53 protein-coding genes and 1 pseudogene (2 of these 54 cut by a window edge) are annotated in these 57,671 nt (G+C 41.9%); 26 read left to right on the forward strand and 28 right to left on the reverse strand.

The window, feature by feature from the left end; all coding sequences use genetic code 11:
* On the reverse strand, positions 1 to 26 hold the 5' portion of the coding sequence (locus tag V7K46_RS19885) for an ADP-ribosylglycohydrolase family protein (RefSeq protein WP_335116075.1). It extends 916 nt beyond the left edge of the window; the window shows 26 of its 942 coding nt (coding positions 1–26); the start codon lies at positions 24 to 26; its stop codon lies off the left edge, out of view.
* 542 nt (positions 27 to 568) lie between these two features.
* Here V7K46_RS19885 and V7K46_RS19890 point away from each other — a divergent pair.
* The 6 genes from V7K46_RS19890 to V7K46_RS19915 all read left to right on the forward strand — a co-directional run bounded on the left by V7K46_RS19890 (position 569) and on the right by V7K46_RS19915 (position 7,793).
* A complete protein-coding gene (locus tag V7K46_RS19890) occupies positions 569 to 1,108 on the forward strand; it encodes a hypothetical protein (protein WP_335116077.1) in 540 nt (179 codons plus the stop codon).
* A gap of 239 nt (positions 1,109 to 1,347) precedes the next feature.
* Positions 1,348 to 3,264, forward strand: a complete 1,917-nt coding sequence (sir, locus tag V7K46_RS19895; RefSeq protein WP_335116079.1) for a sulfite reductase, ferredoxin dependent — start codon at positions 1,348 to 1,350, stop codon at positions 3,262 to 3,264.
* Between the two features lie 111 nt (positions 3,265 to 3,375).
* Positions 3,376 to 3,549: a hypothetical protein gene (locus tag V7K46_RS32120; RefSeq protein WP_442939856.1), complete on the forward strand. Its 174-nt coding sequence runs from the start codon at positions 3,376 to 3,378 to the stop codon at positions 3,547 to 3,549.
* Positions 3,550 to 3,562: 13 nt separating this feature from the next.
* Complete coding sequence (locus V7K46_RS19905) at positions 3,563 to 4,270, forward strand: 16S rRNA (uracil(1498)-N(3))-methyltransferase (protein ID WP_335116081.1); 708 nt, start codon at positions 3,563 to 3,565, stop codon at positions 4,268 to 4,270.
* Between the two features lie 64 nt (positions 4,271 to 4,334).
* Positions 4,335 to 5,399 (forward strand): tetratricopeptide repeat protein, encoded by a 1,065-nt coding sequence (locus tag V7K46_RS19910; RefSeq protein ID WP_335116233.1) that lies wholly within the window; start codon positions 4,335 to 4,337, stop codon positions 5,397 to 5,399.
* A gap of 78 nt (positions 5,400 to 5,477) precedes the next feature.
* Positions 5,478 to 7,793, forward strand: coding sequence for a VIT domain-containing protein (locus V7K46_RS19915; protein WP_335116083.1), 2,316 nt, complete (start codon positions 5,478 to 5,480; stop codon positions 7,791 to 7,793).
* 54 nt (positions 7,794 to 7,847) lie between these two features.
* Here V7K46_RS19915 and V7K46_RS19920 read toward each other — a convergent pair whose 3' ends face one another.
* Positions 7,848 to 8,393 (reverse strand): hypothetical protein, encoded by a 546-nt coding sequence (locus tag V7K46_RS19920; protein ID WP_335116085.1) that lies wholly within the window; start codon positions 8,391 to 8,393, stop codon positions 7,848 to 7,850.
* 404 nt (positions 8,394 to 8,797) lie between these two features.
* On the opposite strand from V7K46_RS19920, the gene V7K46_RS19925 reads away from it, so the two are divergent.
* Positions 8,798 to 9,520, forward strand: a complete 723-nt coding sequence (locus V7K46_RS19925; protein ID WP_335116086.1) for an esterase/lipase family protein — start codon at positions 8,798 to 8,800, stop codon at positions 9,518 to 9,520.
* 226 nt (positions 9,521 to 9,746) lie between these two features.
* Here the strand turns inward: V7K46_RS19925 and V7K46_RS19930 are convergent, their stop codons facing one another.
* Positions 9,747 to 10,178, reverse strand: a complete 432-nt coding sequence (locus V7K46_RS19930) for a VOC family protein (RefSeq protein ID WP_335116088.1) — start codon at positions 10,176 to 10,178, stop codon at positions 9,747 to 9,749.
* 719 nt (positions 10,179 to 10,897) lie between these two features.
* Between V7K46_RS19930 and V7K46_RS19935 the strand changes: the two genes are divergently transcribed.
* The 4 genes from V7K46_RS19935 (at position 10,898) to V7K46_RS19950 (ending at position 17,997) form a co-directional block, all read left to right on the forward strand.
* A complete protein-coding gene (locus V7K46_RS19935; protein ID WP_335116090.1) occupies positions 10,898 to 11,719 on the forward strand; it encodes a DUF92 domain-containing protein in 822 nt (273 codons plus the stop codon).
* A 440-nt stretch (positions 11,720 to 12,159) separates the two neighbouring features.
* Positions 12,160 to 12,942 (forward strand): peptidylprolyl isomerase, encoded by a 783-nt coding sequence (locus tag V7K46_RS19940; protein WP_335116092.1) that lies wholly within the window; start codon positions 12,160 to 12,162, stop codon positions 12,940 to 12,942.
* On the forward strand, positions 12,891 to 15,638 hold the full coding sequence (locus tag V7K46_RS19945) for a peptidase domain-containing ABC transporter (protein ID WP_335116094.1): 2,748 nt from the start codon (positions 12,891 to 12,893) through the stop codon (positions 15,636 to 15,638). The genes V7K46_RS19940 and V7K46_RS19945 overlap by 52 nt, the downstream gene beginning before the upstream one ends.
* A 655-nt stretch (positions 15,639 to 16,293) precedes the next feature.
* Positions 16,294 to 17,997, forward strand: coding sequence for a S8 family peptidase (locus V7K46_RS19950; protein ID WP_335116096.1), 1,704 nt, complete (start codon positions 16,294 to 16,296; stop codon positions 17,995 to 17,997).
* A 270-nt stretch (positions 17,998 to 18,267) separates the two neighbouring features.
* Here V7K46_RS19950 and V7K46_RS19955 read toward each other — a convergent pair whose 3' ends face one another.
* Both V7K46_RS19955 and V7K46_RS19960 read right to left on the reverse strand, forming a co-directional pair.
* The gene (locus tag V7K46_RS19955) at positions 18,268 to 19,764 is read right to left on the reverse strand and encodes an HlyD family efflux transporter periplasmic adaptor subunit (RefSeq protein WP_335116099.1); all 1,497 of its coding nucleotides are present in this window, start codon (positions 19,762 to 19,764) and stop codon (positions 18,268 to 18,270) included.
* A 227-nt stretch (positions 19,765 to 19,991) separates the two neighbouring features.
* Positions 19,992 to 20,867, reverse strand: coding sequence for an SDR family oxidoreductase (locus tag V7K46_RS19960; RefSeq protein ID WP_335116101.1), 876 nt, complete (start codon positions 20,865 to 20,867; stop codon positions 19,992 to 19,994).
* Positions 20,868 to 21,927: 1,060 nt separating this feature from the next.
* Between V7K46_RS19960 and V7K46_RS19965 the strand changes: the two genes are divergently transcribed.
* A complete protein-coding gene (locus tag V7K46_RS19965; RefSeq protein WP_335116103.1) occupies positions 21,928 to 22,875 on the forward strand; it encodes a GUN4 domain-containing protein in 948 nt (315 codons plus the stop codon).
* A 287-nt stretch (positions 22,876 to 23,162) separates the two neighbouring features.
* Here V7K46_RS19965 and V7K46_RS19970 read toward each other — a convergent pair whose 3' ends face one another.
* Positions 23,163 to 24,065, reverse strand: coding sequence for a S1 RNA-binding domain-containing protein (locus tag V7K46_RS19970; RefSeq protein ID WP_335116105.1), 903 nt, complete (start codon positions 24,063 to 24,065; stop codon positions 23,163 to 23,165).
* 193 nt (positions 24,066 to 24,258) lie between these two features.
* Entirely contained in the window at positions 24,259 to 24,999 is a 741-nt protein-coding gene (locus V7K46_RS19975) for a dienelactone hydrolase family protein (protein ID WP_335116235.1), read from the reverse strand.
* A 328-nt stretch (positions 25,000 to 25,327) separates the two neighbouring features.
* Here V7K46_RS19975 and V7K46_RS19980 point away from each other — a divergent pair, with 328 nt between their 5' ends.
* Both V7K46_RS19980 and V7K46_RS19985 read left to right on the forward strand, forming a co-directional pair.
* Positions 25,328 to 26,311 (forward strand): GntR family transcriptional regulator, encoded by a 984-nt coding sequence (locus V7K46_RS19980; RefSeq protein WP_334796992.1) that lies wholly within the window; start codon positions 25,328 to 25,330, stop codon positions 26,309 to 26,311.
* Positions 26,312 to 26,365: 54 nt separating this feature from the next.
* A complete protein-coding gene (locus V7K46_RS19985; protein ID WP_335116107.1) occupies positions 26,366 to 27,565 on the forward strand; it encodes an FAD-dependent monooxygenase in 1,200 nt (399 codons plus the stop codon).
* A 14-nt stretch (positions 27,566 to 27,579) separates the two neighbouring features.
* On the opposite strand, the gene V7K46_RS19990 is transcribed toward V7K46_RS19985, so the two are convergent.
* The 4 genes from V7K46_RS19990 to tig all read right to left on the reverse strand — a co-directional run bounded on the left by V7K46_RS19990 (position 27,580) and on the right by tig (position 32,461).
* Positions 27,580 to 28,500, reverse strand: a complete 921-nt coding sequence (locus V7K46_RS19990) for an alpha/beta fold hydrolase (protein ID WP_335116109.1) — start codon at positions 28,498 to 28,500, stop codon at positions 27,580 to 27,582.
* Between the two features lie 139 nt (positions 28,501 to 28,639).
* Positions 28,640 to 29,980, reverse strand: coding sequence for an ATP-dependent protease ATP-binding subunit ClpX (gene clpX / locus V7K46_RS19995; RefSeq protein ID WP_335116111.1), 1,341 nt, complete (start codon positions 29,978 to 29,980; stop codon positions 28,640 to 28,642).
* Positions 29,981 to 29,989: 9 nt separating this feature from the next.
* Positions 29,990 to 30,688 (reverse strand): ATP-dependent Clp endopeptidase proteolytic subunit ClpP, encoded by a 699-nt coding sequence (gene clpP, locus V7K46_RS20000; RefSeq protein WP_334973371.1) that lies wholly within the window; start codon positions 30,686 to 30,688, stop codon positions 29,990 to 29,992.
* A 336-nt stretch (positions 30,689 to 31,024) separates the two neighbouring features.
* The gene (gene tig, locus V7K46_RS20005; RefSeq protein ID WP_335116113.1) at positions 31,025 to 32,461 is read right to left on the reverse strand and encodes a trigger factor; all 1,437 of its coding nucleotides are present in this window, start codon (positions 32,459 to 32,461) and stop codon (positions 31,025 to 31,027) included.
* 855 nt (positions 32,462 to 33,316) lie between these two features.
* Between tig and V7K46_RS20010 the strand changes: the two genes are divergently transcribed.
* The 4 genes from V7K46_RS20010 (at position 33,317) to V7K46_RS20025 (ending at position 37,660) form a co-directional block, all read left to right on the forward strand.
* The gene (locus V7K46_RS20010) at positions 33,317 to 34,360 is read left to right on the forward strand and encodes an aspartate-semialdehyde dehydrogenase (protein ID WP_335116115.1); all 1,044 of its coding nucleotides are present in this window, start codon (positions 33,317 to 33,319) and stop codon (positions 34,358 to 34,360) included.
* A 132-nt stretch (positions 34,361 to 34,492) separates the two neighbouring features.
* Positions 34,493 to 35,377, forward strand: coding sequence for a 4-hydroxy-tetrahydrodipicolinate synthase (gene dapA / locus V7K46_RS20015; protein ID WP_273767256.1), 885 nt, complete (start codon positions 34,493 to 34,495; stop codon positions 35,375 to 35,377).
* A gap of 232 nt (positions 35,378 to 35,609) precedes the next feature.
* Positions 35,610 to 37,382, forward strand: coding sequence for a ribonuclease J (locus tag V7K46_RS20020; protein ID WP_335116118.1), 1,773 nt, complete (start codon positions 35,610 to 35,612; stop codon positions 37,380 to 37,382).
* Between the two features lie 77 nt (positions 37,383 to 37,459).
* Entirely contained in the window at positions 37,460 to 37,660 is a 201-nt protein-coding gene (locus tag V7K46_RS20025) for a Uma2 family endonuclease (protein ID WP_335116120.1), read from the forward strand.
* Between the two features lie 18 nt (positions 37,661 to 37,678).
* Here V7K46_RS20025 and V7K46_RS20030 read toward each other — a convergent pair whose 3' ends face one another.
* Positions 37,679 to 38,875 carry an anion transporter gene (locus V7K46_RS20030; protein WP_335116122.1) on the reverse strand — a complete coding sequence of 399 codons (1,197 nt, stop codon included), beginning with the start codon at positions 38,873 to 38,875 and terminating at the stop codon, positions 37,679 to 37,681.
* A gap of 527 nt (positions 38,876 to 39,402) precedes the next feature.
* On the opposite strand from V7K46_RS20030, the gene V7K46_RS20035 reads away from it, so the two are divergent.
* Positions 39,403 to 39,780: a Mo-dependent nitrogenase C-terminal domain-containing protein gene (locus tag V7K46_RS20035; protein ID WP_334721355.1), complete on the forward strand. Its 378-nt coding sequence runs from the start codon at positions 39,403 to 39,405 to the stop codon at positions 39,778 to 39,780.
* Between the two features lie 96 nt (positions 39,781 to 39,876).
* On the opposite strand, the gene V7K46_RS20040 is transcribed toward V7K46_RS20035, so the two are convergent.
* Entirely contained in the window at positions 39,877 to 41,757 is a 1,881-nt protein-coding gene (locus tag V7K46_RS20040) for a caspase family protein (protein ID WP_335116125.1), read from the reverse strand.
* A gap of 198 nt (positions 41,758 to 41,955) precedes the next feature.
* Here V7K46_RS20040 and V7K46_RS20045 point away from each other — a divergent pair, with 198 nt between their 5' ends.
* The 3 genes from V7K46_RS20045 to V7K46_RS20055 all read left to right on the forward strand — a co-directional run bounded on the left by V7K46_RS20045 (position 41,956) and on the right by V7K46_RS20055 (position 43,819).
* Positions 41,956 to 42,447 (forward strand): hypothetical protein, encoded by a 492-nt coding sequence (locus V7K46_RS20045; protein ID WP_335116127.1) that lies wholly within the window; start codon positions 41,956 to 41,958, stop codon positions 42,445 to 42,447.
* Between the two features lie 284 nt (positions 42,448 to 42,731).
* Positions 42,732 to 42,905 (forward strand): 50S ribosomal protein L32, encoded by a 174-nt coding sequence (gene rpmF, locus V7K46_RS20050; RefSeq protein WP_334797080.1) that lies wholly within the window; start codon positions 42,732 to 42,734, stop codon positions 42,903 to 42,905.
* Between the two features lie 308 nt (positions 42,906 to 43,213).
* On the forward strand, positions 43,214 to 43,819 hold the full coding sequence (locus tag V7K46_RS20055) for a sulfite oxidase-like oxidoreductase (protein ID WP_334964393.1): 606 nt from the start codon (positions 43,214 to 43,216) through the stop codon (positions 43,817 to 43,819).
* A gap of 84 nt (positions 43,820 to 43,903) precedes the next feature.
* Here the strand turns inward: V7K46_RS20055 and V7K46_RS20060 are convergent, their stop codons facing one another.
* The 7 genes from V7K46_RS20060 to ureC form a co-directional block, all read right to left on the reverse strand.
* On the reverse strand, positions 43,904 to 45,283 hold the full coding sequence (locus V7K46_RS20060; RefSeq protein ID WP_335116129.1) for an aldehyde dehydrogenase: 1,380 nt from the start codon (positions 45,281 to 45,283) through the stop codon (positions 43,904 to 43,906).
* 193 nt (positions 45,284 to 45,476) lie between these two features.
* The gene (locus V7K46_RS20065; RefSeq protein WP_335116131.1) at positions 45,477 to 46,622 is read right to left on the reverse strand and encodes a hybrid sensor histidine kinase/response regulator; all 1,146 of its coding nucleotides are present in this window, start codon (positions 46,620 to 46,622) and stop codon (positions 45,477 to 45,479) included.
* A gap of 457 nt (positions 46,623 to 47,079) precedes the next feature.
* Positions 47,080 to 47,298: a type II toxin-antitoxin system HicA family toxin gene (locus V7K46_RS20070; protein ID WP_335116133.1), complete on the reverse strand. Its 219-nt coding sequence runs from the start codon at positions 47,296 to 47,298 to the stop codon at positions 47,080 to 47,082.
* Positions 47,298 to 47,540 carry a type II toxin-antitoxin system HicB family antitoxin gene (locus V7K46_RS20075; protein ID WP_335116135.1) on the reverse strand — a complete coding sequence of 81 codons (243 nt, stop codon included), beginning with the start codon at positions 47,538 to 47,540 and terminating at the stop codon, positions 47,298 to 47,300. Before V7K46_RS20075 ends, V7K46_RS20070 begins: the two co-directional genes overlap by 1 nt.
* A 97-nt stretch (positions 47,541 to 47,637) precedes the next feature.
* Positions 47,638 to 48,411, reverse strand: coding sequence for a transposase (locus V7K46_RS20080; RefSeq protein WP_335116137.1), 774 nt, complete (start codon positions 48,409 to 48,411; stop codon positions 47,638 to 47,640).
* Positions 48,326 to 48,595, reverse strand: coding sequence for a hypothetical protein (locus V7K46_RS20085; RefSeq protein ID WP_335116139.1), 270 nt, complete (start codon positions 48,593 to 48,595; stop codon positions 48,326 to 48,328). The genes V7K46_RS20080 and V7K46_RS20085 overlap by 86 nt, the downstream gene beginning before the upstream one ends.
* A 3-nt stretch (positions 48,596 to 48,598) precedes the next feature.
* Positions 48,599 to 50,314, reverse strand: a complete 1,716-nt coding sequence (gene ureC / locus V7K46_RS20090) for an urease subunit alpha (protein WP_335116141.1) — start codon at positions 50,312 to 50,314, stop codon at positions 48,599 to 48,601.
* Between the two features lie 300 nt (positions 50,315 to 50,614).
* On the opposite strand from ureC, the gene V7K46_RS20095 reads away from it, so the two are divergent.
* Together V7K46_RS20095 and V7K46_RS20100 are read left to right on the forward strand one after the other, a co-directional pair.
* Positions 50,615 to 50,854, forward strand: a complete 240-nt coding sequence (locus V7K46_RS20095) for a hypothetical protein (RefSeq protein ID WP_335116143.1) — start codon at positions 50,615 to 50,617, stop codon at positions 50,852 to 50,854.
* Positions 50,855 to 50,859: 5 nt separating this feature from the next.
* Positions 50,860 to 51,264, forward strand: a complete 405-nt coding sequence (locus V7K46_RS20100; protein ID WP_335116145.1) for a hypothetical protein — start codon at positions 50,860 to 50,862, stop codon at positions 51,262 to 51,264.
* Between the two features lie 32 nt (positions 51,265 to 51,296).
* Here V7K46_RS20100 and V7K46_RS20105 read toward each other — a convergent pair whose 3' ends face one another.
* The 5 genes from V7K46_RS20105 to V7K46_RS20125 all read right to left on the reverse strand — a co-directional run bounded on the left by V7K46_RS20105 (position 51,297) and on the right by V7K46_RS20125 (position 55,124).
* Positions 51,297 to 51,602: an urease subunit beta gene (locus V7K46_RS20105; protein WP_335116147.1), complete on the reverse strand. Its 306-nt coding sequence runs from the start codon at positions 51,600 to 51,602 to the stop codon at positions 51,297 to 51,299.
* A 21-nt stretch (positions 51,603 to 51,623) separates the two neighbouring features.
* The gene (ureA, locus tag V7K46_RS20110; RefSeq protein WP_335116149.1) at positions 51,624 to 51,926 is read right to left on the reverse strand and encodes an urease subunit gamma; all 303 of its coding nucleotides are present in this window, start codon (positions 51,924 to 51,926) and stop codon (positions 51,624 to 51,626) included.
* Positions 51,927 to 51,995: 69 nt separating this feature from the next.
* Positions 51,996 to 52,832: an urease accessory protein UreD gene (locus V7K46_RS20115; RefSeq protein WP_335116151.1), complete on the reverse strand. Its 837-nt coding sequence runs from the start codon at positions 52,830 to 52,832 to the stop codon at positions 51,996 to 51,998.
* Positions 52,833 to 53,089: 257 nt separating this feature from the next.
* Positions 53,090 to 54,193 carry a photosystem II assembly protein gene (locus tag V7K46_RS20120; protein WP_335116153.1) on the reverse strand — a complete coding sequence of 368 codons (1,104 nt, stop codon included), beginning with the start codon at positions 54,191 to 54,193 and terminating at the stop codon, positions 53,090 to 53,092.
* Positions 54,186 to 55,124, reverse strand: coding sequence for an SPL family radical SAM protein (locus V7K46_RS20125; RefSeq protein ID WP_335116155.1), 939 nt, complete (start codon positions 55,122 to 55,124; stop codon positions 54,186 to 54,188). Before V7K46_RS20125 ends, V7K46_RS20120 begins: the two co-directional genes overlap by 8 nt.
* A 261-nt stretch (positions 55,125 to 55,385) precedes the next feature.
* Here V7K46_RS20125 and V7K46_RS20130 point away from each other — a divergent pair, with 261 nt between their 5' ends.
* Positions 55,386 to 55,616 (forward strand): type II toxin-antitoxin system HicB family antitoxin, encoded by a 231-nt coding sequence (locus tag V7K46_RS20130; protein WP_100898366.1) that lies wholly within the window; start codon positions 55,386 to 55,388, stop codon positions 55,614 to 55,616.
* A 7-nt stretch (positions 55,617 to 55,623) separates the two neighbouring features.
* On the forward strand, positions 55,624 to 55,851 hold the full coding sequence (locus tag V7K46_RS20135) for a type II toxin-antitoxin system HicA family toxin (protein ID WP_335116157.1): 228 nt from the start codon (positions 55,624 to 55,626) through the stop codon (positions 55,849 to 55,851).
* A gap of 53 nt (positions 55,852 to 55,904) precedes the next feature.
* Here V7K46_RS20135 and V7K46_RS20140 read toward each other — a convergent pair whose 3' ends face one another.
* From V7K46_RS20140 to groL, 3 genes and pseudogenes are all read right to left on the reverse strand, one after another.
* Entirely contained in the window at positions 55,905 to 56,513 is a 609-nt protein-coding gene (locus V7K46_RS20140; RefSeq protein WP_335116159.1) for an SMI1/KNR4 family protein, read from the reverse strand.
* 118 nt (positions 56,514 to 56,631) lie between these two features.
* Positions 56,632 to 57,444 (reverse strand): annotated as a pseudogene (locus V7K46_RS20145) (Rpn family recombination-promoting nuclease/putative transposase).
* Positions 57,445 to 57,581: 137 nt separating this feature from the next.
* A protein-coding gene (groL, locus tag V7K46_RS20150) for a chaperonin GroEL (protein WP_335116162.1) crosses the window boundary here: on the reverse strand, positions 57,582 to 57,671 show its final stretch. 1,545 nt of this gene lie beyond the right edge of the window; only the last 90 of its 1,635 coding nucleotides appear in the window; the start codon falls outside the window, past its right edge; its stop codon occupies positions 57,582 to 57,584.

Raw genomic sequence — 57,671 nt, forward strand, 5'->3', positions numbered from 1 at the left:
GACAACGTTTTTGCAGCGGTTAGCATTATTCAATCTCCACAATAATTGCTCAAAATTAACTTTATAGATTCCCTCTATAGCTTGTTGCAACAGATGCTACAGCCTACTTTTTCATCCTATGTGAAAAGCTCGGTAAAAAGTTGTTAATCGGGTATTTTATTTACCATATCCTGACTTATACCAATTCGCTATGGAGATGCACTTAATTTTTATTAAACGAACCGCCAAGTCCGCCTTCTCTACGAGAGGCTTTGCCAACGCGCAGCGTCTCGTAGAGAAGTAAAAAGGAATAATCATTAAATGTAAGTTTTCGGATAATTAGTATTAGTTTGAGTTTCAAGTATTATCCTAATTTAAAAAGTGTCTGTTTTGAGATAAAGAACTAGGATAAAAATATATTTAAATGTAAGTGTAATAGCTTATTTATTATTTTTAAGGATAGTTTGCCTGTAACCATTATACATCAATTACAACAGTTATTTAATAAAATGTGTGAATTACTTGGAACATTTCCACATGATTTTGAATTGGAATATATAAGTAAAAAATACAAAACTTGGTAAAAATTATGAGGCGCTTACTCAAGTCTTTTATGACAATTTCTGTATTGTCTTCCTTAATAGTTGCTTCTCTTGTTCTATCAGCGGGTCTTGCTTCTGCTGAAACCAAAAAAGTTACTGATGCAAGTTATGTTGGTGCTGGTGTTGCAGCTGGCGTTACCAGCGGTGGACAAGGCATCAACGATCATGCCACATTTGGTGGTAATCTCACGCGTCGCGTGAAATTAGGAAATACGCCGTTTTCTGCACGCGGTAATGTCCTCTGGAGTAATAAGACGAGTGCCATCATCCCAGAACTTTCTGTGGATGTGCCCATCGCTAATAGAACTAATGCTTATTTAACTGGTGGTTATTGTTTTGTAGAGAAAGATGACTCACCAACTCCCATAGGTAACAGAGATTCAGTAGTGGTAGGTGCTGGTGTTGAATCGGAAGTTGCTAACAACTTCCTTGTCTATACTAATGCCAAAGTCGGACTTGGTGCCTACCAAAATAGCGATGCTTCTGCTGTTAGCATCAATGATGGTATTGGCTATCGCTTCAAATAAAAAATTATTGAGTCCTCAGTCAGTTTATACTTTACTTAGTACTCAGGACTCAGCACTCAAAACTTACTACTCCCAAAAGCTGGTTTTGTTAAGTATTACATCACTGACAAAGCCGGCTTTTGCCGTGGTAAAATTAAAATATTCCTCATTATTCCGGCCGGATTACCGGGGATCAAGTAGCCGAAGGGTGCTGATTCGGCGTCTACATAATGCTTTATTGAGAATACTATACAAGTCTAATGGTTAAATCTGCTCCTTCCCCCATCGCTAGCCGTAAACCTTCCAAACTAGAAGGAATCAAGGAAAATAGTAATTTTTTGCGTGAACCTGTAGCAACTGAGATCCTTGAAGACACTACCCATTTTACTGAAAATGCGGTGCAGCTTTTGAAGTATCACGGTTCTTACCAGCAGGATAACCGTGACAACCGCACCAAGGGACAGGAAAAAGATTACCAGTTTATGCTGCGGACAAAAAATCCGGGTGGTTTGGTACCACAGCAGCTGTATTTGGCTTTAGATAAACTAGCTGATGAGTATGGCAACCACACCTTACGAGTAACTACCCGTCAAGGTTTCCAAATGCACGGAATTTTAAAGAAGAATCTTAAAACAGCGATCGCCACAATTGTCAAGAACCTGGGTACGACTTTGGGAGCTTGCGGCGATATTAACCGCAACGTGATGGCACCACCAGCCCCCTTTAAGAATCGCCCAGAGTATCAATATGCTTGGGAGTATGCCCAGAATATTGCTGACTTGCTTTCAGCGCAAACGGGCGCTTATTACGAAATTTGGCTAGATGGGGAAAAAGCAATTAGTGCTGAAGAAGACCCAGAGGTGAAGGCAGCGCGACAACGCAATGGCAATGGCACAATTATCCATGACAACGAAGAACCAATCTATGGCACTCACTATATGCCTCGCAAGTTCAAAATTTGCGTGACAGTGCCAGGGGATAATTCGGTGGATTTGTATTCCCAAGACCTAACCTTGGTAGTAATTACCAATAAAAAGAAACAACTAGAAGGATTTAATATTTTTGCTGGTGGTGGTTTAGGTAGAACACACGGTAAAGAAGAAACTTTCGCCAGGTTAGCAGACCCCATCGGTTATGTAGCGAAAGATGACGTTTACGATGTGGTGAAAGCAATTGTTGCTACTCAGAGGGATTATGGCGATCGCACTGATCGTCGTCATGCCAGATTAAAATATCTAATCAACGATTGGGGTGTAGATAAATTCCGTACCCAAGTTGAAGAATATTTCGGTAAACCAGTTGAAGCCTTCAAACCACTGCCAGAGTTTAAATATCACGACTTCCTCGGCTGGAATGAACAAGGTGATGGCAAGCTATTCTTAGGAATTTCCATTGACAATGGTCGAATCAAGGATGATGGTTCGTTTCAACTGAAAACCGCCTTGCGGGAAATTGTCGAGCAGTTCAACTTACCTATCCGCCTGACAGCCAACCACAACCTGATTTTTTACGATATCGAACCAGATAGCAAGGAAGCTATTCAAGACATCCTCAGCCGTCACGGTGTCGGAGACGACCCTAGTAAAATCGAACCTTTAGTGCGGTATGCAATGGCTTGTCCTGCTTTGCCCACTTGCGGCTTGGCAATCACGGAATCAGAACGGGCAATACCAGGCATTTTGGAGCAGATTCGCGCTCTATTAGATAAAGTTGGTTTACAAAATGAGCATTTTGTGGTAAGGATGACAGGATGTCCTAACGGTTGCGCTCGTCCCTACTTAGCAGAATTAGGCTTTGTCGGTAGCGCTCCCGAATCTTATCAATTATGGTTAGGGGGTTCGCCAAATCAGACTCGACTGGCGCAACCGTACACAGAAAAGCTGCACCATAATGATTTAGACACCTTCCTAGAGCCAATTTTTGTTTACTTTAAGAAATCTCGGAAATCGAAGGAAAGTTTTGGTGATTTTTGCGATCGCGTTGGTTTTGATGCCATCCGCGAATTTGCCAGCACCTACGAACCCCAAGCAGCTAATGGTGCAAATAAATCACGTCACCGGGTAAATTTGAAAGAAGAGGTTTATAGCAAGTTGAAGGGAGTAGCAGAAAGCCAAGGTAAGCCGATGACTCAGTTAGTGACTGAAGCGCTAGAGGCTTACTTCCAAAATCTTTCGTAAGCCGAAAAATTGAAGATAATTAAACTACAGATAGACACAGATGGATTTATCTGTGTCTATTTTCTATGAAGAGTGCTAAGTGAGGTAACACATCCACAGGAAAACTGAACTATGGTAACAACAGCAAAATTTGCAGAGAATAGGGATGTGCTGCAAAACATTAGTTGGCACACATTCAAAGCTATGCTGGCAGATATGGGATCTGAGCGAAACAAAAGGCTAATAGCAGCAACTCGTGCTTTCCGTACCTGGGTTAGACAGCAAATGTCTATAGCAGGGCAATAATTTATTAAGAAAAATGTCTCAACTGCAAAGAATTGCGATCGCATCCTCCCAATTCCAACTAGGGCAAATTTTGCTCACCAAAGAACAACAGCATTATTTAGGGCGTGTGTTGCGCTTGCGTGAAGGCGATCACTTTATTGCAATGGATGGTAAAGGAAAATGGTGGTTAGCGCAGCTAGCAGGGGAACAAGCACAGGTTTTAGAACCGCTTTTAGTAGAAACTGAATTACCTGTATCGATTACGCTGATGGTGGCGCTACCCAAAGGCAGCGGATTTGATGAAGTTGTGCGGTGTTGTACAGAGTTGGGAGTAGCTTGTATTGCACCAGTATTGAGCGATCGCACTTTGCTTGATCCTAGTCCTCAAAAGCTTGAACGCTGGCGGCGTATCGCAACAGAAGCCGCCGAGCAATCAGAGCGCTCTTTTGTGCCGACAATTTTAGAGCCTGTTGCTTTTAATACTGCTGTCACCGCTAATCAGACAAGTCACCGTTACATTTGTGAGGCTCGTGGAGAGTATCCCCATTTAAACAAAGTGCTGAGTAGCATATGTGAGGAGATTGTCATTGCTACTGGGCCAGAGGGAGGATGGACAACACAAGAAATTGAAAATGCGAAGTCAGCTGGATTTCAACCTGTTTCCCTTGGTCGGCGCATCCTGAGAGCAGTTACAGCCCCGGTAGTAGCATTATCCTTGATTACCGCAATTTGTGAAGTATAAATGATTTATAGCTCACGCAAATCTCTTTTTGCGCGAGACATCACTCCAGCGTGTATTTAAAGTGATGATTGAGCAAGTTGCGATCGCCTTTGAGCATAAAGATTATCAAACAGCTGCTAAATTACTCAAACAGCTGCGAAAAGAATCACCAGACAATCCTTGGGTACAATTTTATCTTGGTCGGTTGCATGAAGTATCTGGAAAGCATCAGGATGCAGAAAAAATTTATCGGCAACTGCTGCAAGATACGACAAATACCAGAATAGTGACGTTAGCACGTCAAGGTTTGCGACGACTGCAAGAAATGGAGCTAGAAGAAAGACAAAGAGCCATTTCCCAAGCAACATCTGAACCTAATAACACCGAACTTGGCGTACTAGTCTTAGAGCCTCTCAGCAACGAGATGAAAACAGAAGCATCTCGAAAATTCGCCCAGATTATGCAGCTAGACCCCTATACTGCACGACTAATACTGCCAAGTCGTGGCTGGAGGTTGTATCGCACTGGCCAAGTGGGAGAACTTAAATTTTACGGGAAACAGTTACAGCAGGCTGGTATTCCTTGCTTTTGGGCAACAATAGCTCAAATTCAGCAAATTCAGGTTTATCAAGTCAAATATTTCCAGGAATCTACCCCACAAGTTACTGTTGTTTGCTGCAACCAGGCAAATCAACTCGGTTCTCTCACCTTTGACTGGTCAGAAGTCACAGCAAGAGTAGTGGGACTTTTGCCTATTTTTGAACAAGTTGTAGATGTTGATGCCTACCGGAAACTGGAACGGAAAACTCAAACACAAGACTATGCCCAGTTTTGTGATTTACACCTACCTGATAGACATTGCATTCTCCGATTTCATGACAACGGCTATGAATTTCAGCAAGGTTTAGAAATCATTCCCCAAGCTAGCCAAAATACAATCAGAATTAATTGGAATAGTTTATCAAGTTGGATTGACCAGCAACTACCTCAAGTCAAAATTTGGTCAGATTTCACGTCCTTTGCAGATACAACATTAGATCAAACAGAAATGCTGGGTCATATCAAGTCTCACATTCATCTATTTCGCAGGGAAGAGACTAATTGGGACTCAGCTTTTCATTTATATAGTGGACTGGTGTTTGTTAAATAATTCGTAATTCGTAATTAAGTTTACTATTACCTACTGCCTACCTTAAGAAGTAAGTTTACAAATTAAATAAGATAACCTATGAATACAGTAGCCAACCAAAATCAACAGTTAGGCGGTTTGTACGTTCAATCCCTTCAAGGAGAGCAACTAGTCTTTCCGCTCAAGCATACGGAAGTTCTAGCAAAAATTGCAGGTAACTTATCACGAGTTGAGGTCATTCAAAGCTTTGAAAATCCCTTCACGCAGCCTTTAGAAGCAGTGTATATCTTTCCGTTACCCGATGAGGCGGCGGTGGATGACATGGAAATCAAAATAGGTAGCCGCGTTATCAAAGGTAATATTAAAAAACGTGAAGAAGCGCAACAAATCTACGAAAAGGCTAAACAAGAAGGACGCACCGCCGGACTTCTAGAACAGCAACGAGACAACATCTTTACCCAGTCTCTAGCTAACATCAAACCTGGTGAACAAATTGATGTTACAATTCGTTACACCGAAAGTTTGAAATTTGAGTTGGGAAATTACGAATTTGTTTTCCCGATGGTGGTAGGGCCAAGATATATTCCAGGAACGCCGATAGATAATAGCGGTGATACAGACCAAGTTACTGATGCTTCTCGCATTACACCGCCTGTAGTTCCAGAAGGAATGCGCTCACGTCACGATATTAATGTCACAGTAGAAATTGATGCAGGTTTACCAATTTCTCAAGTGCGTTCTCCTTCACATCAATTAAAAATTGAACACTTAGGTCAAATTGTGCGGATTCAATTAGGTGAAGAAGATACAATTCCCAATAAAGATTTAATTCTCCGCTATCAAGTTTCTGGTAAGGAAACTCAATCCACGATATTAACCCAAGCCGACGATCGCGGCGGACATTTTGCAATTTATCTGATTCCAGCTTTGGAATATTCTACTGATGAAATTGTCCCCAAAGATGTCGTATTTTTAGTGGATACTTCCGGTTCGCAATCTGGCGATCCGTTATCGAAGTGTCAAGAATTAATGCGACGATTTATCAATGGGTTGAATCCCAACGATACTTTCACAATTATCGATTTTTCCGATAGAGTCAGACAATTATCAAAGAAATCTCTGCCGAATACACCAGAAAATCGTGCCAAAGCGATCGCTTACATTAACAATTTACAAGCTGATGGCAGTACAGAAATGCTCAGTGGCATTCGTACAGCCATAAATTTCCCCACACCAGTCGGAAGATTACGGAGTGTTGTAATCCTCAGCGATGGCTACATCGGCAACGAAAATGAAATTTTGGCAGAGGTACAACAGCATCTCCAACCGGGAAATCGCCTTTACAGTTTTGGTGCTGGTAGTTCAGTTAACCGTTTTTTACTGAATCGCCTCGCCGAAATTGGCCGGGGAATATCCAGAATTATTCGTCATGATGAACCCACAGAAGAAGTTGCCGAAAAGTTTTACAGGCAAATCAACAACCCCGTACTCACAAATATTCAAATCTCTTGGCAAGGTGACACAGAATCACCTGTTATTTACCCAGCCATAGCGCCTGATTTATTCAGCGAACAACCATTAGTTTTATTTGGTCGCAAACAGGATAGAGTCAGCGGTAATCTGCAAATCTCCGGCATTGCTACGGGCGGGAAGCACTACGAAAAAACATTTCACCTCATATTTGAGGAAACAGGAAATCTTGCTGTAGCGCAGTTATGGGGACGTGCTTGCATCAAAGATTTGATGAATCAAATGGTGAGTTTTGAAACGAAAGCTGGTGTAGAAGCAGTTACCGAAACAGCCTTAACTTATCAACTGCTTTCTCAATACACTGCTTTTGTGGCTGTCAGTGATGACGTGCGGGTTGAATCAGGAAGCGAATATCTGTCTATGCAAGTGCCAGTCGAAATGCCTGAAGCAGTTAATTATCAAGGAGTGTTTGGCAATGCTCCGGCTGGTGGTTTTGCGCCTCAAATGAAATTCTCAAGGTTATCAGCACCAGCCTCAGCAGAAGCTCCAGATTTTCTCCAACAAAAGCGATCGCCACAATCGCCAATAGCCAAAGAAGTCGATATCTCTTTGAGCTTTGATTCCGAGGAGATGGAACAAGATGAAATATTAGACGCAGCCATCAACCATCAGTTAGAGGTCATCAGCGTCACTGGCTTGGATGAAATAGGAATTGCTAACCTAAGCCAACACCTTCAACAATTAAACTTGCCTTCCGGCTTCAGTGGTGAAATCGTCTTTGAGTTCACTCTCAACAAAGGTCGGGTAGGACGGGTAGTCTTGGATGAAAAAGCCTCAACCCTAAAAAATGCAGTTGTAGTGGAGAAAATTAAGCGATCGCTCCTAGTTTGGATTCTCCCATCTACAACTGGTAAATTTATCTTAATATTGCGTATTCACACTTAACTCATCAGTCCTATAGATACACGAAATAGACGCAAAATCCCGCGTCTATGTGACTTAACCAGGCTTTTTAACCTGACGTGCCATGTCTAAGTAAGCACTCATATTCGCTCCTGGACGCCGCCGACCATTAGAGCTAGTAGCTGAAGGAGCGAGATATTTAGGCGCAAACGTTGTTTCTTTTGGCTCCTCTTTAAGTACTTTGGCTGCTGCTGCTTTTGCATTTTTGCCAGGTTCAACTTTAAGACCCTCAGCAGTCTGGACTAGGGTTACATCAGCTTGTTTGGGATTTTTAGCTGATTTTGCTTTAGCCTCATCTGCGGCGGTTTTTGTTCCGTTCAATGAATCTGGCTTAGATGGAGTTGGTGCTTCTGATGTAATTGTTGACGTTACTTTCTTAGCATTCGATCCAACTGTCTCTGCTACTTTCTTCACATTCGATGCTACATCTTTAGCAGCATCTTTCACAGCATCTTTGGCTTCGTCCAATTCTAAGAAGTAGCCGTTGCTTTTCTTCTTCCCTGGTAACAATCCAGTAATGAAACCCAGAATACCGCTAAGAAAACCCTGAATACTGGAAATTGACTTTTTGATAAAATCCATTACAATTACTCCTGCCTTTTACCTTTTATATTTGAAACTCAACCGTAATTGTTAAAAATTACGACAAAATGTTACATTTTATGCTTTGCGTCACCCCATTCTGGTGACAACCATTATGGGTTTGTGCTTAATCAACATTGTAGTAAAACTAGAGGGCAAATGTTTTCTTGCAAGCACTTGCCACCTGTATCACCGAGAACTAATTATTAAATTTTACTGTGACTAAGAGCAAGATCCTGAAAGCAGGCTTCACAATAATTAACATTTCTTTGTTTGAAAATTACTGATTGGAGAAAAGCAAACAGTTTACTTTCAACCAGTGGGAGGAGTGTCATAGTTTGTTGACAGATAGCAACGGTACTCAGTTACATTTTCTACAGACTTAATTCAGCCGGATTTTGTAGATGAACACTGAAAATCAGCAGCGCAATCCCGTGTTATTAATACACGGGATTGACGACACAGAGGCAGTTTTTTATAAAATGAGGGCATACCTAATACAACGGGGTTGGTCTGTATATAGCTTGAATCTGGTTCCTAATAATGGTGATGTAGCTCTTGATGAGTTGGCAAAGCAAGTAGCTGATTATGTTACGGCCAGCTTTGCGTCAGAACAACGCCTAGATTTAGTCGGCTTTAGCATGGGAGGAATTGTCAGCCGTTACTATGTCCAGCGATTGGGAGGAATTAACCGTGTACAGAGGTTTATCACCATCTCTTCGCCCCATCATGGAACTGTGGTTGCTTATGCTTCCCAGCGTCCTGGTTGTATACAAATGCGCCCCAACAGCCTTTTTCTCAAAGATTTGAATTCTGATGCTGATATGTTAAGACAGCTTAACTTTACATCTATCTGGACACCTTATGATTTGATGATTGTCCCAGCGAATAGTTCACAAATGCCCGTGGGAAAAGAGGTAGTTGTGCCAGTTTCTCTACACCCTTGGATGCTGACAGACTCCAAGAGTTTAGCAGTAGTCACAGCAGCTTTAGCAGAACGGATTCAATACGGTTCGGATAAGGCTCAATCCCCTCAACCCACGCCACTTGCTCCACTTGGGAAACCCCTACAGCCCTTCCCTAACGGGACGCCTTGCGGCGAACGGGCATCCTACGGCAGGCGCTAGCCTCTCACGAATGGGAGAAGACCGCAGTGGCTCCCCTTAAAAAAGCTTGCTCAGAATGGCTCTATTTCCCCCTTTTTAAGGAGGATTAAGGGGGATATTTAAAAATTGTGCAGCTTAACCCAAGCGGATTGAAAGCGGATTAAACTGCTCTTCCTTAAGAAAGCATCCAGTTAGTAGCCAGGATACTTGTTACACTTGCATTCTTTTCTTTTTAGTTTTGAATTGCTTAAGTTTTATCACCAATTTGTGTATGTTCGTAACTCCCAAAAATTGCCTCTGGGTGACGATAATATTTGAATTCCATTAGGTTATAAAAAGGATCTTCTAAAAAGAAAGTTCGATGCTCAAGAGGAGAACCAACAAAGCGGTTTTTGGTTGATTCGCGAAAAAGTAGCTGTTGCTGTTGTGCCCTTTCTAATAAATCCTGCCAGTCAGATTCTTGAGTAAAAATTAGCCCAAAGTGTCTGGGATAGATAGTGCGTTGCGGTGCCAAGGGTTCTTTAGTGACGTGAGCTACTAGTTGATGACTGTAGAGATTGAGAATCAGGGCGTGCTGGTTTTCACGACCAGGAATACAGCCCAAGCCATCCACGTAATATGCTTTTGTTTGGGCAACGTCAGTCACAGGGAAAGCAAGATGGAATAAAGTTTGGCTCATAGCTTGTGTGGAAAAGACTAATAGTTGATGCTATCTACAATTTATGCTGTTAAGTCTTGATTGTGGTCAACTTGAACACAGTTTTAATTGACATTAACTTATATTCTTTATCGTGATGACTAAGATTGGGGACTGATACCAATTCTGTATGAAGATGCGCCAAACGAAATGAGGAACGTAGACGCAAAGCGGCTTGCCGCAGGCTACCGCATTCGCGCAGCGTCTCGTTAGAGAAGGACGCATACTCCTACGGAGAAGCAAGCTACGCGCAGCGTCTCCAAGAGTTGGACACAAAGAAAGAAATAAGAAGCCAAGAAAATTCGGTGCAGCCTCACAAAGAAATGGTATGAGTACCACTTCAGCCGCTGCACCATGCACCGATACTAATTTAGGTTTGCATTAGCACACACTTAGGAACGTAAATTTAATAACTAAAACTTTCTTAGGATGTGTTGGGTGGGTTACGCACTTAAAGTGTCCACCTAATTAAACAGAAGTTTTGCATTTTGTTTAATCCAGGTTCTTTAGTCAATATTGCAGTGTATATCTAAAACATTGTTTGTAGTTTTACACTCAGCTTTCAGAGTGATCCCTACGCAATTTAGGTAACAATACAAACATATTACTTAAATTAAGAAGGTGTCAGAAATTGAGCAATAAGGGTGATAAATTCGTTATTCTGTTGATATTCAGACAAAATTACTCATAATTAATTGCTGATGTCATCCTTAATTTATTCTGTTAATCCCTGGTTGGTGGCGGTAGGATTAAACACAATTCTATTGGGTTTAGCTTGGATTGCGCCGAAAAAGCTGCTTACTCCGGCAGGGTTATTCCACGCTTGGTTTCTGGCAATCTTAATTTGGGTAACTTTAGGCTGGCAAGGATATGCAGTAGTAATGTTCTATTTTCTGGTTGGTTCTGGGGTTACCCGCATTGGTATGGCGCAGAAGGAGGCTGAAGGAATTGCCGAAAAGCGTTCTGGGGCAAGAGGCCCAGAAAATGTTTGGGGTTCGGCTTTGACTGGAGCGCTGTGTGCTTTGGGAGTAGGGATAATAAATTCGGGATTTATTGTACCTAGTGCCCAATTTCTAGTCCCCAATACTTCGGCTGCGCTCAGTACAAGTCTCCAGTCTCTACTTTGGTTAGGCTATGTAGCGAGTTTCAGTACCAAACTGGCTGACACCACTGCTAGCGAAGTCGGTAAAGCGTATGGTAAAAGCACCTTTCTAATTACCACATTTCAACCAGTACCTCGCGGTACCGAAGGGGCAGTAAGCTTGGAAGGAACTTTAGCTGGTATTGTGGCTTCTGTAGCGATCGCATTTGTTGGTTGGGGAGTTGGTTTAATTGATCTATTGGGAGTAGCTTGGTGTGTCCTGGCAGCATTTATTGCCACCAACTTAGAAAGTGTGATTGGGGCAACACTGCAATCTAAGTACACCTGGCTGACCAATGAAGTAGTGAATATTTTTAATACTTTAATCGGTGCGATCGCGGCTGTGCTACTTGCCTGGACATGGATAAGCATCATTAAGTAGCACGGTGAGAATAAACAATTACTCGTTAATATCGGGTATAGTATGGTTTTTTTGCACCACTTGCGACAACTTTGGTCACCTGAGCAACGCAGTGGCTCGACTTTTAGCAACTGGCATAGAAAACTGGCAATAAACAATTCTTAATATGTTTTGCTTTATTTTCGCCTACCTGATTATTTCTCTAAATCTATAAAGATTTGGTTACACAACTTGCTTTGCTTTACAACTGATATTTTCAATCCTGTTTTGTCCCCACTAGACCGTAAAAGTAATCATGGGAAATTATTTTATTTACTAGGTATATAATTTTTTGACCATTTAGATGTAATTAGTTCATGGAATATTTATCATATTGATCCATCAAGGACAAGATAATTTCTATATGTATGATTTAATTTAAAAGTCCTATAAGTGTTTAACCATATTAACATAATTAATTCATGGAACCTTTATCATTTTTGACAATCAATGACCAAATAATTTCCCTTGAGGAAGCAATAAAGTACCTGCAAGCCTCTGGGAAATTGGGACACTTCATTGGGGATATTCTTCGCCAGTACGTAATTGAAGAAGAAATCCGAAACCGAGACGATGTTGAGATTGGTACAGCAATAACTGAACAGGCAATTATTGACTTTAGGCTGAAAAATCAACTGACTGACCCCGAAAGTTTTCAAGAATGGTTAAAGACTAATAATACAGATTACGCTACCTTTCACACATCGGTAGCTTTTGGTTACAAGTTAGAAAAGCTAAAAGCTGTAGTGACCCAACCAAAACTCCAAGAATATTTTATTGAACGCAAAATTTTTTTGGATCGGGTAGTACTTTCCCGGATCGTTGTTGATAATCAAGAACTGGCAGACGAACTACAAACCCAAATTGAAGAAGGAGGTAGCTTTGAGCAACTAGCTAAAGAGTATTCACTTTCAGACGACCGAATTGTGAACGGCATGATGGGAATAGTCAGCCGAGGAAGTATGCCGGATATATTACGGGCAGCTATTGATGTGGCGAGTCCGGGACAATTAGTAGGACCAATAGAAATCGTTGGCAAAGACTCTCCTCCAGGAGAAGGACCTTATGGTTTGTTTCGAGTAGAACAATTTCTGCCAGCGTCTTTAGAAGATACTCAACTAAAGCAAGCACTACAAAATGAGTTATTTGAGAAATGGCTAGCAGAGAAAATTCAAAAACTGACAGTCAAATTACAAGTGAGTTAAATATTCTGGATAATGAATCTTTACGATTAAAAGTACTAGCTTCTTTGCCTTGGAATCAACCACCGCTATGCTGGCTGACGCCCGAACAACAATCCCGATTGGAAAATGAGTCCCAAACCCGTCAGTATCGTCTTGGAGAAAAAATCTGGTCAAACGATGTCGGCGGTTACCAATTCTTAATTGTGGCTGGAAAAGTTCGCTTGCGAGACGACAGTCGCGACAAGTCGGCAAAGCTGCCCAACGCGCTGTCTCAAGAGGGCGTTGGCAAACCAATAGCCGCCCTAGATGTAGGGGATTGGTTTGGTGACTTACAAAAGCTGTCTGCGGATTTTAAAGCTGTAGCTGCTAGTAAAGAAGTGGTAGTAGTGTATTGGGATACAGCGTTGTGGGCAGAATTTTCTAACCCACAAATTCAGGAGTTCTGGCAAGTATTACCAGTGGGCATGGAGAGAGAAAAGGAGACATTTTCCTTCTCTTCCACTCGTTCACTAGCGCCAGCCTCAGAGGGAACTTCCAGCCCCCACAGTCTCCAACCCCAAAGAGGACTCCCAGCCGCCAATCTAATCGCCTCAAATTATCCGTTTGTTGCCAGCTGGAACACCGCTGCTGCTTGTTTAACAATGGTGGCGCAACAGTTAGAAAATTCTGTGCAACTGGAATGGGTGCAGCGCCAACTCAGAGGACAACGCCCAAAACAGGTTGTAGAAGCAGCAGAAAAGTTAGGGTTAGTGGTGCGGCGGTTACAAGTGAATTGGGGTGAGTTGCGACAGCTGTCATTTCCAGCCTTACTTTTGTGGAATTCTGACTCACCCCAGAGTCCATCTTGGGTGGTAGCCTATGGAGTTAAGAGCGATCGCCTAATTATCGCTAACCCCCTAAATCCGGATCGGATTTGCGAAAGCTTGCCGCAGTCGATAGTTGAGGCGTCTTGGGATGGACAATTGTGGCAAGTAGAACTAATATCTCAGCAAGAAAAATTTAACCTCAGTTGGTTCACCCCGGCAGTTTGGAAGTATAAGGAATTGCTAACAGAAGTATTGTTAGCATCTTTTACCTTGCAGCTTTTGGGGTTAACAACACCACTAATTACGCAAGTTGTCATTGATAAAGTGATGGTGCAGGGGAGTTTGCCGACTCTCGATGTGATGGCGATCGCACTTTTGTTCGTAGCCATATTTGAGTCCATACTTGGTATTCTGCGCCTATTCATCTTTACTCATACAGCCCGTCGTCTGGATTTGAGTTTATCAGCACAGCTATTTCGCCACCTAATGCGTCTGCCTTTGGCTTATTTTGAGTCGCGGCGCGTCGGAGACACAATAGCACGAGTCCAGGAACTTGAACAAATTCGTCAGTTTCTCACAGGTACAGCATTAACTGTGATTTTAGATAGCATCTTTGCTGTGGTGTACCTGGCATTGATGTTTTACTATAACGTCCCACTCACCTTTGTCGCCTTAGCAGTACTGCCGCTATTTGCCACATTGACGATAGTTGCAACACCAATTCTGCGTAACTGGCTCAACGAAACTTTTAACCGCAGTGCCGATAGTCAATCGTTTCTAGTAGAGACAATCACAGGAATTCATTCCGTTAAAGCCCATGCAGCAGAACCAGTAGCCCGCGATCGCTGGGAAGGCTTATTTGCTCGCTTCATTCGCACAGGTTTCAAAGCTTCTACCACCTCCAATATCAGCAGCAACATCGGTGACTTTCTCACCAATTTTTCCACCATGCTGATTCTCTGGTTTGGAGCCAAGTTAGTCATCGAACAAAAGCTCACAATCGGACAGCTAGTTGCCTTTCAAATGCTGTCTGGCAGAGTCACAGGACCACTTTTGCGCTTAGTACAGTTGTGGCAAAATCTCCAACAAGTGCTACTTTCTGTAGATCGCATTGGTGATATTCTTAACGTCTCTCCAGAAGCTGAACTAGGAACTGGCTTAGTTTTACCACCCCTGAAAGGTCAAGTCACCTTCGAGCAAGTATTTTTCCGCTACCGGCCAAACTTTGAAGCAATTGTGCGAGGAATATCCTTCAATGTCGAACCAGGGCAATTTGTTGGCATTGTCGGACGCAGCGGTTCTGGTAAAAGTACGGTGTCTAAGCTATTGCAACGCCTCTATCAAATTGAATCAGGACGCATCCTGATTGATGGTTTTGATATTAAAAGTGCCGATTTAGCTTCACTGCGGCAACAAGTTAGTGTAGTTCTTCAAGAAGACTTTTTATTCAACGGTTCCATTTTGGAAAATATCACTCTCGGTAGTCCTGACATTACCGCAGAGAAAGTAGTAGAGGCGGCAAGATTAGCAGTGGCCCACGACTTTATCAGTCAATTACCCTACGGTTACGAAACCAATGTTGGTGAACGCGGTACAGCTTTATCTGGCGGACAGAGACAACGTATTGCCCTAGCAAGGCTATTTCTTTCCCAAGCGCCGATTTTAGTTTTGGATGAAGCTACCAGCGCTTTGGATAGTGAAACTGAACAGCAGGTACTGCATAACCTGCAAAAAATTTCCGCTAACCGGACTGTGTTCCTCATTGCTCACCGCTTTGCCCCCCTCAAACGTGCTGATTTGATTTTAGTATTAGAGCAAGGCGTGATTGCCGAACGTGGTACTCACTCCCAGTTGTTGCAACAAAAGGGTTTGTACTGGTCACTATATCAACGGCAACAGGCAAATATCTAGTCAAGCAATTTTGGATTTTGAATTTTCAATTTCATTTTCCCAAATTTAAACATTGTAAATTCGGTGATCCCAAGTCTAGATTTAACACCACCTTTCCTATTTCGGCTTCTAAAACGACTGTTGGATAAGCAGCCAGCCCCTACTTACAGCTATTTTCAGGTCAATAGACCACGCGGTAGGGGCGCAAGGTCTTGCGCCCCTACGACAAATCAGGTGTGATCAGAATGGTGTGCTTTTAAATCAGGTATTTGTCGTCTTAGTCTTGCATCACTGGAAAGGGAATTAGGAACAATTCTTTTTAAGGTATAAAAATAGGTGCGTTAACGGAGTGTAACGCATCCTACTGGCATGACACAGTTAAGGTAGTGCATTAAAAATCTCTGCAACCTCTAATTTTATAAATATAATGCAATTTTTATATGGCATTAATTTCGATTAATTAACTATTAATAATTTAAAATTGACTTGATAAATTGACTCTTTATAAAAAACACTATTTTTAGAACTTTTTTTGGTAGTAAATTTAGCAACTTTTTCTGAAATTTCATAGTAATTATTGACAATGGAGTTTATTCACACATTAAAACCTTTTGTCAAAGGTTTTAACGCTTCAAGCTGTCAAAAAAAAGATTGCTATTTTTGAGAAAAAATACTTATGAGCATTGATCATGTTAATAACAATGTGTTGTCAAATAAACGGTTCAATGTCACTTCAATCTCCTCATTAGATAGCTTTAATACGAAGGATGACTACAGCCTTAACTCAATCGGACGTAGTAGCTACAACTCAGCTGATGCTGATGTGCAGTTGCAAAATAGGGGTGACTCTAAAAATAGCAGTAACGCTACTGCTTTTAATACTGCGAATTATAACTCCACCAATGGCTATGGCTTGATTAATGCAGCGGCAGCAGTGGCTAAAGCTGCTGGTCAGAATACCTTTGCTGATGTTCCTGATCTTGGTGGCAATAATTGGGGAGCAGACCTGGTTAAAGCACCGGAAGCCTGGGCACATGGATACACAGGTAAAGGTGTTGTTGTCGCTGTTGTAGATACTGGAGTTGACTACAACCATGAGGATTTAAAAAATAATATCTGGACGAATACCAAGGAAATTGCAGGTAACGGTATAGATGATGATGGCAATGGTTATGTTGATGATAATTACGGCTGGAACTTTGCTGATAATAACAACAATACCCTAGATAATAATGGTCATGGTACTCATGTTTCTGGCACGATCGCAGGAGAAAATAATAACTATGGTGTCACTGGTATTGCCTATGATGCCAAGATTATGCCCGTCAAAGTTTTGGATGAGTCTGGCTCCGGTTCCTTTAATTCCATATCTAAAGGTATTCGCTACGCCGTGGATAATGGAGCTAATGTGATTAACCTCAGTTTAGGAGGGCCATATTCCAATAGTACTTTAGAGTCAGCCATTGACTATGCCAGCAGCAAAGGAGTGATTGTCGTCATGGCAGCTGGTAATGATGGTGGCTCATCACCAGAGTATCCCGCCAGCTATGCATACAAGTCGGGAATTGCGGTTGGGGCAGTAGATAGAAATAATAATATGCCCGACTTCTCTGACCGCTCTGGAACGAAGCAAATCGCTTACGTCACAGCCCCAGGAGTCAAGGTCTACTCATCAGTTCCGAATAATCAGTATGCCACTTATAGCGGCACGTCTATGGCTGCTCCCCATGTTGCTGGTGTAGTTGCTCTGATGCTTAGTGCTAACCACAACCTGACTGATGCCCAAGTCCGTCAGATTGTCACAGAAACGGCAGGAAATAGTACACAAACTACAAGCTCTAGTTTTAATCTTTCTAATGTCAGTTCTCTAGCGAATCAGGTGATTGCAAACACACCAATAAATAGTACACAAACTACAAGCTCTAGTTTTAATGTTTCCAATGTCAGTTCTCTGGCAAGGCAGGCGATGTCTGACGACAACCTGCTACACATCAACGCACAAACAGCAAATTATACATCACAGACAATTTCTAGTTTTAATAGTTCTCATGTCGGTTCTTTAACAGGTCAGGCAATTACAGAAACGGCAAAATATTTGACACCAGAGACAATTTCTAGTTTTAATAATTCTGATGTCAGTTCTCTAACAGGTCAGGCAATTACAGAAACGACAAAATATCAGACATCAACCGAAGGTAATAACGGATTAGCCAATCCAGAATTATGGTCGCAATCCCAAAACTCTGAGAAGATTCTGAGCAGCATCAATGTGGATAGCAATGATGATAATGATGATCAGGATAATCCTGATTTTGGCAAATTACTAGAGGGAATCCAAAAACAAATAGAGCAGTCTAAAAAATACTTGGGTATCGCTTGAAAATTATATAGCGATTTGTAGTTGAGTTTAATACTGCTCGCTTCAGAAAATTAACCAACTGAAAAAGTTTGTAGAGATGTGATTCGCGTCTCTACATTTTTATAATTATTGCTAACAATCCTTACCAGATAAGTATATCAGGCAAAAAGAACATATATTTCAGATAGAATATATTTGATAAAAAGCTATCACAGGATAAGAGAAAAGAGGCGATCGCTCTTTTTTATAGAAGTTAATTGGCAGCGATCGCCTTTCTATTGCTTGGAATAACTACCTAACAGAAAATGCCTCACTGAATCGCCGTGTCACAGGTTCAGTAATGAATGTCAAAATTGACTTTTTACGAGTGACAATTTCACCTGTAGCAGCCATTCCTGGTGTAAATTCTACTTCTTGGCCCCGCACGTTCACTGAGTGTTTATTTACCTTAATTCTGGTGGGGAAAACTAACCCCAATTCTTTATCAACAATTGCATTCGGACTGACTTGTATGACTTCGCCATCCACAGTGCCAAATTCCTGGAAGGGGAAAGTCGCCATTTTCACTTTTGCTTTCATTCCTTGACGAATAAACCCAATATCACGGTTGAGAACTTTCACCTCTAGGAGCATTTCTTCCCCTTCCGGCAAAATTGACAGCAATTCTTCACCAGATTGCACTGGGCCCTTAGTGGCTTTAACTCTGTAAATCGTACCAGCAACGGGAGCCTCAATCGTTTCTAAAGCTTGCTGCTTCCTCGCCTGCTCTAATTGACCTTGAGCAGTTGTCAGTTCTTCTTTACGCTTGTTGAACTGGGTCAAAATTTCACTTTGGCGTTCTGATGATACACGCTCGGTCTGACTGCGTGCAGCGTTGTAAGCTTGTTCTGCTTGGTGAATTTCTTGGACTTGGGCAGCAATATCTTTTTCTAATGATGTGACTTTATCTTGAGCCTCTGTGATTTTATTCTGGCTATTGGTAACATCATCTTGTGCTTTAGTAATTTCTGTCTTTGCACGAGTTAATCTTTCTTGGGCATCCAAGTAATCGACACGAGGTACAGCGCCAGGAGTAATTAGGGTGCGTAGGCTTTTTTCCCTTTGTTGAGCAAGCGTCAAATTACTTTCAATTTTAATTCTGATGCTATCTGCGTTCACAAGGTTGGTTTTGGCATTGCCAACGCTGCTTTTGGCATTAACTAAGTTGTCTTGCAATCGAGTCAAGCGGACTTTGGCTTGATTGATGAGTGCTATTTGGCGATTTGCTTCTGCTTCCGCCGCTGCTTGACGAGCTTGGAAGTCTTGCAGGCGGGAATTTAAAAGTTCATCTTGCACTTTCGTCCCAGTAGTTTTGCCTCCGGTGCGTTCTGCATCCAAACGTTGCAAATCGTCTTGAATCAATCTAGTAGATTTGGCTAGGCGGGAAACATCGCTTATTTGCAAGTCTGGATCTTTTTGAATCAGAACTTCACCTTTGGTAACGCGATCGCCTTCTTGCACTTTGACGGCGACAATTGACCCCCCACCCAAGGATGTCACCGGTCTTACCTGTGTGGAAGCAATTAATTCCCCTTGTGCTGTTGCTACTTCATCTATTTGTGAGAAGTGCGCCCAGGCGATCGCCCCAAATACAATGACGCTCATCGTTCCCGCTAATAATCTAGTGTACAGGGGTGGCAATTCCTGTACCGCCTTCCCCAATTCATAGGTGAGTTGTTCCTCTGGTTGAGCGAATCGCTCTTTTGTCTGACGTGCTTGAGCAGCATTTGCAGCTAGGGAAGATTTCATAGAATTTTAGATTAGGGAATGGGGAATAGGGAGTGGGGAATAGGGAGTGGGGAGTGGGGAATAGGGAAATGATTTATCGTTTGTCATTTAAACCATATCTCTTTTGAGAACCATACATAGTTCCCTGCTGGTAGTAGCAGGCAAGATGCCCGCACTACTCCTCTGTTTCAAGATGGACGAGATTTATATCTTTTCTTCTCCCTACTCCCTACTCCCCACTCCCCTTTTCAAACTGCTAGATAGCGCCGCAAAAAGTTTTCTAATGTCTCCAATTTGAAGTTAAAAATCGCCTCTAAATTGGCAATTTCATCTTTTGTACAGAAAAATTCATTTGCTAGCAATGTGCGAAAAGTTCCCAAAGCTTTTTGGGTTTGGGGATTAAATAAACCCAATGCATTTTGTAACCCATCAATAAGAAATAGTGGTGAGTTAATTATTACTGGTTCTTTGGCGAAGATCCGACCAAAAATTCGGGGAATATCTTCTCGTAATAAAATCTCCGGCCCTCCCACTGCTAAAATCTGGTTGCGAGCAGCTTCAACTGTCACAGAATCCACCACTATCCTTGCCAAATCATCGGTACTTACAATTGAGGTACGATTTTTGCGATCGCCAATCAGCAAATACAATCCCGTTTCCCGAAATCGTTCTACTAGTGGCAACAAGTTAGATGCTAATCCAGCTGGGCGTAAAATTGTGTAATTCAAGCCACTAGCTGCCAAATATCGTTCTACTGCTCGTTTGGCTTTGAACACAGGAGCGTCTTCATATCCGCGATCGGCTCCCAATACAGAAATAAAGACAAAATGCTCTACGCCATTGGCTTTTGCTTGGTCAATCAGTTCAATATTGGCGCGGTAATCTAAAGATAGGGCATCGCTATCAGAACCGTGGGCGCTGATAATATACTGGATATCCCGACTAGCTTTTTGGATATCTTTTTCCTCTAGCAAGTCACCGATGAAAATTTCTGCACCCCGGTGTTCTAACTCGCTGTAGCGTGAATTAAGGCGGACAAATGCCCGCACAGACTGCTCTCGTTGCCGTAGGAGTCGCACAACTCTGCGACCAATTCCTCCCGTTGCTCCAGTTACTAGAAACATATAAATACCTAAATTGAATACTTTCAGCGTTTATAGTTCTTGAAATGCTCGATATATGCTCAAAACCCGTTGAGCAATACTTAAACAACATGAGCATATCTTTATACTTTTTTACTATGCTCAAGATATCCTCACGCCAACTAAGCCAATAGATCGCACCTTATTTATCTTAATACTTTACAAATTATCCCCCATATCTTTGTAGATGCAGGGGATAGGGTAATGGGATTAATTTTACTGGCTCAACAAGTCAATAGCCTGTTCAAGCGACATTTTAGCCTTGTGCAAGTTCAACAGGTTCTCCTGGTTGTAGCGGTCAGGATAGCTCATTTTCCTACCCTCTTAAAGTTATCCGAATTAGTGATCGAGTGTGTGAATTACTGGAATGAGTCAGCAATCAAGCATATTGCCTTCTCAATATGCTTGATTACTTGCGGAATACATCAAAAAAAGAAAGTAAACTGGGGTTTAAGTAAGTAAAACCTGATTTTGCTTACGGAATACACCGGAATGAGAAAGCAAACACAGCTTTTGAGTAAGTAAAACCTGATTTTGCTTGCAGAATACACTGAAATGAGAAAGCAAACACAGCTTTTGAGAAAGTAAAAGCTGATTTTGCTTGCAGAATACACTGAAATGAGAAAGCAAACACAGCTTTTGAGTAAGTGAAAGCTGCTTTTGCTTGCGGAATACACTGAAATGAGAAAGCAAACACAGCTTTTGAGAAAGCAAACATAGCTTTTGAGTAAGTCAAATGCCATTTTGCTTATTAGATCCAACTTTAGGGACTCCCAAATAAAAAATACTCAACTACTTCTTGTGGGATGGGCAACATGAGCGCCCATAGCCAAAAGCTGTTAAAATGACCACTCCACAAGATTGAATAATTTATTTGTTGGAAATCCCTTATTCATTTTTCCGATGTATTAACTAATAACTTAAGTAAGTAGGCAAGAATAAATCAAACTATACTACGTAATATAAAATTAATTAAAGCAGTAAGTATAATGCGTTGGCAATTATTGCCTATATAGAGAAGTGGATGTTAGGAGACTTATAGATGAGTGACGAAGATCAGTATGATGTCTTCCTTTGCCACAATAGCAAAGACAAGCCTGAAGTTATAAAAATTGCTGATGAATTAACGGAAAGAGGAATTAAACCTTGGCTAGATAAGTGGGCACTTCGTCCTGGTTTAGCATGGCAGTCTTTACTAGAAGAACAAATAGAAAATATTAAATCAGCAGCAGTTTTTGTAGGTAGCAGTGGACTTGGCCCCTGGCAAAGTCAAGAGATGAGAGCTTTTTTAAACGAATTTGTAGACAGAGGCTGTCCCGTGATTCCCGTTTTGCTTGGGAATACACCACAGCAGCCTAAACTCCCAATTTTTCTTAGGGGTCATACGTGGGTTGACTTTCGGACAGATACTGATGAGGCTATGGAGCAATTAATTTGGGGTATTACTGGAAAGCCGCCAGAGCGAAAACCAAAGCTACAGCCAGTAATTCAAGCCGATGACCTCAGTTCTGAGAAGGGAGTAACCTACACGCAATTGCGAGATTTGCTAGCAGCAGGCAAGTGGAAAGAAGCGGATGAGGAAACTTTAGCTGTCATGCTCAAGGCATCTACCAGGGAAGAGGAAGGCTGGTTTGATACCGAATCTATCAATAATTTTCCCTGTACTGACTTACGCACCATTGACCAACTGTGGGTAAAATATAGCAATGGGCACTTTGGCTTTAGCGTTCAGAAGAAAATTTATCTCGAATGTGGTGGAAAGGCTGACGGTGAATATTATGAAGAAGCCTGGGAAAAATTTGGCGATCGCGTAGGATGGAGAGTGAAAGGTGAGTGGATATTTGTTGAGGAAGATGTAGTTTTTAACACTTTAGCGCTTAAAGGACACTTACCCTTCGGGTGTGAGGGTTGGTGGATTTTGACAACTGAATCTAATGCTTTGTGGGGAGAATCTTTTCTCGCATTTAGACTCATGAAGTTCAATATATAAGCACTTCAGACTTTTATAAATATTTGTAGTAAGGTTGTTTTCAACTAGTTAATCAACATTTCAGAGATTCGATACCTGGCACTGTAGGTTGATAACAATTAGCTTGAATAAACTTTTCTACTACCTCCTGCACTTCAGTACTTTCTGACACCTTCAAGGTGACTGAAATTCTTGTTTTCCCAATTTAAAATCTCCCCACATCTTTGTAGATGCAGGGAGAGTATTAACAATTAAAAATTGTTTCACATGGGGATTTAAACGCTTTGTGCAAGCAGCCCACCTCAAAACTATTCAGAAGCTTTGTTATTAGCTCTATTAGCACGCGCCTCAGCCGAAGCCATCACCTCTTCCATATTCTCCAGCACTTCGCCAGGGAAGTTTTCCAAAACTCTGGTAGAAAGAGCAACCCGTCCTTTACCCTCGTCCAAGTCAATAATTACAGCTTTAATTGGCTGACCAACTTGAAATACCTTGTCTAGAGATTCGATGAATTTTTGGCTTACCTGCTTGATATGAAGCAAGGCCCCCATACCATTTAAATCGACAAATACACCAAAAGGTTTGATACCCGTAACTTTGCCTTCTACCAGTTGACCTAGTTCTAACAAGCTGAAGTTGCTAGAACGAGTCGCTAATCGCTGGGAAAGGATGAGTTTGTTGGTGTTACGATTAATTTCCAAAAAACCCACAGTCAGATTTTGACCTTTGAGTGCTTCTAAATTATCACGCTCTGCCAGGTGCGATCGCGGAATAAATCCCCGCAAAGAAAGAATATCAACGGTGACACCACCTTTATTTACACCCATAACCTTTACTTGCACAGTCTGGGTATTTTCCTGCATTTCGGCCAGTCGTTCCCAGATGTGCTGAATTTCCAACTGCTTTCGAGAAAGGGTGACTTGACCTTCTGCATCCTGATCTCGGATAATCAAAAACTGCATTTCCTCTTGCAATGGCAGCACCTCCGATAAATCGGTCACTGCTCTCAAAGAAGCCTCATCGCGCGGCAGAAAAGCTGACGACTTGCCACCAATATCGACATAAGCTCCATCATGGTCAAGTTGGAACACTTTGCCATGTACAACCTGTCCTTTTTGAAACTGGTAGTCGTGTTTTTCTAGTGCTTTGGCAAAATCGTCCATCGTAAACGACGAATTGGCTGTTTGAGAAAGTTTCGATTCGGAATTCATGACTTTTGAAGATTAATTGTTATTTGAGATGGTTCCACTGGAGTTTAGATTGTCATTTGTCCTCAAAGTTCTAGTTTGTCCTTAGCGTTGGCAAAGCCATCACCTTTATCCAGCGCTCAGACTTCTAGCGTGTCTTTGGTTCTTACTAATGACCAATGACAAATGACAAAAAACGAACTTGGCTGTATAGACTTCAGTTCAGTTGACTAAAGAGTTGTTTCACTTGCTCCCAAGCATCAGCAGCAGCTTTAGGATTATAACTGGCACGAAGGTCACAGAAAAATCCGTGATCAGCTCCATCGTAGCGAAACAGACGATGAGTAATTTTATATTTTTCTAACTCTGCTTCAATCTCATCTACTTGTTCGGGTGGGATGCTAGTATCTTCTCTACCAAAGAAGGCATAGAGAGTACCCGGAATTTCTTTGGTGCGAGTAATAGTAGGAGCGCCACCTCCTGGTGTGCGGGTGGTAATTCCAGCACCGTAGAAGGAAGCTGTAGCTTTAATATCTGGTAAGGTGGCTGCAAGATATGCGACATGACCCCCAAAGCAAAAGCCAATACAGCCAAAGCCATCTTTTTTTACTTGGGGCAAGCTTTTGAGGTAGTCAATTGCTAATTGAATATCGCTCAATAACTCTGATGCTTTAGTTTGCATGGCGTAGCCTCTGCCCGTTTCAATATCTTCGGGTGTGTATCCGGTTTCCAAGCCAGGAGCAGTCCGTTGAAAAAGTGCAGGTGCGATCGCTATATACCCAAGTTTCGCAATCCGTTCTGTAACATCCCGAATGTGAACGTTGACACCAAAAATTTCCTGCAATACCACAATTCCTGGGTAAAATCCAGATTCTTTTGGCTCTGCCAAATAAGCAGCCACTTGAATATTATCTTGCAAAAGATTAACCGTTGTGGTAATTATTGCTTGCTCTGTCATAATAATTTTTACCAGTGCTATGTGATTAGCCATGTGTTTATTTGATATAACTATGCCAGTATGACTAGGTTTTTTGTAATTAAATTATCAATTACCAATAATGAGCGCATTAGAAATTTCTCCTAGAAAAACTTCATATGTAAATAAAATATTCGACATGTAGCAAATGCAGCTAGTCACTAAAAAAGTGCTGAGTTAAAAGGGCTGAGTCCTGAGTAGGAAAGCAACACTCAGCACTCAGCATAAGCTAAACCATAGCTATCCGCTAACAGCACGGGCTAAACCATAGCTATTCGCTAACAGCACTTAGTATTCAGGAGGTTTGGTGATGATTCAATTCCGTATTCAGTCAGATAGCGAAATTCCCGCATCAACCCAACTGTTTAATCAAATTCGGTTTGCGATCGCTTCTCGGCAATATCCACCTGCTTACAAATTACCAAGTACACGGGCGCTGGCAATGCAAACTGGGTTACACCGTAACACTATCAGCAAAGTTTACCGTCAACTGGAGGAAGACGGATTTGTTGAAAGTATGGCTGGTTCGGGAATTTATGTTCGTGCCCAAGGTCATGAGGGCGGTAGCAGGCTGCAATCACCAATTCTTAAACAACATCCTGATGCATATCAAGTTGTCCAGCAAGCACTTGACGAGCTGCTCTCTCAAGGATGTTCACTCAATCAAGCTAGAGAGCTATTTTTAGCGGAAATTGACTGGCGCTTGCGTTGTAGTGCGCGGGTACTGGTTGCAGTTCCATCTTATGACATGGGTGCTGGTGAGTTGATGGTGTATGAATTAGAGCGAGCTTTGAAAATACCAGTCCAGTTGGTAGCAATGGAAGAATTAACAGTTGCGTTAGATAAAACTACCTCTGCGACAGTAGTCACAAGTCGGTATTTTATTAGTAATGTGGAAGCGATCGCTGCTCCTAAAGCTGCACGAGTGATTCCTTTGGATATCTACGACTACACCAAAGAACTCAACTTATTGAAAACCCTGCCAAAACAAAACTGTGTAGGCATAGTTAGCCTCAGTTCCGGGATTGCACGAGCAGCAGAAGTTATCCTGCACGGTCTACGTGGGGATGAACTTCTGGTGATGACTTCGCAACCAAAAGATGCTTATAAACTTCAGGCAATGGTTAAGCGGGCTGAGGTAATTATAAGTGATCAAGCCAGTTTTGCGGCAGTGCAAGCAGCCGTGCAAGCATTTGATGAAGATATTATTCGTCCACCGAAACTGATTAAGGTTGAAAATTATATCGGGACAAACTCGATTAACTTGCTAAAACGAGAACTGGGTTTAGGTTAATCTCAAGATAATTCGACCAACATCTTTGAGAGCAACTAATACACGAGGAATGAGATGGTGCAGATTGTGATTGTGGGCGCAGGTCCAACAGGTGTAACACTTGCCCTGCTCCTTGTAAAACGTGGTATTGCTGTAACGTTAATTGAAGCAGCAAAAGACTTTCATCGTGTTTTTCGCGGCGAAGGATTAATGCCTAGTGGCTTAGATGCACTAGAGCAAATGGGTTTATCGGCGTTGTTGGAGCATATTCCCCATCGACAACTCGACGCATGGGAATTCATTCTGGGGGATAAGCAGTTGTTTCGAGTTGATGAACCAATGGGAGCAACCCGACCCTGTACGCTGGTTTCACAACCACCGTTACTCAATGCACTGATTTCTGAAGCTCAAACCAATGATGGGTTCGAATTTATCCAGGGTGTTCCAGTCAAAAATTTACGCTGGAGTAATCAACGTGTCGCAGGTGTAGTACTAAGCGATGGCAGAGAACTAACTGCTGACTTAGTGATTGGGGCAGATGGTCGAAATTCTCTTGTGCGACAACGTATAGGATTGGAATTGGTACGCCAGCCCAAAAATATTGATATTCTCTGGTTTAAACTTGCCGCCAGTCCTGAGTTTGCAGCCGATAATGTATTTCGTACTATTGTAAATGGCGATCGCGTATTTACCATTTTTCACGGAGCAGAGTCAGGAAAACTGCATCTGGCTTGGGTGATGGAAGCAACCGAAAACACTGACTCCAAGCAAGCCAACTGGGCAGAGATTTTTGCCTCACTATCACCCTCATGGCTAGCAGAGCATTTCCATAATCATGCAGACACCATCGAATCCCCGATTCGGCTTTCTGTTGTGGTTGGTTATTGTCCCCAATGGCACGCACCAGGGGTATTGCTTCTAGGTGACGCTGCACACCCAATGTCTCCTGTCCGTGCTCAAGGAATTAATCTCGCATTCCGTGATGTGATTGTCGCTGCTAATCATCTTGTGCCACTGTTGCACAAAAAAACTGGACACCAGGATATTGATATGGCACTATCGCACATCCAAGCGGAACGTGAGCCAGAAATTATCCGCGCCCAGCAACTCCAGTTAGAAGAAGCTAAACAAGGTGAACTATTGCGAAAAAATGCACTGCTGCGATCGCTGTTGATTCAACTTGCTCCCTTACTCCGTAAAATAATTAAAAAGTCTTGGTTAAGGCGACAATATAAAATGCGTCAAGGTATCACACAGGTACACTTAACTGTCTAAAAAACCGTCATTAGTTATCCGACTTGTGGTTGTGGGATGTTAATTTGCAAAAACTCTTGTACCCGTTGCAAATAAGTTGGTGCATCTTCCAACATTGGGAAATGCGCTGTGTTAGGAATCATCACAAATTCCACTTTGTCACTCAGTGCAGCTGCTTGACGCCCCATCTCGGCTGGAATAATTTTGTCATACTCCCCCGCCACAAGCAGAGTCGGTACTGTCAGCTTGGCAAACTCTTGCGGCATCACTTCAGATTGAGCCTTACTGACTGAAGTAAAAATTGTTCCTAAAGCCGCATCATAATCTGCTTCGAGAAAATCTTCCAAAAAAGCTTGCCGCTCAGAATATGGTATGGAACTATGCAGAAATCTGGCCATAAACATGCGGTCAACAAATGGAATTTTGCTTAACCACTTGGGACGGAATTTTACTACATAGCCACCAAATTTATGAAAGGCACTAAAGGATTTTTCGTCGTACTCAAAAACGCCGCTACAGGTTAAAATTCCTCGTTCTACTCGTTGGGGGTAGCGGTTAAAAAACAAAGTGGCAACAGACGCGCCCATTGAATGAGCATTGATATAGACACGCTGAAGATGCAACCCATCTAACAAAGCTGCCAAATCATCAGCATATTCCTCTAATTCATAAGTTAATTCTCTGATTGCCTGTGATTCTTCCTGGGGGGATTCAGATTCGGCAACAGCTTCACTTGCTTCGGCTATGGTTGGCTTCCCACCAGAACGGCCAAATCCCCGCATATCGTAGAGTAAACAATCAAATTGCTCCGATAAAGCATTCGCGGTATTTTGCCAATATCTAGCCGAACCAGCCCAACCGTGCATGAAAACCATCACTGGTTTTATCAAAGAACCAGATGGTTTTTTCCGCCATTCGTAGTAATGCTCAACGCCACGAATATTAATATAAGGCATTTTTGAGAGTTAGGAGTTAAGAGTTAGGAGGTAGGAGTTTTTAATTTTGAATTCGGAGTTTTGAGTTAATTACTCATTCTCCACTCTTGACTCCTAACTTTACGGGCTAAACCATAGCTTATCAGCTAACAGCATTGATTTACGCTGATTCTGGTTTCGGTAGTGAAGATGGATGTATTATCAGTTCAGCAGTTGATCGCTTCTCGACCATCTCCCGTGTTACTGTGCAGCGAGTTACATCCTTACGCGACGGTAATTCGTACATTACATCCAGCATCAGTTCTTCGACAATGCCTCGCAGCGCTCTTGCACCAGTTTTACGGCGGTAGGCTTCTTGAGCGATCGCTCGTAAAGCTTCTGGTTTAAAATCTAACTGGACATTATCCATCTTCAGCAGCTTTTGGTACTGCTTCACTAAGGCGCTGCGTGGTTGGGTGAGAATCGCCATCAGCGCTTCTTCATCTAGCGGATCTACTACTGCTACCATTGGCACGCGCCCAATAAATTCTGGAATCATGCCAAATTTTACTAAATCATCCGGTGCTAGATTGCGAAGAGTATCTGCTGCCCGTTTTTCCTTAGATTGGCCTTCTCCCGGTTGCACAAAGCCGATTGCTTTTTTGCCAACTCTCTGATCTACAACCTTTTCCAAACCTACGAAGGCACCACCACAGACGAACAAAATATTACTTGTATCAATCTGGATGCAGTCTTGATAGGGATGCTTGCGCCCTCCTTGGGGTGGTACATTGGCGATCGTTCCTTCTAACATTTTCAGCAAGGCTTGCTGTACGCCTTCGCCAGAAACATCGCGGGTAATTGACGGGTTCTCGCTCTTGCGAGCAATTTTATCAATTTCATCAATGTAGATAATTCCCCGCTGCGCTTCTTCTATATCCAAATCTGCCACCTGCAACAGTCGCAGCAAGATATTTTCCACATCTTCTCCCACATACCCCGCTTCCGTCAGCGTCGTAGCATCGGCGACGGCAAACGGTACATCCAGGATTTTCGCTAGGGTTTGCGCTAAGAGAGTTTTGCCGCAACCAGTCGGGCCGATTAACAAAATGTTGGACTTTTGCAGTTCTACAGCATCATCCGCCCCAGGTTTGCCACTAGTTTTAGACTGAATAACCGCCAGTCGCTTGTAGTGATTGTAAACGGCTACTGACAGCACTTTCTTCGCTTCATCTTGACCAATGACGTGTTCGTCTAGATACTTTTTAATCTCTCTTGGCTTGGGTATTTGATTAAACGAAATACTAGAAGATCGGGTACGCCGTTTTTGAGGTGGTTCTGCTCTTGGTGCTGGTTGTGCTGCCGCACCATTTGTATCGAGTAACTCTTCGTCTAGTATTTCATTACACAAGTCAACGCATTCATCGCAGATGTAGACTCCCGGCCCCGCGATTAATTTACGCACCTGCTCTTGAGACTTGCCACAAAATGAACACTTCAAATGGGAGTCGTACTTAGACATACCAGCCTCTTATTTCAGAATGGTGACGTTTTCCCCTGCTACGGGAAGATTTTGCCTAGAAATGACCTGATCAATCAAACCGTAGTTTTTCGCTTCTTCTGCCGACATAAAAAAGTCGCGCTCCGTATCTGCTTCAAGTCTTTCTAAGGGTTGACCAGTATGGTGAGCCATTAACTGATTCAACTTAGCCTTAACGTAAAGAATTTCTCTGGCTTGAATTTCAATGTCAATCGCTTGACCTTGAGCGCCACCAAGTGGTTGGTGAATCATAATCCGGGAGTCGGGCAGAGACATTCGCTTCCCGGCAGCCCCTGCTGTCAACAAAAACGCCCCCATGCTCGCGGCTAATCCAAAACAGATAGTAACAACATCAGGGCGAATTTGTTGTATTGTATCATAGATTGCCATCCCTGCGTAGACCGAGCCACCAGGAGAATTAACATACAGTTGGATATCCTTTTCTGAGTCTTCGGCGTCTAGGAATAATAACTGAGCCACAATTGAGTTGGCAACAGCATCGTCTATTGGCGTTCCCAAAAATATAATCCGCTCTCGCAGCAGGCGGGAGTAAATGTCGAAAGCCCTTTCTCCCATCCCAGATTGTTCTACCACCATCGGCACGATGTTGCTAGGGCTGCTCAACTGGGAGTTAATGTTTATTCGACTTAAGTTGCTGATGGGGTAATTTCCCGATTGCGATCCAAGCATACAATCAAATTTGACGATAATTTAGGACAAATGTTTCCGCAGCATGTGCTGCCTTTTCAACGAATGGAATTTTTATAAGCTACGTGTTAACCATTATGCCTCATATAATTTCTTCTCGTGTAACACAGTATCAAGCTCAGGCAATAACATGTGTCACTATTTGCCGAAAATTCATTAATTCTTTAATTATTCCGACTTCATCGCTGAGTTTTGAGGAGCCAAGAGTTAAGAGGCAGTGGTCTTTCATCTCCTCCTGCTCCCTCATCTCCCTTACCTTACCCATTTCACCAGTACTTTAACTCAGAACTGGTGAACTCATGGCTGTAGAATTTTTTATTATCCTTCTGTGACTTCTGTGGAATCGCTGCTTTCTTCCTCTATTTGAGGTGCATCAGCATCAGCATCTAATTCTGCGGCTTCCGTTTCCTCTGTGGGACTCAAGGAGCCTTGGGGTACAAGTTCAACTGAGGAGTGTTCTAAGAGCCAATCGATGATTTTTTCGGTTAATAGTTCGTTTTGCACGATTGAGCGCAGTTTATCTTCATCAACCTCTTGTTCCTCCGGGTACTGTTCCAAAAGTTCTGTGACTCTGGATGCAATTTCTTCTGGTGTTACCTCGATAGATTCGCGTTTACCGATTTCTCGCAAGGACAAGGAGCGTTTGATGCGTTCAATTGCCTCAGTGCGCGATCGCTCCCGCAACTGCACAATAATATCTTGAGTAAACAACTTCTTCACATCTAATCCCTGCTGAGACAGGCGGATTGCTGTTTGCGTTAGCATTGCATCCACTTCTTGCTCAATCAACGTTGCTGGTAAGTCAACTTCTACGTGCTTGAGCAGTTCCGTTAACAAGGCTTCCTGCTTATTTGTTTGGGTTTTTTCGTCCGCCTCTTTTTGATATTGCTCTACTAAGGAAGCACGTAACTCCTCTAAGGTTTCAAAATCACTGATTTCCTGGGCTAAGTCGTCATTTAATTCTGGTAGCTCTTTTTCCTTCAGTTCTTTGAGCGTTACTGTGAAAGTTGCCGCTTTTCCAGCTAAATCTTCATTAGCATATGGATCTGGGAACTGCGCCGCAATTTCTTTGGTTTCTTCAGGATTCATCCCCACTATTCCAGAAATAAAACCTGGAATAAACTTATCTTCCTGCAATTCAACTTGAAAATCAGTTGCTTCAGCTCCTGGAATCACTTCTGGTTCGGCTGTTTCGTCTTCGCCCTCAGATCTGGAGAATACACCTTTAAAATCGACTACGGCAATATCGCCGATTTGGGCTGCACGTCCTTCCACAGGAATCAATGTCGCCAATTCTTGACGTTCCTTGTCGAGGCTACTGTCCACTTGTTCTGGATCGTACTTGACTTCTTCAGCTTGGAAAAGCAAATCAGTGTACTGCACTAGATTCACTTCTGGTTCTACATCGACAGCAGCCGAGATCGTTAGGGGTTTTCCAGGTTCATAATTCTTAATCAAATCCTCAAAGGAGGAGCGCAATTGTGGCTGACCTATTGCCGGGATAGCTTCTTGTTTGACTGCTTGCTCAATGCCATCTTGAATTAGTTCTTCCAGCGCTGCTACCTTGATTCGAGTTGTACCCAACCGTTGTAGCAATATCGGTCGAGGCACCTTGCCTTTACGAAACCCAGGAATATTGGCAGTACTCGCTAAGTTTTTAATTACCTGTTCGTAAGTTTGCTTGGTAATTTCCGGCGTAATCTCTATTTCCAGACCAATTTGGCTGGCGGGGAGTCTTTCCTGGGTAACTTTCATGCTTCGTCTCTAGTTTGCTGATATTTTAAACTCGGAGTACACACAAGACGCAATAAAATAATTGTTTGCGTTTATGGCTTGATGTCTCTTAGGGGTAGTGGGATGTTGCCACAAGGCTTTATGACATCCAATGATGGATATTTGTCTTGGGGCAAAGATCCAGTTTACTGCCAATGACCAAGGACTTGACATTTTACCTTCATAACAATTAGTTAATCGGGCATTGGACATTGGAAAACTCTTCTCCAGTCCCCAGTCCCCAGTTTCCAGTTCCTCTGAACTTAGGAATATAATTATTTAGCGGACTAACGCTGTGATATCCTGGTTCTGAGCAAGTGGTTGGTACTCCCCAGTTGAAGTTATAGTATTGAGTCTAGCTATTATTAAGTTGTGGTACGAGAGCGCATCTGTTACCTAGCTGCATAGCTCAGTTTTCTGCTGTGCTGATTTTATGCATTTAGATGTTAGTATGTTCATCCTCTTGATCAGCAACTTTGCAACCAAGACATTTGTTAGCATTACTGGTAGGATGCCTATTAAACGTCTAAGTGCAGATATCTCCATTTTCCTACTAAATGGCAGTTTGTTGTATAATAATATATAGTTTAAATAAATATAGTTGAAATAAATGTAAAAATTGGATAGCCATTGTTGTAAAATACAACATCACTTAACTTATTAAATATTCAAGAAAATAAATGTATTAGGTCTATAGAGATCGACTAAATTAGAGAAAAATCTAAATCTATTCAAAATGTATTTCAAGATTGATTGCGATCGCCATTTAAATAATTTAAGTAAATTTTCAATTGTTCCAATAAATTGCAAATAAACCTCTTAAAGGAGGAAGTGAGTTTGTCTAAATCCTATCGTTTAGCTATTTTGGGAGCAACTGGTGCTGTTGGCACAGAGTTGCTGGAATTATTAGAAAGCCGTAATTTTCCGATTGCTGACTTGAAGTTATTGGCATCAGAGCGGAGTGTTGGGCGATCGCTGCGGTTTAAAGGGGAAAATATACCAGTAGAGCAAGTTCGCGATCGCGCCTTTGAAAATGTTGATATAGTACTAGCTAGTGCAGGTGGTTCCACATCCAAAACTTGGGCAGCAATTGCTATTGAAAAGGGCGCAGTGGTAATTGATAACTCCAGTGCCTTTCGGATGAACCCGGAAGTTCCCTTAGTAGTACCAGAGGTTAATCCACTAGCAGCAGCTAATCACCAAGGCATTATTGCCAACCCCAACTGTACAACAATTTTAATGACTTTGGCAGTATGGCCATTGCATAAAGTTAAACCAGTGCAACGCATCGTAGCCTCAACCTACCAATCTGCTAGTGGTGCTGGTGCTCGAGCAATGGCAGAAGTCAAAACCCAAACAAGCGCTATACTACAAGGACAGCCGCCAGTTGCTGAGGTATTGCCTTACCCACTGGCATTTAATTTATTCCCCCATAACTCACCATTAAACGATTTGGGTTACTGTGAGGAAGAGATGAAAATGGTCAACGAAACCCGAAAAATATTTGGTACGCAGCAAATCAGAATCACTGCAACCTGTATACGGGTTCCCGTACTCCGTGCCCATTCAGAAGCCATTAATTTAGAATTTGAGACTCCCTTTAGTGCAGAGGAAGCCAGAGAAATTTTAAATTGCTCCCCTGGAGTGAAATTGGTAGAAGATTGGGAAACTAATCATTTTCCGATGCCAATTGAAGCAACTGGTCGAGATGAAGTTTTAGTGGGAAGAATTCGTCAGGATATTTCTCATCCGTGTGGCTTGGAATTATGGTTGTGTGGCGACCAAATCCGCAAAGGCGCAGCATTGAATGCAGTACAAATCGCCGAATTGTTGGTAGAAAAAAATCTACTAAAACCTGTTAAGGCTTACGTTTCAAGCTAGTTATTAGTAAAAATAAAAACTAATGATAAAGAGCAAATGTACGAATCACTGGTGAAAGCAATATGTAGGTAAGTTATTACAATAGAAAACCACCAAGATACAAAAACATGGGTAATCAGGAGTGAAAACAGGGTGGGAGATTTTGGCAATGTTTTAACCGCTATGATTACGCCGTTTAAAGCAGACGGTAGTGTAAATTATGATGTAGCGGCAGAACTGGCAGCACATCTAGCTAACAACGGCACAGATACATTGGTGATGTGCGGCACAACAGGAGAATCTCCTACTTTAAGTTGGGATGAGGAATACCAGTTGTTTGTCGAGGTGTTGCAGTCCGTGGCAGGAAAAGCCAAGGTGATCGCAGGTTGTGGTTCAAATTCCACCAAAGAAGCGATCGCTGCTACCCAAAAAGCGTCTAAAATAGGAGTACATGGTTCCTTACAAGTTGTTCCTTATTACAACAAACCGCCACAAGCGGGATTGGAAGCGCACTTTCAGGCAATAGCACAAGCCTGTCCCGACCTACCATTGTTGTTATACAATGTCCCAGGTCGTACTGGACAAAACCTTCAGCCAGAAACAGTTGCCCGGTTAGCTAAGGTTAACAATATTGTCGGGATTAAAGAATCCACTGGTAACATAGATCAGGCGAGCGAAATTCGTCGCTTGACACCAAAAGAATTCCACATCTACTCTGGTGATGATTACATGACTTTGCCTTTGTTAGCGATCGGGGCAAAGGGTGTGGTAAGTGTGGCTTCTCATCTGGTAGGAAACCAACTACAGCAGATGATCCAAGCTTTTAGTGCGGGTAAAATAGAGGTAGCCAGCGAAATTCATCTCCAACTCTTCCCGTTGTTTAAAGCTCTATTTCTCACTTCAAATCCCATTCCAGTGAAAAAAGCACTAAAACTTCAAGGCTGGGAGGTTGGTTCAACTCGTCCGCCGCTATGTGAAGCTGACTTAGAAGTTAGTCAAAAGTTAGAAGCGGTTCTGAAAGAACTTAGTTTAATCTAGCGACTATTTGGTTAAGCGCTGGTAATCTGCTGCTTTCTAAAGATACATATAAACAATGATCAGAATTGTTCATAAGTTGCAATTTAAATCAATTTTATTGAATAAAAAATTGAATATTTCAATTAAAACTTGATTGTTTTGGAACTAACTTAAGAGACAGATGATGTTGTCTTAAATACAAGGAAAGTTAACTATCAACTTAATTAACCATAAGTAACAATCTAAGGAGAAAATGGCTAAAAACGAAGCTAATAATTCCGCCTTGAAAATTATTCCTTTGGGCGGTTTGCATGAAATTGGAAAAAATACCTGTCTTTTTGAGTATGACCATGAAATTATCCTGCTAGATGCAGGATTGGCTTTTCCTACTGAGGCGATGCATGGAGTAAATATTGTTTTGCCAGATACGACCTATCTGCGGGAAAATCGCCACAAAATTAAAGGGATGATCGTTACTCACGGTCATGAAGACCATATTGGCGGGATTGCTTTTCATCTCAAGCAATTTGATATCCCGGTGATTTATGGCCCCAGACTAGCAATGGCAATGCTAGAGGGTAAATTAGAAGAAGCAGGAGTGCGCGATCGCACAGAAATCAGAACAGTTCTACCACGTGATGTGGTGCGGATTGGCAAAAACTTTTTAGTGGAATATATCCGTAACACCCACTCCATCGCTGATAGTTTCACTGTTGCCATTCATACTCCTCTGGGTGTAGTCATTCACACAGGGGATTTTAAAATTGACCATACTCCAGTGGATGGTGAAAAGTTTGATTTGCAACGCCTAGCAGAACATGGTGAAAAAGGCGTTCTTTGTTTGCTAAGTGATTCCACTAACTCCGAAGTACCAGGATTTACACCTTCCGAACGTTCAGTTTATCCCAATCTGGAGAGAGTATTTAGTCAAGCCACCGGGCGATTGTTTGTTACTACCTTTGCTTCGAGCGTGCATCGCATCAACATGATTTTGGATATCGCCAAGAAGCAAAACCGTGTAGTGACCATTGTAGGGCGTTCAATGCTGAACTTGATTGCTCATGCCCGCAATTTAGGTTACATCAAGTGTGAAGATAATCTGCTGCAACCATTGCACGCAGTCCGCAATCTACCTGATGAGAGAGTATTGATTTTAACTACAGGTTCTCAGGGCGAAACGATGGCAGCAATGACCCGCATCGCCAACAAAGAACACCCTCACATCAAAATCCGCGAAGGAGATACGGTAGTATTCTCTGCTAACCCAATTCCCGGAAATACGATCGCAGTAGTCAACACCATTGATAAATTAATGATTCAGGGTGCGAAAGTGGTCTATGGTCGGGATAAAGGGATTCACGTCTCCGGTCACGGCTGTCAGGAAGAACAAAAGCTGATGATTGCCTTAACTCGACCCAAATTCTTTGTGCCATTTCACGGCGAACATCGGATGCTAGTGAAGCACGCAGAAACGGCTCAGAGTATGGGCATTCCCGCCGAAAACATGATTATTATTCAGAATGGTGATATTGTCGAACTGACTGAAGACGCCATTCGCGTCGCTGGTAAAGTGCCATCTGGTATCGAATTGGTGGATACTACTAGTTCGGGTATGGTAAGTGCCAAAGTGCTGCAAGAACGGCAACGCATGGCTTCAGAAGGCATTATCACGATCGCAGCTGCCATTGATTGGAATGGTAAACTGTTGGCAAAACCAGAAATTCACTTACGGGGTGTAGTGACAAGTGTAGAGCGATCGCTGCTACAAACCTGGGTAAAACAACGGATTGAAGAAATCCTCACTGTGCGCTGGTCAGAATTTGCTGCTGGGGAAGGTGAAGCAGCAGATATAGATTGGGGTGGATTACAAGGTACTTTAGAGCGAGAATTGCAACGTTCTATCCGCCGCGAACTGCAATGTCAGCCATCTGTGACTTTGTTGATGCAAATCCCTGATGAGCCGCCTGTGAAAGTTGCTGATGGGAGAAGACGCCGCACTCGGACTGCTGCTCAAGTAGCATCGTAGGGAATTTAAGATAATCTCACGCAGAGGCGCACAGACGTAGAGTTTTTCTAACGTCTTTGCGCTTTGGCTTGAAATGTGTGGATAACCAAAAAACCTCTGAGTATGCAGCTATTGGTGTGGTCGAGTATTGGATTGTTGACCCCTTAAAAAATAAGGTGACAGTGTGTTTGCTAGATAATGGTAGTTACAAGCAAACTGTGTTCACTGGAAACCAGCAGATTATTTCTCAAACATTTGCAGAATTAACCCTGACAGCCCAGCAGGTGTTTTCAGCTTAGGGTTGTTGCTACATATCCTCAATGAACCCAGAGGTATAGTAGAACTATAGTACATAACGTTAGTGGCGCTCCAAAACGCAGGTGTTCCCAAAAAGTTAGCTTGTAGCCTAAATCAGCAGCAGCTTCTACAACTATCAAGTTAGCGACTGAACCAAACAAAGTCAAATTACCAGCCAAAGTTGATCCAGCAGCCAACAATAGCCAATACTTAGTGTCACTTGGAGGAACCAGGGGATGCAGCAGAAGTACAGCAGGCACATTAGAAATTAAGTTAGATAAGATAACAGTTACACTCAAAAAACTCGCAGCAGAGTTGATTGCATGGGTAAATGGCTGGAGTAAATTCAACTTTTGCGTGACTCGCGTCAGAATAAACAATCCAGAAAACATTACCAGCAGATTCCAATCTACCTTTTGCAAAATGCGCTGGGGTTTAACCCGGCGAGTGATTAGCAACAAGCTAGCAGCAACTAGAGCAGACTCCGCTAAGGGTAAGCCGACAGTAAATGCAATTAGTAGCCCAATTGTGATGACTAATGTTTTTTTAAATAAGGGTTTAAAAATCCGTTGATTGCCAACTATTACCTGTTCGCAAGGTTTGACTGAGCGCACATCTGGGTAAAGTAGCCACAGTAATCCTACTTGAATTACCAAGCCTATTAGGGCAACTGGGGCCAATGCACGCAGAAAATCTAGATAGGAGATGCCTGAAAAGGAGCCAATCAAGATATTTTGAGGATTACCGCTCAAAGTTGCTACCGAGCCTATATTAGTTGCACCTGCGATCGCTAGTAAATAAGGAATTGGATTTAAGCCCAAAGCTAGAGTCAGGCTCAAAGTTAAGGGTGTAAAAATCAACGCTATAGTGTCATTGAGAAAAAAGGCGGAGAGAATACCACTACCAAAAGTTAAAGCAATTAACAAACCTAGAGGACTGCGAGTGATACTCAATATCATTGAGATTGCTCGTCTAAAAAACCCTGCAAAGGATAGGTTGGCATTAACTACCATCATGCTCAAGAGAAATACGATGGTATTGGCATCAATGGCCTGCCATGCCTCCTGTAAATTCAGAACACCTAAAGCAATTAAAAAGGCAGAACCGACTAAAGCAATGGTGGCACGGTTCATGCGTAAACCAGGAATGTAGCCCAATGCTAATCCCAGATAAGTTAACCCTAAGACGCTATAGATTGCAAATTGAAGAATAATCACTTTCTTTACTGAGACTTTGCCACGACCGATGTTTCATGACTAGCCGCTCTGCATCTACTGAGAAAGCCAACCCACCTGGCTTTAAGCCGCAGCCGCATCTACAGACTTCTCTTTACTTCTACGGCATTCAGCCAGCAATGAACAGGACGCTCTGAGGTGGAGAAGTGGGAATACGCAGACGAAAGACGCCTATTAGGGTATTACCAATATTTATACTTAGCAAAAATACTTGCAGAAAGACCTTAGATTAAGTTCTGTAAATGTTACACTAAAACCTATCGAATGGTGGATGTCTTCATTAAAATCTAAACTATATCAAGTTATGAACAAGATCGTAATATTACACTACCGATCCCCAGAAATTTGCGATTAACTTGACGTAGTAATAAATTAGGTTCTGACTTAAGTGGCTAATCAGGTATCACATTATATCGCAGTCAGAACGCGATTTGTCCGGTAAAGTTCGTTGCCACGTTGTATATATTCATCAAAAAGATGAACAGCCTCAATAACACAGGGGATTAACCATGAAGGTATCTGATAATACCACAAAAAAGATTTTTCTTGCAAGCTGGGTATCAATCAATCAAGCAGAGACTAGTGACCATAAAGTAACCCAGCTAGACCGTTCTGTTTCCAAATCTTACTGGAATATTCTCCAACCCCTACGGCAGCGTGTAGATAGCATTCAAGTCCGCGATCGCCAACTAGCTCACCGCTTGTGTAAACTGATTCCATCTCAGTGTCCATTTGAGCGAGATGTCAAATTATTTGGGAAAACCCTGTTTCACATTCCGCCCATGTGCAAGCTCAACCCCTTATATGAAGAAGTGGTTGGTTTACGTTTCCGAGCAATGTGCTATCTAGCGGACGAATGCGGCGAAGATGTGTCGCAGTACTGCTGAAAGAGTGTGGGAAAAGTTACGAGTCAGGAGTTATGAGTGAGGAATTAAAACTTATAATTCCTAACTTCTAACTCTTAACTCCTAACTATTTTTCTACTATTTTTTTTGCCATTTTTGGATGGCATCCTGAGCATCTTCGTAAGTGGCTGTCTCCTCTGGTACTAAAGCAGCGGTCGCAATTGCTGCATTGCTGTCTCCTTCGGCAGCGCGACGCTTGGCCAGGTCTAAAATTTTCTCACTCCATTTATTGATCGATTTTTGGGCAGTATCGAAGCCTGGTTGATCTGATGGTACTTTCTTAGCAACTTCGATCGCCCGATTGTAGGTAGATGCCTGTTCAGACTTAATTAAGGCATTAGCTGCATCTAAAAGAGTTTTGTTAGTCACATACTGCTTGCCCTCTAGTCGCCACAGGTTGATTACTGCTTGTGCTTTGGCATAGAGGGCTTCATCTTTGGTGATTAATCGTGCGGCAGCAATAGCGCTAGCATACTGTCTTTGTTTAGCACGACCCTCTGCTAAATCTAGAATCATCCGACTCCAAATCTTAATATTCTCCTGAGCTTGCTCGTACAGTGGTTCACCGGGTTGAATTTTTTGGGCTGTAGCGATCGCCAAGCTCAAATCACTAGCCTGAGTTTGTCTGAGCGACATTTTCGCCAAGTCTAATACTGCTTGATTTCGCTTTTTCGACTCGGAACTAGAAGTTATTTGGGCGCTAGATTGGTTTTTGAGTCTAACTGGTGGAGTGCGAGCGTTTGGTAAATTCTGGATAACCTGGCGATCGCTAGCAGTAGCATTAGGTGATGTGTTTGATATTTGCTTAATTCTAAAAGTTTCTTGATTACGGAGAAAAACTACGGCGATTAAACCTGCTACCAGCAGGCTGCCTCCGCCCCACAAGATAAACTGTTTCCAAAAAGGAATACTTGGCTGATTCGATGGCAATCGAGAGACGTAACCTTTGGAGGAATTGGGGATAAATCTTCCCGTTGTATTCACTCCTAAAGAAGTTTCCGGCATTGGCTGGGAAACAAAGCTAGTAGCTGACTCCTGGACTGGTTGACTCTTAGACTTCTCCACCTCGTGAGTCTTCACCTGTTGGGAGGAGTTGACAGTAGCTTCTCCCCATCTGCCCCGCTCTGCTGAAGTTTTAGGGTAATCGTCGAGGGGAGGAGCTGCAAGGGCAACAGCAAAGGATTCTTCTGGATAAATCACCGGATTTACTTCAAAGTCGCTTTCCATTGCCAATTGTGGCAAGATTACCTGCGGTGTTGATGGAATGATCGTGGCAGGGTTTTGGACAGGACGCCAGTGGTGTTGACATAATTTTGGCATCAGCAGACTCAGGTAGCTTTCTAAATCTGCCAAGTTGCTGCCATTACCAGAACGCAAAGCTTCTAATAAAGCTGCTGTAAAGAATCCGTGACCTAGTTCGCTACTTTCATGGGAAAATTGCTCTGGTTGGCAAGAAAGAATTGTAGCGAGTTGTAGTTCTTGGGCTAGTTCTATTGTTTCTTCGCCAACGGGAGCATCAGCTTGAGTGCCAAAAGCGCGGTTGATATCGAGCAGTAACAATACATTCATCTCAGCAAGTTGGAGACTTTGCATTAGCGATCGCAATTCTATGCCAGTCTCTTGCACGAGCTCGGGGTTGCCTTCCGCTGGCATTAAGTAATCTTTGCCCTTGTAGTTGACCCCATAACCGCTAAAAAATAACCACAGATAATCTTCTGGTTGCCAACTTGTCGCTGCCAAATCCTCAAGCAGCAGGAAAATATTCTCCTTTGTCGGGTAAGTTGACCTATCCTCAATGGGCGGCGAAGTATCTGTCATGACTAGACAGTGTTTGGGGACAAAACCTCCCTCTGTCACCAAAAAATCCTCTAGTGCCTCAGCATCTGCTTGGGCACAACTTAAAGGTTGAAATAACTGATATTGATTGATGCCAATCGCGATCGCCCAGTAATTTGCCATCCCGCTTTTTGTCAGTTATTGTTTGCTGGTCTTAAAATTGCGGTCAGCTTTGCCAAAAAAACAAAGCTAACCGATGTTTTATGTCTAGGTGATTCTGATCGAATCTTAAGTTAAAATGTAATTTTTATTACGTCAATAGACCGGAAAATACTTTCACCTAATTTCAATAACAGATCATCACTAAGGAGATAGAAGGTCATGAGCAAGATTTCTGCTCACCTACCATCATCGATCACTCCCTTTTCAGTTATTAGCCAGATTGCCAGAAGAATCCGGATAGTTCCTTTAATAATTTTGCTCATATCTACCGTTCCTACGTGGTTTTTGACGGAAGCGATCGCACCTCAGGTTGTGCGAGCTTACACCGCTAGAGTTGATCTAGCTATTGACCGCCTGCCGGAGGAAAACTATGAAACCGTTCTCCGGAAAGCGGAAGCAGCCGCTAGGGCAGCTGCTCAACGGAGTTTCGACCAAGATATCTTGGTGACAGATGTTTCAATCATTGTGACCGTACAAAATTATGGTGCGATCGCACCAGTTCTGACATTAGAAGTCAGTCGTCCCCAATGGCGATCGCGCCCCGATGCTCAAAATTGGGCCACTTACTTCAAAACTGCGCGATCGCTACTTTTCTTTGAAAATAGCTCTAATACAGTTCCAGCAGCTAGCGGTGTGTCAACCCAAAAATAACGGGTTGAGCTAGACACAAAGACAAGGAAGAGGTCAATCTTAGAATTCCCTCTCTCCCAGTGTCTTGTGTCCAACTTCAGTCTCAACCTCTCAATTCAACTTATACCAATTTGAAAAAAGAATGCGACACGATACATACTCCCAAACCTTTGTTATGTCTGACTTTCTTAATTTTGAATTTTGAATTTTGAATTTTGAATTTTGAATTGGTATTACCTGTTGTCCTTGGCGTCAGTGGATGGCCTAGAATAAGAAGGTTGTCAAGAATCGCGATATCTGCTGACATGGCTGTTCCTAAGAAGAAAACTTCTAAATCAAAACGAGATAAACGTCGAGCTACCTGGAGGCACAAAGCCGTCGTCGAAGCTCAGAAAGCCCTATCTATGGGCAAGTCGATTTTGACTGGACGTTCTACATTTGTGTATCCAACTGCTGAAGAAGAGGAAGAAGAATCATAATTCCCCAGTCAGGAAAAGCATGAACAGTACCGATAGATTTGATTGGCAATAAAACCAATCAAGCTTCTTACCACTGGATAAATGCTTTTTCTTAGCTTTTCTGATTGCATTATGGATCATAGATCCTCTACACAAGCTGATTAAATCCAGAAAAGTTGGTAGTGAGTAATTGGGAACATCCATTACCCATTACCGATCATTCATGAGTAATGATCAAGTAATCATATAAAGAGTAAAACATCTGGTGCTGTTGGCAACTCAGCAAAAAAGCTTGTAAATACCTTGAGAAAACTTATTTTTCTCCAACTATGCTAGGAAAATTTTTTCAGAAACCAGGGAAAGAAGAGGGGGAACGCGTCCCTCCTGGTCAACACTTAGCTAAAGGTTTCCCCGTATTAACTTACGGTGCAACTCCCCAAGTCAGCATTGAGGAATGGGAGTTTCGAGTTTGGGGTTTAGCAAAATCTGCTACCTTTAGTTGGTCAGATTTTATGGCGCTACCTCAACACGAATTCACAGCAGACTTCCACTGTGTAACGCGCTGGTCTAAACTCGATGTCAAATGGACTGGCATAAAAATGACAGATTTCATGGGTCTGATTGAGCTAGACCCCAAAGTAGCCCACATTATGGAACACTGCTACGGCGGCTACACTACCAATATCTCTGTAGAAGATTTTATGCGCGAAGAAAACTTCTTTGCCTTTAAAGTCTTTGGTGAAGACCTTCCAGCTGAACACGGTGGCCCGATGCGGCTAGTTGTGCCCCACCTCTACGCTTGGAAAAGTGCTAAATGGATTAATGGTTTAGAGTTTTTAGCTGGTGAAGAACTTGGTTTTTGGGAGCGCAATGGCTACCATCGCCGTGGTGAACCTTGGGCTGAGGAGCGTTATAGCAATGCTTTTGGGTTTTAATAGTTAGGAGTTATTCAATTTTGGATTTTAGATTTTAAATTTTAGATTTTCCCTTAAATCCAAAATTCAAATAACTCATAACTTTCAACCCAGAAGTTTCTTGATTAGCGGCAATTTGCCCTCATAGGGAGCATATCGCCATTTTAAATCTAGCCAGAATGAGTTTTGCAACACACTTTTGTCATGAGAAAAGGTGTCAAAACTAGCTTTGCCGTGATAGTTGCCAATACCGCTATCTCCCACCCCACCAAATGGTAAAGACGAGACACCAACTTGCATTATTGTGTCATTGATACAGACTCCACCAGACGAAGTTTCCTGCAAAACTCGCTTTTGCAGGTTTTTGTTTTGAGAAAATAAGTATAACGCCAAGGGTTTAGGTCTAGAGTTAATCAAGGCGATCGCTTCGGCAATATCAGTATATTCAATGATTGGTAAAATGGGGCCAAAAATTTCTTCCTGCATTAAAGAATCTTCTAAAGAGACATTATCAATCACTGTGGGAGCGATATAACGCTCTGAAGGTTGATTTTCTCCACCAATGATAACTTCCCCATCTTTGAGAAAGTTAACCAATCTATCAAAGTGTTTTTGACTGATAATCCTGGCGTAATCAGGACTGGTTACAGGATTATCGCCATAAAATTCTTTTAGGCATTTTTCTATTCCATCTACTAAATCTTTTTTGATTTTTTTATCAACTAAAAGATAGTCAGGGGCAATACAAGTTTGTCCAGCATTAATAAATTTGCCCCAAGTAATTCGTCTAACAGTGTGTTCAAGATTAATCTCAGTATCTACGATACAAGGACTTTTACCGCCCAATTCTAAAGTAACTGGTGTGAGATATTTGGCCGCTGCTGCCATGATGATTTTGCCGACGGCTGTGCCACCAGTAAAAAAGATATGGTCAAACTTTTCTGTCAGTAGTTTTTGACTTGCTTCAACGCCTCCTTCAACTACTGCAATATAAGCTGGGTCAAAATGTTTGGCAAAAATTTCAGTGATGATATGGGAGGTATGAGAAGCAACTTCTGAAGGTTTGATAATTGCACAATTCCCGGCTGCGATCGCACCGATTAACGGTGAGATAATTAAGTTAAATGGATAGTTCCAAGGGCCGATAATTAAGACAACCCCTAACGGTTCTGGATAAATTCGGGCTGAGTAGGAAAAAAAATCCCAGGAAACCGCTGCTTTTTTGGGCTTACTCCAGTTTTGAAGATGTTTTATAGCGTAATCTATTTCCTTAATTACGCCGATTTCTAGGTAACTCTCCACTTCTGGTTTATGTAAATCCGCTTGTAATGCCTCGACTATTGACTGTTCATGCTCAATAATTGCTTGCTTGAGATTTTTAAGTTGTTCAATGCGAAAAGTGACATCTTTAGTTTTGCCAGTTTGAAAAAACTCTCGCTGATTCTGGATAATATTGCCAACGTTAGATAATTCAGTGGTAATCATTGTTTTGTCCTCTCAAAAAGGATTTATTTAATGTTAGCGCTGCTAGATTAGGATATTTGATTCATCAGATTTTAGGATTTGATTTCTAATTGGAATAATTAATTTAAATTATTAGTAGAGAATAGTAAAGTTATAAATTATGAATTATCATGGTAAAAATTCGATAATTCATAATTTATAATTGCTAATTTTCTCATGCTTTGGTGGGTAGAAGGACCATAAATACACTACCTTTCGCTAACTCCGAATTAAGCAGAATGATGCCTTGATGTGCTTCAACAATTCTCCGAGCAAGGTATAGTCCTAAGCCACTACCAGAAGTCTTGTGGCTGCCTTGGCGAAATCGTTCAAATATGGTGGCTTGTTCTTGAGGGGGAATACCTGGGCCAGTATCCGCTATCTCAATACTAATATATTCAACGGGATTGGATTTTCCAGAAAATTGAGATTGGCTACTTTTGTCGAACTGGGGTTGAGAAGTAAGACGAATAGTCACAGACCCAGAGTCGGTAAATTTGATCGCATTTCCGATAAGATTTGTGAATAGACGATGCAATTCTAAGCGATCGCCCATCACTGTGTTTATGCTTGACTCCTCAGTAAAGTCTAGATTAATGGATAGTGCTTTGTCTTGAGCTAAAGGTGATAATTCTCCACTTACCTCCTCTAGCAACTGCACCAAGTTAACCGATTGAAATGCCAAAGTTTTGCGACCTGCTTCAAAACGGTAAACTTCCAATAAGGTATTGACCATAGAAAGCAGGTTGATATTGCTACGGGCCATGATGGCGATTACTTCCTGCATTTGTGATGATAATACTCCCAACGCTCCTTGCTGAAATAGCATCAACATGCGATCGGCCGCCACCAAGGGAGTGCGTAAGTCGTGGGTGAGGCGGGAGACAAAATCTTCTCGCTGACGGGCAATTTCATCACGTTCATCCATACTATGCTTCAAGCGCAGGAGCGATCGCACTCGTGCTAGTAATTCATCTACTGTTACAGGTTTGCGGATAAAATCATCAGCACCCAAGTCTAAACCGTGGGCGACGTTGGGCGCATCGTGGGCAGTGATCAGCAATATAGGGATGTATTGCGGCAATTTCATCTCTCCACGAATGTGCTTGGTGACTTCGTACCCGTCCATACCTGGCATCATCAGATCCAGCAGAACCAAGTCGCAAGGAGATGCTTTCAATTCTGCCAAGGCGGAAATCCCATTTTCTGCGGTGTTAATCGTGTAACCTTCTTCTTCCAAAATAGTTTTGATCAAGAACACGTTATCAGGAGAGTCATCGACAACTAGAATTTTGTCAGAGCGAGAAGATTGTGAAGTCATATAGATGCAAGGTATGGGGTAAAAGTAAATTTTTGTCAGATTAGCTTTATTTGTATCAATTTGTCTCTCAATTTCTTTAGTTGATCTTCCACGCAAGAATTATTTATTAGTAATTTGGTATTTAGGGACTGTGGAATTTCCTGCTAAGTTCAGATGGGCTGTGTTTTTTGCCAAATAATAACTCACTAATTGAATTATTGCTGGTAAAACTTTATATCAAGATACACTAGATGGTAGTAATACATAGGTAGCATTTAACGTAGTGAATCAAGTAGGGAACTGGAGATAGAATTGCATTGGCGATCGCTGTAGAGTAGGTGTGCGATCAGGAGAAATAAGGCATACATCCTCAGCGCAAAGCAGGCGAGCGCTCATTCTCCAGACGTGAGATTATCTAAAACTTGCTGAAATTCTACTGTGGAAGGAATAGCGATCGCACTCATAGTTCAAAACAACACTACAAATTCTCCCACTCATCTTTTTCAATTTCAGCTTGTCGCAATATTTCAGTCAAAAGCCCTTTGCCAATGTCGCTTTTATGAGGGTTTGGTATTCTTACCGTGATATCATCCTTAAGCATATACTGATGCTTACTACCAGAAAATGGCCCTTCAAACCCTAGTTGCCTTAAGTAGCGAATTAAGTCAGAGCGCTTAATTGAGCCAAAGGTAGGCATTATGCCACTTTCTTGATTGACAAGTTAATGCCATCAACAATAGGTAAAGGTAGATTTCGAGATACTCGCAATAAAATCCACTCTTCCAGAACTTCTTCTAATTCCTCTCTACAAGTTTCTAAAGTATCTGTGTTAGCCCAGACACCTTGGAAGTAAGGAATTTCTCCATAAAATGTACTATCATCAGCCAAAATATGATATTTTGCTTGATGTAATGCAGCTTTTAGGTATTTTGTCAACATCAAGAGATTATCTTAATTATTTAGAAATCGTTGAACCAAATTAATACTTGTGTCTAGTTCAGGCGTAGACGTATAGTGGCTTACCGTCAGATATTGCTCATTCCCCACAGGTGAGACTATCCAAAACTTGCTGAAATTCTGCTGTGGAAGGAATTGCGATCGCGCTTTTGAGAAGCATTTTGAGTACAGATGGTTCTTCTATCCCATTGATAACTTCTACAATCGAGCTTGGCACTTCTCCAAATCGTGTTTCTAGAACTGCAATCACGCTTTCTCTAGCAGTTTCGACAATTCCTTCTTCTTTTGCTAGCCTTTCAATACTAGTTACGTACCGCATTCTATCTGCCTCCTCGTAACTTCTCACTTCTGTTTTAAAACTAAGCGCCAACTCTTTTGGCAAAACCATAACCCAGTCGATAAACCGAAATAGTTCCCGAATATCTTCCCGGCCATATCCCCGTTCATACAGCCGTCTGACTAGGCTTAGTTTCCACTGTAGCCGATTTTCTGGGTTTCGTTGCGTTGCCTTGGTCTTGAGATGCGCCATCACAATTACACCAAAAGGATTGGTAGTTTGCTCTAGGCTTTCCCACCCTTGCTCATAGTCCGACAGTTTCGCCACAGGAAACTCTAAGCTGACGCGACATCCGCCCAGTTGATAGCTGTAGCTGGAAGGTCGCCAATTTGCTTGTTCATCTGCTAAAACTGCTAAACTAATGACTCGCTTTTTATGGCGGTCAAACAAGCGGTAATTATATGTGTACATCCGTTCGGCAAATTTGCTGTCATATTGCCCTTGGACTTCCACATGAACCAATACCCAAGCTTGTTCTCCATCCAGTAGCCAGCCAAACTTTTGCAACTTTATCAACCAAACGCCGCCCAATTTCTGCATCCGGTTCTAGCTGTTGCAGTTCTGTGTCCAGAAATTCATAGGGTCGCGTCCAGTCGATTTCGGCATAAGCTTGGGTGAAAAAGAATTCCAGAAAGCGGGGAAAATATAGCTCAATAACTTCTTTCCAAGGACTATCGTAATCAGTAAGTTGCTCCGTCATGAATTAAAACAAAAAGTATCTTTGTGCCATTGGTAAAACTGTCGCAGGTTCACAAATCAGCAACTCACCATCTGCTCTGACTTCATAGGTTTCTGGATCTACTTCAATGTGGGGTAGTGCATCATTCAGCTTCATATCCCGCTTACTCAATTGGCGTGTCCCAGAAACTGCAACTGCTGCCTTTTGTAAACTTAGCTGGCTGGGAATTTCTTTCTCTAAAGCTGCTTGCGAAACAAAAGTTAATGATGTAGCATTCTTAGCACCTGCAAAACTACCAAACATCGGTCGCATATGCACTGGTTGCGGTGTGGGAATACTGGCGTTGGCATCGCCCATTTGCGACCATGCAATCATTCCGCCTTTAATAACTATCTCTGGTTTCACGCCAAAAAACGCCGATCGCCACAAACATAAATCTGCTAATTTTCCCTCTTCCACTGAACCCACATATTCAGCAATTCCATGAGCGATCGCTGGGTTAATGGTGTACTTAGCAACATACCTTTTTGCCCTAAAGTTGTCTGCTTTTTGCTCTGTTCCTTGTGGATTAAGAGTTCCGCGTTGCACCTTCATTTTGTGAGATGTCTGCCAGGTGCGAATTATCACTTCGCCTACCCTTCCCATTGCTTGGGAGTCGGAAGAAATCATGCTAAATGCACCTAAGTCGTGCAAAATGTCTTCAGCAGCAATGGTTTCCCGGCGGATGCGAGACTCGGCAAAGGCAACATCTTCGGCGATCGCAGGATCGAGGTGATGACATACCATCAACATATCCAGGTGTTCATCTAAGGTATTGAGGGTGTAAGGACGTGTGGGATTGGTGGAAGATGGCAGAACATTGGCTTGGCTGCAAACTTTGATAATATCTGGTGCGTGTCCTCCGCCTGCACCTTCAGTGTGGTAGGTGTGGATGACACGATTCTTGAAAGAAGCGATCGTATCTTCGACAAATCCGGCTTCGTTCAAGGTATCAGTATGAATCGCTACTTGCACATGATATTCATCAGCAACGCTGAGGCAAGTATCAATTGCTGCGGGTGTAGTTCCCCAATCTTCATGCAGCTTTAATCCCATTGCACCGGCGGCTACTTGTTCTACAAGTCCTTGGGGTTGACTGGCGTTACCTTTACCCAAAAATCCTAAGTTGACGGGAAAAGCATCAGCAGCTTGCAGCATCCGGTAAATGTTCCAAGGGCCGGGGGTGCAGGTAGTGGCATTTGTACCTGTGGCGGGGCCAGTACCGCCGCCGATCATGGTGGTAATACCAGAAGCGATCGCAACTTCAATCTGTTGGGGACAAATAAAATGAATATGAGCATCGATACCGCCAGCAGTGAGAATCATTCCTTCACCAGCTAAGGCTTCAGTCCCGGGGCCGATAATAATATCTACATTGTCTTGAATATAAGGATTTCCAGCTTTACCAATTTTGAAAATCTTGCCATCTTTAATGCCAATATCCGCTTTGACAATACCCCACCAATCGAGAATTAAGGCATTAGTAATTACTAAATCTACAGCACCATCGGCGTTAGAAATGGGGGATTGTCCCATCCCATCTCGGATAACTTTACCACCGCCGAATTTAACTTCATCGCCGTAGGTAGTGAAATCTTGTTCAACTTCAATAAATAATTCTGTATCTGCAAGTCGGATGCGATCGCCTACTGTTGGCCCATAAGTTTCGGCGTAGGCGCGGCGATCCATTCTGTAAGGCATAATGCACTTTTAGTAATCGAGGTTTAAATCGAGTTTAAACGCAAAGTGACGCAAAGGTAAGCGCAGGGGTTCGCAGAGGATGGATGAGAATGATTTGAGTGGGGTGAGAATTGGCTGTGGGATGCAAACGTTCTCCACCTCAAAAAAGGCATCAAACGTGTGGCAAACAAACTCTAACTCGGCATACCTCCCCGCTTCCCTCTGCGTTAAAAAATAAATTTACCGTAAATTTAGTGATGTCTGAACAAGAAAGTGTTCGTATTTTCTCCACAACTCGAATAATTTAGGTTTATGCTATGAATGAGTATTCTTAGAGCTTTAGACAAAATGACACTAGCAGAGGTAATTACTATAGCTCGCAAGCTTTCTCCATCGGAAAAACTCAAGCTGATTCGCATCCTTGCCGAAGATTTAGATACAGTTGAGGATATTTATCCATTGGAACCCTTCAAAACTTACGATTTACCTACTCCTTATAATAGCTTCGGGGCTGGTGCAGTTCTAATGGAAACACTCCAACAAAAGGATTCCAGTGAATAAGCTGTATGCGGTTCAATTATTCCATTACAAGTTCCACCCAAAATGAATTTGATAGCTTACCTAGAATCCCTCTAGTTTTAATTCGAGAAAATCACAGGATAGAAGCAAATGGTTTAGTTGATAGCGGTGCTACTGTGAATGTTATGCCCTATGAGCTAGGGCTTCAGTTGGGTGGAATTTGGGATGAGCGTCAAGCTATCATTCAATTGGCAGGAAATCTCAGCAATCAACCTGCTATGCCTTTTTTCACAAGGGCTGAAATTAGTTATTTTACACCAGTAGAGTTAGTATTTGCGTGGGTGAGTAGTCTTCATGCTCCCTTAATTCTTGGACAAACTAATTTTTTCCTGAAATTCGATATTTGTTTCTACCGTTCCAAATTGGAGTTTGAAATAAAACCTATTCAATAACGTTTTTTGAACGTAGAGGGACGCTGAGGGTTTTAAAGTTTTCCGTTAATTTGGGCGTTGAAGCCGTAGACTTGACGACTACCAACTAGGGGAACTAATGTAACTTCTTTTTCATCCCCTGGTTCAAAGCGAACTGCGGTTCCTGCGGGGATATCGAGGCGCATTCCTCGCACTTGTTCTCTATCAAAGTTTAAGGCAGTGTTAACTTCATAAAAATGATAGTGGGAACCGACTTGTATGGGGCGATCGCCTGTATTTGACACTCGCAATTTTACAGTTGGACGACCAACATTTAGTTCAATTTCACCTGCTGGTGTGATAATTTCCCCAGGAATCATAATAAATTCAAAATTTAAAAATTAACGAATTGGATTATGTACTGTCACTAACTTTGTACCATCAGGAAACGTAGCTTCAACTTGTACATCATGCACCATTTCTGATATCCCTTCCATGACATCATTCCGCGTTAATAGTGTTGTACCATAACTCATCAATTCAGCTACAGTTTGCCCATCTCTTGCACCTTCTAAAATTGCAGCAGAAATATAAGCAACTGCTTCGGGATAATTCAGTTTCAAACCTCTTTCTTTACGTCTTTCTGCTAATAAAGCAGCAGTAAAAATTAATAGCTTATCTTTTTCCTGCGGCGTAAGTTGCATTCCTACCTCCTCCTCTGTGTTCTCTGCGCCTCTGCGGTAGCCTGCGGCAAGCCGCTACGCGTCTACGTTTTAAACCTGCCAAACTCTTGGTATACAATTACCACGATTCAAAAAAGAAACTCGCAGCAGCTGCCAAACATTAATAAACCAGTTTCTCACCTCAGATGTAGAAGAACCGCGATATCGACACAATAATCCATGTTGTAATCGGCTAACACCCGCTTCTCCTTCCCCATGCCACAAATTTCGCGCTTTTTCGACAATTTCTGCTGAAACTGCACCACCAACCCAAACTAGACTACCTACTATTGGTTTTCCAGCCAAGCCGTGGGGACTGTGGAAAATGTCTTCGCTACCCGGTAAACATTGGCGATCAATCCATAAGGGAACGCCTTGTTGCCAAATTTCCGTGTGCGATCGCCATTCCCCTTGCAAGAATTTTTCTCCTCTAGCACTGCGACCAAATCGGGTAATTTCCCAGCCTAACCAACTGGCCCCGGTTGCTAATTCTACCCGTAAATCTTGCCGATAAATCGCACCGTTAAATAAAATTGTCTCTTGCGGCAACCATTCTAAACAAGCACCAGCGTCAACTTGCATTTGGATGGTTTGTCTAGCTTGTAAGCCATTGCTGCGATATATCTTGCTTGCAGCAGCTGTGGTGATTAAGGCTTGGGCTTGGGGTTGGAGGTGGATGTTAGAGGATAAGCGATCGCCTCCCACCATTCCCCCAGCCGTGTGTAAAATGACGCTATGACAAATTTCCCCTTCTGGGTAAAATGGGCGTTGTACCTTCAGGGGCGCTTGTTGGTGATTATAAATTAATTGGGTTTTACCCTGGCGATCGGCATAGACTAAATTAAGTTTGCCATGCCAACCTTCTGCTATTTGCGGATTGCAGACCATTTATAAATTCCAGATTAAAGTTCAGGTACCTTATATTTATTTAATACATTCTCTGCTCCTTTACCTGCAATTTATCATAATTTCTTCGCCAAGATTACATAATCGTCTAATGCATAGTTTGACTGATGCTTCTGACCAAAATACTGTTGCAGTATTGGACTCATATACAGTTTTTTTGGTAATTTATCTTGAGCAAACTTAGCAAATTCAGCACTTGGCAAAGATGTTCTTGAACCTGTTGAGGTTAGATATCTATACTAGACTAACTCTAATTCCAGTTCTGCCAGAAATCTATGCACTACATTTTTTTCTTGCTCTTGGTTTTCAACTTGGTGAACATCGTAGATTTTGAATAACTTCTTATCTTGCACAATTAGCAGAATATAACCTGAATTTTTTAAGCTTGTGGCAAATATTTGCTTGTAAGTATTATTAGCTTCAACCCTCTTAGCTGGATCTGCAAAGAAGCAGTGGGAAATTACGATAAAGTCGAAAAAGTCTTTGGGTAGATTATTTGATTGAGTTTTCCAATTAAAAATATCAGTAGTAACAAAGCGGAAGTAAGCATTCACTGTGGTTAGACGCGACTCTATATATCGTCGCCAAAACTGAAGTCCCCGAAACTGGAAAGCATCTTGTTTTTCTAAAGAGTAGTAGGATATGTGCATTTCCGGGATATCAAAAAAACCGCTACTACTTTGGAGAAATAAAGCTAAACCATAAGCAACTGTTCCTGGGCCTGCTGCAATATCAAGGATATTAACCTTACTTGGTAGTAAAGCATCTTGGTAAATGAGAAACCAAGCTAAATATATGCAATATACATTTTCTAAAAAATACTTCATAAAGTAGACATGAGGAGTTAGACTAAAACGGTAGTCTGGGTCTTGTCCAATTTTTAAGTTATTAATATCCTCTAGAGCGTCTTCAAGCTTAATAAATAACTGTTTATCAGGAATCTTACTAAATTCTTCTTTTAAATATTCAACTAGCCTTGATTCAAAATCATCAAATATCCGTTCATCAATACCAGTAAATTGCAATTTATATTCATCGTGTTGTATTAAATTAAAAACTTTATAGATATATTTAATAAATTCCTCATCTGGCATTAATATGAGATTAGCTTTTTCCTGGGATGCTTCTGTTAGTTGTTTACTTAAAGTTTCTGTTTGTCGTTTGTATTCTTGGGAATAACGTTCAAGTTGAAGTTTATCCCTAAATAGTTTTTCTAACCATGAGAATCTTGCACCCGATTTTTGAATCTCTTGCAATAGTTGGGCTGCACGTCGGATATCCCCGCGTTTTAAAGATAATTTGAACTGTTGACTTCGCCACCAATTTACAATAGGATTATTCATAACCAAATCCCTGTTTACCTTCCATAATTTCTATACCTGGAAGCCGAGAAACTAATTTTTCCTTAAATTTCATATAGCTTAATTTCTCATCCTCATACCACCAAGCGTATTTTTGCTTAATTTCTTCAGCTTCTTGGCGAGTTGATGCCATAAGAGAACGACTCTGGCTAGGATGAAAAGCTTGAATTACAACTCTATCGGCGATAGCTAGTTTGTCAATAAAAGCAGCTTCATCAGTTGGTAAAGTAGGAAGTAAAGGGGTAATAGTGATAGAAATTTTGGGAAGAAAACCTTTGAAATAATCAATACTTTGTTTAATTTTAGTGAGAGCATTTAATCTGGCTTTAATACTGGGCGATCGCGGTTCAAAATCTTTTCTCACTAATTCGCTACCAGTGGGAATGCTCATATTAATTCGTAATCGCTTAAATCGTTGCAAATAATCAATATCTCTAGTAATAATTGGGCTACGAGTTTGAATCACTAAAGTTGGAGTAGGATAACCGTAATCCCTCACATCAAGCATTACATTCAACAATTGATGAGTCAGTTGATGTTTAGACTCAAGTGGTTGATAAGGATCGGTAACACTACTCATGTATATACGAGGAGGAATCTGGGGATTCTTTTCATACCATTTTTTTAATTCCTTCCTTAAAATTTCAGCAGCATTTTCTTTAAAAATTACCCATTTACCCCAGTCTTCGCGCATTTGAGCATTAGGGGTAAATGCAGCAGCATAGCAATAACTACAACCGTATTGACATCCCCTGTAAGGATTTAGAGTAAAATCATAATCACCAATAAAACCAGTAGCTTTTGTTAAGAGTGATTTAGCATTTTGTGCAAAAACATTGACATCTCCAAACTTTTCTTGGACTAATTTGGTAGGAGTGCATTCGCAATAACCTTCATATTTTGGTTGTGCCATCTGAATCCTGATATTTATTGAGAGTGAATTAACGCACCCTACTTATTATGATTCCCATTTTTATTTTTAAATGCTCTGTCAGAAAATCGGTTGAGTGGGTTTAAGGTATGTAAAGGGGTTGTTTCAGGATTAATTTGGCTCATGGGTTTTTATGTAAAGGTAGGAGAAGGTGCGTAGTTTACCGCCGTAGGCATCGCTGTAGTTCCGAAAAGCGATACGATAGAAACGAAAGTGGTCAAAACGTAATAACTGCCTACAAAAATGGAAAGATTGCTAAACATCCACATTGAGAAATTACCTGAAGGCGTTTATTTAGCAACATCTGATGAACTTCAAGGTTTAGTAGCTCAAGGACGGACTGTTGCTGAAACTTTAGAAATTGCTCGTGATGTAGCACGTAAGTTATTAGAAGCACAATCTCAGGATCAAGAACTAGATTATTTGCAACCAATAGCCGAACAATTTAACTATCCTTTAGTTGTAGGTCAGTAGTCAATTCATGGAACGGCTAGCTGGGTTTAGCTACAGACAGATTATCAAAATCTTAAAAACCTTTGGCTTTGCTTTTCATCGTCAAGCCGCAGGGAGTCATGAAATCTGGTTTTATCCTGAAAATAACCGTTACACTACTATTCCCAATCATTCTGGTGATATGCCGGAAGGAACATTACGTGCTATTTTAAAGCAAGCTAGTATTGAACCTGAAGATTTTATTAACCGCTCTTAGTAATAAAGGGGGTTTGTATTCATTAAAATTATGAACCATTAAAAATCTAGTTGTTAGGTTCGCCAAATTTTTATCGGTGTTTCTTGGTATTTACTACGAATATATTTTGCTTCATCATAAAATTCATTCGAGTATACACCAGCCTCATAGCATTCAGCTTCTGAAAGTATCATCTTAGTTAATGTGGGAAATATAATGTATGGATCATCATCTATTTCCTCAAAACTGATTTCTAATACTGGTGTTGTTTTTCTTTGTATTTCATTAAGAACTACAACATAATAACCTCCACCATTAATGTTTTCAAAAATTGGAAACCATTGCATATTAAAATTTGATTTAATAACAACTACACACGGATCATCTTCTTGATCTATTGCTGTCAAATTACAATAGATTTTTAGTGCTGATTCTAATGACAAAAATACATAATCATCAAAAAATCTGGCATATATTTCCTCACCAATCCATGCTCCATTACCCCATTGGTAAAGTTCATAAACTTCTTTAGGTAAACGAAAAGGTAATAAATCAGTTACTTTTTCTTCAATTTCCTCATATTTGAGTCCAGGTTGTAAAGATTCAAAATGAGCAAAATCTAAATCGTCGTTTTCTTCAAACCAATTTAAAACTCTATCTAGAGCATCTGTTAACAGTGACATGGATGCAGAGATTTTTACTTTTATAAATAGTTGCCTCTAACTTAACTTCTCTTTTTACTTAGGATACGATTAAAATAAAAAATAACCGCTCCATTAAACAGCAGTTTTCACAATTTGATTAAGCTTGCTTGTGCTGTTCTAACCAAGCTACCAAATCAGCAATTTCGCAAAAATCAAGCAGTTCCTCTCCCAAATTTTCTAACTGTTCAGCAGATAAATTCCGAACCTGCTCAACTAATGATGCATCAATATCACCAAAACGCCGTTTAAGTAGACGACTTATTAATTTAAACGCTTCCTTTTGAACGATATCTTGATAAATTACAGACTCTTTCATAATATCCTCCCGTAAAAATTGACGAACCAAATCCTTTTCAAACCGCAAACCCGCCAGAATTTCTACACAACCCGCGATATTTTGTCGCTCCTCCCTATCTGGAATTGTAGCGACTTGTTCAGCCACTTGTGCCAGTAAACTTTGCGGCGAGTTAGTTCGCGTCAAACTTGCTAAAGGTAACAGCGCCGGATTAACTAAAAATAGTGTTGAATCTTGCTCCCAAAGACGAACAACCTGATATTGGTGAATCGTCGTATTGTCCCGATATTCTTCAGTAAAAGCGATTTCGTTAGTAGTTTCTTACAAAAAGATTAGCACTTGCACTACAGAACAACGGTATTGACGCTTCAACCTCACAGAATAATCGAGCATTCGGAAATTAAGCGCCGGATTAGATTTCGCCAAAGTTTGAAATTCAATGTGCAAAATTTGGTTAGCTGCTTGCAAAAATGTCACAGAATCCGCACGAATTGGTTCAAGCGTGAGTTCCGTTTTTAAGACTTCAATTTGTTGCACCTCTACCCCAAGCAACCAACGCACAAAATCAGCAGGGTACTGTTCAGCTAAATATTTACAAGCGTTGTCGTAACTCACCCTCTTCTTCCTCTCTAGGCGATGCCATCTGCTACAACGCGGGGAACCCGCGCAACGCACTAGCTCCTCTGCGTAACACAAAAAAACAGCCGCCTCCATCAGGAAGCAGCTGTTCTCACAAATTATGTGACTACATATTAGTAATCGAAGTCTCCGCCACCAGCGCCAGCGCCAGCAGGAGCACCATCCTTAGGCTCCGGCTTGTCAACTATGATACATTCGGTTGT

The organism is Nostoc sp., from assembly GCF_036917395.1.
Lineage (GTDB): Bacteria > Cyanobacteriota > Cyanobacteriia > Cyanobacteriales > Nostocaceae > Nostoc.

Coding starts and splice junctions, on each gene's coding strand:
- V7K46_RS19890 (WP_335116077.1), top strand. CDS start 569: ATGAGGCGCTTACTCAAGTCTTTTATGACAATTTCTGTATTGTCTTCC.
- sir (WP_335116079.1), top strand. CDS start 1,348: ATGGTTAAATCTGCTCCTTCCCCCATCGCTAGCCGTAAACCTTCCAAA.
- V7K46_RS32120 (WP_442939856.1), top strand. CDS start 3,376: ATGGTAACAACAGCAAAATTTGCAGAGAATAGGGATGTGCTGCAAAAC.
- V7K46_RS19905 (WP_335116081.1), top strand. CDS start 3,563: ATGTCTCAACTGCAAAGAATTGCGATCGCATCCTCCCAATTCCAACTA.
- V7K46_RS19910 (WP_335116233.1), top strand. CDS start 4,335: ATGATTGAGCAAGTTGCGATCGCCTTTGAGCATAAAGATTATCAAACA.
- V7K46_RS19915 (WP_335116083.1), top strand. CDS start 5,478: ATGAATACAGTAGCCAACCAAAATCAACAGTTAGGCGGTTTGTACGTT.
- V7K46_RS19920 (WP_335116085.1), bottom strand. CDS start 8,393: ATGGATTTTATCAAAAAGTCAATTTCCAGTATTCAGGGTTTTCTTAGC.
- V7K46_RS19925 (WP_335116086.1), top strand. CDS start 8,798: ATGAACACTGAAAATCAGCAGCGCAATCCCGTGTTATTAATACACGGG.
- V7K46_RS19930 (WP_335116088.1), bottom strand. CDS start 10,178: ATGAGCCAAACTTTATTCCATCTTGCTTTCCCTGTGACTGACGTTGCC.
- V7K46_RS19935 (WP_335116090.1), top strand. CDS start 10,898: ATGTCATCCTTAATTTATTCTGTTAATCCCTGGTTGGTGGCGGTAGGA.
- V7K46_RS19940 (WP_335116092.1), top strand. CDS start 12,160: ATGGAACCTTTATCATTTTTGACAATCAATGACCAAATAATTTCCCTT.
- V7K46_RS19945 (WP_335116094.1), top strand. CDS start 12,891: ATGGCTAGCAGAGAAAATTCAAAAACTGACAGTCAAATTACAAGTGAG.
- V7K46_RS19950 (WP_335116096.1), top strand. CDS start 16,294: ATGAGCATTGATCATGTTAATAACAATGTGTTGTCAAATAAACGGTTC.
- V7K46_RS19955 (WP_335116099.1), bottom strand. CDS start 19,764: ATGAAATCTTCCCTAGCTGCAAATGCTGCTCAAGCACGTCAGACAAAA.
- V7K46_RS19960 (WP_335116101.1), bottom strand. CDS start 20,867: ATGTTTCTAGTAACTGGAGCAACGGGAGGAATTGGTCGCAGAGTTGTG.
- V7K46_RS19965 (WP_335116103.1), top strand. CDS start 21,928: ATGAGTGACGAAGATCAGTATGATGTCTTCCTTTGCCACAATAGCAAA.
- V7K46_RS19970 (WP_335116105.1), bottom strand. CDS start 24,065: ATGAATTCCGAATCGAAACTTTCTCAAACAGCCAATTCGTCGTTTACG.
- V7K46_RS19975 (WP_335116235.1), bottom strand. CDS start 24,999: ATGACAGAGCAAGCAATAATTACCACAACGGTTAATCTTTTGCAAGAT.
- V7K46_RS19980 (WP_334796992.1), top strand. CDS start 25,328: ATGATTCAATTCCGTATTCAGTCAGATAGCGAAATTCCCGCATCAACC.
- V7K46_RS19985 (WP_335116107.1), top strand. CDS start 26,366: ATGGTGCAGATTGTGATTGTGGGCGCAGGTCCAACAGGTGTAACACTT.
- V7K46_RS19990 (WP_335116109.1), bottom strand. CDS start 28,500: ATGCCTTATATTAATATTCGTGGCGTTGAGCATTACTACGAATGGCGG.
- clpX (WP_335116111.1), bottom strand. CDS start 29,980: ATGTCTAAGTACGACTCCCATTTGAAGTGTTCATTTTGTGGCAAGTCT.
- clpP (WP_334973371.1), bottom strand. CDS start 30,688: ATGCTTGGATCGCAATCGGGAAATTACCCCATCAGCAACTTAAGTCGA.
- tig (WP_335116113.1), bottom strand. CDS start 32,461: ATGAAAGTTACCCAGGAAAGACTCCCCGCCAGCCAAATTGGTCTGGAA.
- V7K46_RS20020 (WP_335116118.1), top strand. CDS start 35,610: ATGGCTAAAAACGAAGCTAATAATTCCGCCTTGAAAATTATTCCTTTG.
- V7K46_RS20035 (WP_334721355.1), top strand. CDS start 39,403: ATGAAGGTATCTGATAATACCACAAAAAAGATTTTTCTTGCAAGCTGG.
- V7K46_RS20040 (WP_335116125.1), bottom strand. CDS start 41,757: ATGGCAAATTACTGGGCGATCGCGATTGGCATCAATCAATATCAGTTA.
- V7K46_RS20045 (WP_335116127.1), top strand. CDS start 41,956: ATGAGCAAGATTTCTGCTCACCTACCATCATCGATCACTCCCTTTTCA.
- rpmF (WP_334797080.1), top strand. CDS start 42,732: ATGGCTGTTCCTAAGAAGAAAACTTCTAAATCAAAACGAGATAAACGT.
- V7K46_RS20055 (WP_334964393.1), top strand. CDS start 43,214: ATGCTAGGAAAATTTTTTCAGAAACCAGGGAAAGAAGAGGGGGAACGC.
- V7K46_RS20060 (WP_335116129.1), bottom strand. CDS start 45,283: ATGATTACCACTGAATTATCTAACGTTGGCAATATTATCCAGAATCAG.
- V7K46_RS20065 (WP_335116131.1), bottom strand. CDS start 46,622: ATGACTTCACAATCTTCTCGCTCTGACAAAATTCTAGTTGTCGATGAC.
- V7K46_RS20070 (WP_335116133.1), bottom strand. CDS start 47,298: ATGCCTACCTTTGGCTCAATTAAGCGCTCTGACTTAATTCGCTACTTA.
- V7K46_RS20075 (WP_335116135.1), bottom strand. CDS start 47,540: ATGTTGACAAAATACCTAAAAGCTGCATTACATCAAGCAAAATATCAT.
- V7K46_RS20085 (WP_335116139.1), bottom strand. CDS start 48,595: ATGACGGAGCAACTTACTGATTACGATAGTCCTTGGAAAGAAGTTATT.
- ureC (WP_335116141.1), bottom strand. CDS start 50,314: ATGCCTTACAGAATGGATCGCCGCGCCTACGCCGAAACTTATGGGCCA.
- V7K46_RS20095 (WP_335116143.1), top strand. CDS start 50,615: ATGAGTATTCTTAGAGCTTTAGACAAAATGACACTAGCAGAGGTAATT.
- V7K46_RS20100 (WP_335116145.1), top strand. CDS start 50,860: ATGCGGTTCAATTATTCCATTACAAGTTCCACCCAAAATGAATTTGAT.
- V7K46_RS20105 (WP_335116147.1), bottom strand. CDS start 51,602: ATGATTCCTGGGGAAATTATCACACCAGCAGGTGAAATTGAACTAAAT.
- ureA (WP_335116149.1), bottom strand. CDS start 51,926: ATGCAACTTACGCCGCAGGAAAAAGATAAGCTATTAATTTTTACTGCT.
- V7K46_RS20115 (WP_335116151.1), bottom strand. CDS start 52,832: ATGGTCTGCAATCCGCAAATAGCAGAAGGTTGGCATGGCAAACTTAAT.
- V7K46_RS20120 (WP_335116153.1), bottom strand. CDS start 54,193: ATGAATAATCCTATTGTAAATTGGTGGCGAAGTCAACAGTTCAAATTA.
- V7K46_RS20125 (WP_335116155.1), bottom strand. CDS start 55,124: ATGGCACAACCAAAATATGAAGGTTATTGCGAATGCACTCCTACCAAA.
- V7K46_RS20130 (WP_100898366.1), top strand. CDS start 55,386: ATGGAAAGATTGCTAAACATCCACATTGAGAAATTACCTGAAGGCGTT.
- V7K46_RS20135 (WP_335116157.1), top strand. CDS start 55,624: ATGGAACGGCTAGCTGGGTTTAGCTACAGACAGATTATCAAAATCTTA.
- V7K46_RS20140 (WP_335116159.1), bottom strand. CDS start 56,513: ATGTCACTGTTAACAGATGCTCTAGATAGAGTTTTAAATTGGTTTGAA.